Consider the following 57671-nt stretch of genomic DNA (forward strand, 5'->3'; position numbering starts at 1 on the left):
TAAGTAATCTTTTAGAAAAAGATAAACTAGCTATAACACAATAACTAATTTTATAGAAGCTCTAATAAATAAAATAGACCCTAGAAAACCAGGACCGTATATTTCTCAGCAACAAGCTAATTTCAAAGTAGCAAATGATAAAAGTATACAAGGTGCTAAGAAAGAAATTTATTTAAAAAACCTACCTATTAGTATTGGTAAAGTTGAAGGCTTTAAGGAAAATGCAAAAGGTATAAAAACAAAGGCTCAACTCAAAGTACTGATATCCCCCTCAGATTTTTTAGAATTATTAAGACTAAGTAATTCATTACCGGTCACTAATGAGCAAAACCTAAAAATAAACGGTAATATTAATCTATTGCAATTGATGAAGAAATTGTTCAGAAAGTAAGGAAAAAAAGCTTAAAGATACACAAGTACTTACCTCACAAAAAAACGAGCAAGCTATAACACACGGTCAACAAAAAGTAGAGCTTAACCTTAAAGAGAAATAATAAAGTTAAGAGAAGAAGTGCAAGAAACAATCAAAAATCCGACTAAGAACGAAGAATTTAATAAGACATCAAAAGAAATTTTAGATTTGATTAATAATATCAACTCTAATCAACCATCTAGATTGCAGGCAACTAGAAATAAAATCCTTAGTGCTGGAGGAAGTCCAAATACTAAAAATACCAAAATAAATGAATTTTTTCTTGAACAACACGAATGGGATAAATTTTAAGAATTAATAGAAAGATTACAAAAAAAAGAGCCTAGAGAAAAATTAGATGAAATGACAAATTTTGATGATGGGATTAATTCATTAGATAAAAATATCATTCTAGAATCAATGCAAACGACACAAAAAGTGTAACAAGCTTCCAATCAAACAGTACAAGAGATTATAAGAAGTAAATTTTTATACCTTGATAATACTTAGAATTTTTCAAACGGTTTACAAAATTTATTCGAGAAATTCAAAAATAAAGAAGAAAAAGGAGGAAAAGAATTTATAGAAGCTGCTAAGAATATACTTAGCAGAAGTATCTCAGTAAATCAAAATTACTTCCGTAATACAGATAAATTCAAGCGAATTAGATTTGCAATATAAGATGTTGCTAATAGATCATGCAGATAATATCTCGCAAAATATAAAGGAGACACTAGTCTTATATGCCGGGAGTAATAACAATAACAAGATTGATATATTATCTGAAGAATTAGCAAAGAAATTTAAAAATATATCAAATTTAATCAAACAAAATGAATCGGTACTACAAAGAGGAACAGGTAAATATTCTCCTGCTTTAAAAACTATACTGGAAGCTGCTATACCTAGTTGTCACCAGCAATAAGTACATTCCTCAACAGAACTTTTTACAAAACTATAAAATGCATTTAATGAACTAGAACAATTCACTAATAAAACATTAATAGATGCCGGCAAAGCTTATAAACAATAGACAAATATTAATTCTAAATCTCATACCGTTTCTAGCTCTTCTTCTATTGATTTGGAAATATCAAGTGCAATACAAGGAGAATTGTCTACCACATTTGGAAAAAGCAGCTCTACTAATTTAATTGAAGCTCTTGATTTAGCACAACCACAAATTTTATCAAATTCAAATACAGCAAAAGATAAGTTAACAGCAACAAAAGAACTACAAAAATTGATTCAACAGAAAGAAGTAAAAAATGAAAAGCTTACTCATTATCTATAAGAAGAAATAGATAATATTTATAAGACAATAGGTATACTTGAAGAAATTAAGGAACATGAAAAGAGTGAAAATTTATGTGATCCTCGCATGTTAAATAAAAATTATTATAAGCTAACTGATCTACATGAGGAACATAGAACACATACTTTACGAGACGACACAAGTTTAGATATAAGGGATATAACTATTTAAAATGGGATGATGAGTGCATGCCATTTCCTATCCAAAAATCTTATGGTGCTGGAAATGTTTTAGGTAGGTTAAAAGAGGCTGTAGATGATTATATATCTGAGCTACAAAATGAAAAGCTATCTAAAGAAAAGAAACGTCTCCGAAACAGGTTAATATAGACATGTATTACCTAAAATACGTAACTTATTTAATGATGAACTTTCTAAAACATCTCCAAAGCATATTTGGCAATCAACCCAAGATCAACCTAAAATATCTACAGGAGCAGTTACCGGTGTAAAAGATATAATAGCAAGATTTGAAAAAGGCTCTAATAGCAAAATAACAAGATACTGGACATCAACCCAGAGGCATGGGATAAATTAATTGGGAAGAAGAAAAACAGAAAGGTAGAAGGAAAGAGCATGAACTAATAAGACCTCGTACAAAATTTGTAATAGAACATTTCTAATCATACTCAATCTAAAGATAATGCACCTAAAAAACAAATTAAGACTTATATAGAAGTGAGTGAAGATATAAATATAAAAGAAAATAATACAAAAAACTTAAAAGATAAATTTGAAAAATCAGCAAAAGAAGCGAAACAAATTGGCACACAGGCACAGCAAAGATCTAAGTTTTTAAGTAATTCTAGCATAAAACCTACAGTTCAGAATAAAAACGGAAGAATTATCTAATCTTTATTGAATAGCGGATTATATGATAATGCGCTATTTGCGTTTACATAAAACTAATACTGTACTAATTAATATCATAAGCAAAAATATGATAAAACTTAAAGTTAGAGGTAGCGACTTAAAGTTTTTCCACAACAACATACTAAAGAAAGGAGTACTTGAGGATAGAATAATACCTCCAAGAGAATGTGATAGACTATAAAGTCTCATTTTAACATTAGTCTTAAACAGGGATTGAATAATAATTTGTAGCGGTACTGCATAAAATGCTGCAAGCCCTATTAATATAACAGGACAGAGCAGATTAAATATTTTTTTGTATAACATTATTTGCATCCATAAAGCAACAATAATGCTAGCAAATAAAGCCCATATAATCTGTTTTAAAGGGTTTATTTTATCGGCAAGTAGTCCTGCAAATAATGCAGATATCCCATAGGTAGTAGTAAGAGCTATATTCATAAACCTTATTTCAGGATGATTTATAAAAGTTATTTTGGCTAAAAAAACTCCCAAGAAAATTACTAAAAAGTGATACATGCCTCCAATAGCACCATTTATTAGTAATGCTATTATAAAAGAGAATAAATTATCTTTTATAATTTTTATTTGCTGCATACAGCTAAATTCAAAAAGCTTAAGACAAGATGAATTTAAGGACGAGTCTACACAATGTGCATTAGTACGTGAATACCGAGGAGTTCCACAAAATGCACTTGTATCAAACTTTTTGAATGACACTGAATTTTTATAATATAAAAATTCAATACTTTCTTTAAAAAAATTTTTCATCAAAATAGCAAATAAACCGAATATTGCACCGATAAAGAAATTAAAACGCCATAAATACTCGATACTAGAATTACTAGCGTAATAATAAGCTATAGACGCAAGTAATGCACCTATTTGACCACAACATGAAACTATCCCTATGTTTAAATTTTTTCGGTTATATCCTGTTTTTTCAGCTACATAAACCTTTATTCCATCAATTTCTCCAGCAAGACTTACTAAAAAAACCATTCGGCACAATGTTAGTATTACTGTAGCAAAAATCCCTATCATCTCAAAGGAAGGGGTAATAGCAATTAATCCGGTAGAAATGCTACTTATGAACATCGATATCTTAATAGATTTAGTACGCCCGTATTTATCTCCGATAAATCCAAAAATTAAAGACCCTAAAGGTCGTACTATAACGGCTGCACTAAGAACTGCAAAAAAACCGAGTAGTTGTTTATCATGCTCTATACTAGGCAAAAAATTTTGCGCAAGTATACTAGCTGATAAACTGAACAGAGCATAATCATAATAACGAATAATTGTTGTAAAAAATGCAACTAAAAAAGCTGAATTAGACATATAATATTTTATTTTGGTGACAACATCATATGACACCAACTATTTAGTTTCAATATAAAAATCTTTTATTGATTTTACTACTGTAGTTTTAATTATAATTCAGTATCATCTAGCTGCTTGACCACGGTATACACAAAAAACAACCGAAGGTACTAATAATTTTAGTATTTTTAAATCCCACTACAAGCTCAACTTTATTGCATGGATCGGTAAATGCTCTCTTTATATGGCATGTAGAAATGACATATTTAAAGAGCCCATGAATTCTTGAAAAAAATATAACCTTTTTAAAACCCTAGGATAATAATTATACTCCTCTGCTTATAGACTCTATTTTTTTCTTTGTACCTTTTAAAGCTTTTGCTAGTTCTTCTCTATGCTTATCCCATCTTGAATGCATTTGTTTACCAATATCTTCTGCCTCTTTTGTTATAGTCTTTGGAATTAGGTGGATGTGGGAGATAAGTTTTACCGCTGCTAATGCTCCTTGTTGCTATAAATCTACAGCTGTCGGTTCTCCTTTTGTAGGAGTTAAGGTTTATTTTTATTATCAATTTCTCTATCTGAAGCACTATTAATACTACTATATATTTGACCTCTTACAAAATTTTATACTTATAATAAAGAGTTAAACCTCTTTTATAGCCTCAACACAAGCAAAAGTAGCTATTTTTAGTATCTCATTAGCTGTTGCTGTAGCTTGAAGTATTTGAACGGGTTTTTCAAACCCGTTTGTTATAGGACCTATAAAGCTATTTGATGAAAATTCTTGTAATAATTCAGTAGAAATAGCAGCAGAATTTAAACTGGGCATAATTAATACATTCGCAGTTCCCGATAATCTACAAAATTTATATAATTTACGTAACTCACTATCTAAAGCCACTTTAACCGACATCTCACCGTCATATTCAAAATCTATTTTCATGCCGTTAAGCTCTTTTTTCTCTTCACTAAAATTATCAAGTATATTTATGGCTTCACGTATACGATCAGTTTTTTCTTTAGAAGAATTGCCAAATGTTGAAAAAGAAAGAAGTGCGACTCTTGGAGTAATACCCATATTTTTAGCAATTTCTGCCATTTGGGTTGTTATTTGTGCCAATTCCCAACTACTGGGATATTCTGTAATACAATTATCAGCAATAATAATATTATTGTCTTTAGCAATCATAATTGAATAGCCTAATATTCTACGATTAGGTTTTGGTGAAATAACTTGCATAATATCTTCTAAACTATCGATATAACTTTTCGTAACACCAGTTAAAAGAGCGTCACCATCACCACATGCCACCATACAACCAGCAAAAATATTCTTATTTGTTTTAACTAACTTCGCACAATCGTGATACAAATATCCCCTACGTTGTAACCTTTTATATAAATAATCAGTATATTTCTCCAGACTATCGCTCAGAGCCGCATTCATTATTTGAATTCCGTCTAAACTAATATCTTGACCTAGCTTTTTTAGTGTAGCTTCAATTCGCTCAGCACGGCCAATTATAACAGGATGACCATATTTCTCATCTCGCATCATAAGAGCGGCAGAAATTACTTCCTCTTCTTCCCCTTCAGCAAAAACAATCCTTTTAAGTGGTGCATTATGAATTTTTTCAGATAAAAAATTTATATAGTGAGCAGTAGGGTTAAATCTACTACCTAATTCTTTTTTATATTTACCAATATTAAAATCTTTAATTCTAGCCACACCACTTTCTATTGCAGCAACAGCAACCGCCGCTGCTACTACGGTCATTAAACGAGGATCAAACGGTACGGGAATAATATACTCTTTACCAAAAACCATCTTCCCTGAGTAAGCTTTATATACCTCTTCAGGTACAGGCTTACGAGCAAGTTCTGCTATAGCTTTAGCAGCAGCTATTTTCATTTCCGTATTAATAGTCTTAGCTCTTACATCTAACGCTCCTCTAAAAATATAAGGAAATCCCATAACATTGTTAATCTGATTATTATAATCAGATCGCCCTGTTGCTATAATCGCATCATCCCGCACAAACTTTATCTCTTCTGGAGTAATTTCCGGATCAGGGTTAGCCATAGCAAAAATAATCGGATTATTTGCCATTTTGCTAACCATCTCTTTAGTTACCGCCCCTTTTACCGATAACCCTATAAATACGTCTGAGTTATTTAAGCTTTCCTCTAAAGTTCTAAACTTAGTATCGCTTGCATATAGCTCTTTCCATTTATTCATACCTTGAGTACGTCCTTTATAAATAACACCTTTAGTATCACATAAAATAATCTTTGATTTATCGGCTCCAAGAGCAATTAATAAATCAATGCAAGCAATAGCCGCAGCACCTGCTCCGTTAACTATAATTTTTAGATCTTCAAGCTTACGATTAGTAAGATACGCAGCATTTATTAGGCCTGCTGCAGTAATAATTGCCGTTCCGTGCTGATCATCATGCAATACCGGTATATCCATTAAAGACTTTAACCTTTCTTCTATAATAAAACACTCTGGAGCTTTAATATCTTCAAGGTTGATACCACCGAAACTATAACCAAGATATTTCACAGCATTAATAAATTCTTCAGGTTCTTCAGTATTAATCTCTAAATCAATTGCATCAATATCGGCAAATTTTTTGAATAATACAGCTTTGCCTTCCATCACGGGTTTTGAAGCAGCCGCTCCTAAATTACCAAGTCCGAGTACGGCAGTACCGTTAGAGATCACAGCCACTAAATTACCACGAGCAGTATATTTATATACTTCCTCTAGATTTTTAGCAATTTCAAGGCAAGGAGCAGCAACACCAGGTGAATAAGCAAGTGATAAATCTTGCTGAGTAACTAAAGACTTTGTTGTAGAAATAGCGATCTTACCAGGTTTATCTTTTTTATGATACTCAAGTGCTTCAGCATAATTTATTTTATTCATTTCATCCATTTTAGAAATTCCTATTTTATTGTTATTCTTGTGTCATACTGCGTCTTGATCGCAGTATCTTAGGATTATGTCCTAAGAACACGTGCTCAAAGTCGCTGGACAACATTACTACATTCTTGACCCTATTATATACATAATAATTGATATAGTAATCACCGAGAAAAAAGTAGTAAATGTTATAATCGCCGCCATAGAATCAGGATCACCATCAAGCTGACGTGATAAAACATATGCGGTACTTGCACATGGAAGACAACTATATAATATTCCTACCGATCTATCTAGTCCATCAATTGACATTAACCATAGTACTATTACACTAACTAGAGGAAATGCAACTAATTTAATAAAACTTGTAAACAGTACATTATGTAAAAGCTCTTGTCTAATAGTAAAATTAAGCCCTGCCCCAACATTTAACATACCAATAGCTAAAGCGGCATTAGATAAGCTATCTAACGTTTTCTTCAGCCCCAAATGTAATTCAAGATTTGAGTAATTAAAAATAAATCCTACTAAACTTGCGATAATTAACGGATTACGCACAATTAATTTCATCATTAAAACAAAACTAGTTCTAATAGTATTAGTAACAGATTTATTAGGTATATAATAAGCAAAAATCATTACCGATAAAATATTGGTAAAAATAATCATATAAGAAGAAATAACGGCAACAACGGAAAGCCCACTAAAACCAAGTAATGGACTACTCACTCCAAAAAAAATGTAGCTATTATAACGAATCGAACCTTGAAAAATGGAAGTAAATTGGACTTTATCTATGTTATATTTTTTTTGGTAAATTATAAGACCGAGTGATACAAGAATAGTGGATATAATAAGAGCCACTACTAACTTAATTATGGAGGCAACACTTAAGTCGGCAGTAGATACGTAATTAAAAAGCATAGCAGGAAATAGTACAAAATATGATAATTTTTCAATACCACGCCAAAATTCTTCTGAAGTTAACCATTTATTTTTAATTATACTACCAAGCAGTATAATTAAAAAAATAGGTAACGTACTACAAAAAATTTCATTCATTTGTTTTCGTTGTCATACCAGTGTTCTATATGTCATTCCCGCTTTTGCGGGAATGACATAAAAACCCTATAACTTCCGTTCAATCAGCTTCTTCATTTCTTTTATACCATAAAGCTTTATAAAAGTCCCAAGTCTTGGACCTTCGTTTTGCCCAAGCAATATTTGATATAGATCCTTGAAGTAATCACGCAAATTTTCGTACCCTGCTTTCATTCCAATATCATATATTGATTTTTGTATTACTTCACCTTCTGTTTCTTCAGATATACTAGATAACATATCTAATATATCCCGTAAAATAACCTTATGCTTTTCAGAAGGGGTGTAATATGATTTATGTGCTTTAATAAAGTCATCATAATATCTTATAGCAAATTCTGCTAAGCGGTCAAGATAAGTAGTAGTATTTGGTGTTGCTTTAGGTGCATATTTGCTAATAAATCCCCAAAGTACTGATTTATCTGAAGGATTACACACGGAAGTAAGATTTAAAAGTAATGAATATGTAATGCCAAAAGTCTCAATTTTTGGAACATGTCCATGATGAATGTGATACACGGGATTTGCAAAACGCTTTGCCCGATCCTCTTCCAAATGATATTTCTGATTAAAAGTAATATATGCATCGACATTTTGAGGAATTACATCAAAAAACAAACGTTTAGCTCTAGTTGGATTTTGGTACATAAATAATGCCATACTTTCAACAGGAGCATATTTAAGCCAATCATCAACACTAATACTATTACCTTTTGATTTCGAGATTTTTTCACCATTCTCATCTAAGAATAACTCATAACATAGCTGCACCGGAGGTTTGCCTCCTAGGATACGACAAATTTCTGAATAAAGACGAGCATTTGCTAAATGATCTTTACCATACATTTCGTAATCGACTTTAAGAGCGGCCCAACGCATACCAAAATCTGGTTTCCATTGCAATTTACAATGCCCTCCTGTTACCGGTACTTCTATATAATTATTGTCCTCATCTTTATATGTTACGGTACCTCGCTTAGCATCCCATTTCTCTATAGGTACTTGTAGTACTTTACCTGTTTTCGGGCAAATAGGCATAAAAGGCGAATAAGTAGCTTTACGCTCTTCTCTAAAAGTCGGTAGCATCAACTCCATTATTTCATCATATTTTTCAAGCACCTTTAGTAGCATCTCATCAAACATACCCGCTTTATAACACTTAGTACTGCTATAAAATTCATACTCAAAGCCAAATTTATCAAGAAATGAGCGAAGCTTCGCATTCATATAAGCCCCGTAACTTTCATATTCACCAAACGGATCAAGAATAGAGGTCAGCGGCATATCCATATACTGTGCTAGCATTTCAGAATTTGGGATATTACTTGGTACTTTACGCAGTCCGTCCATATCATCGGAAAAACAGATTAATTTAGTCGGAATGCTTGACAATTGTTCAAACGCTTTCTGCACCATTACCATACGGGCATTCTCACCAAAAGTACCTATATGAGGTAAACCTGAAGGACCGTAACCCGTTTCAAATAATATATAACCTTTTTCAGGAGTTTTACCGTTTAAACTGTCTAATATCTTTTTAGCTTCAACAAAAGGCCAAGCGTTTGACTGAATAGCATCTTCCCAAATTTCCAACATTTTATTTTTCTTGCACTTTAATTAATAATCAGTGACAATATACTAAATTTATTTATTTGTAAAATATCACTTGAATTTTGTACGATTTTGAAGAATTTTGTATTATATTTTAAAAATTAAATGTGTTTATACTTTTTAATGACTCTGGCTTTCCACCTTCACGGAAATGACATTAAAAGCATAAAAATGACATAGAGGCTATCCAATTAAAACTTTTAAAACCCATGTTTATTAATACAACTATAAATTACATCAGAAAAGATAGTTATAAAGTGCTACATTTAGGGCTAATTGCCACTTCCGTAATAGTACTTGCTACTGCTTATATTGCTGAATATATATTCCATTACACCCCCTGCCCTTTATGCGTTTATGAAAGATTCCCATATCTAATACTAATCAAAATTTGTTTAACTGCTCTAATCATTAGAGAACTAAGCAAATACACTTTAATATTCATTTTCTTAACTATGCTTAGTTCCTGCATATTATCAACATATCATAGCTTCGTAGAACGAGGAATCATACAACCCAGCGCCCTTTGCTCATCAATGATCCGTATCCCAAAAGGTCTATCGATCCAGCATATCAAACAAATTTTCTACTCCCAGCCGATTACTTCCTGCACTAAACCCGCAATCAAAATCTTCAGTATTTCTATGACAGAGTATAATCTACTCTTAAATATCGGTCTTCTAATCTGTTTACTTCTTGTTTTGTTTTATCCAAAATCTCATAAATAGTTTAAATATTAATCATTAATCTGCAAAAATTAAAAATATTTAGGATGCTGCATAATTTGCAAGTTAACGGAATAAAGCATTAAAACTTGCAAGTATAGTATACCAGCTATAAGCCCATTAATGCCGGTATTCTGCTGCATACACTAACTATACTACCAATAATTCCGTCTGCTATTAAGGCAAATATTAATGCAGGAAATAATCCAAACGACATAGTGCGAGTAAACACCGCTACACCAAGTACATAATAAGTACCGTCTACGGTAAGATTGATCATTTTTATAATCCGATTATATTACATCCCTAAAATAAGCGACAACCTTATTAAGAGTTATTTAAGAACAGTAATAATAATACTCATATATTAACTCTGTAATTTCTTTATGAACAACAGAAAGTACTGAGAGATTTTCTTTAGTAAAAATTTCTTATTGTTACAAAGATTGCAAATTAATAAATAAAGTTAAATCTTTCCATAATTCCAAAAGGGATATTTTTCGGTTTTACTCACTGCAAGATCTTTTTCACCATTAAACCTACTTCTACGCCTATTTGCTTTTCTTACACTCCGACAGTAATAGTCGTCCCTACGGATCCTGCATTGGAAGCAATTATCGAAATACGACGTTTAAATACTTTTTGCTTTTAAATATTTAAATGATCTTTTAAAATTATAAAACTCTGCATATTTTCTAGAGCATTTTTTACAGCTACCGGCATATCATTTAAATTTTGTATCATTGTAAGATGCAATTCAACATTATTCTTTTCTGAGTATAATTTCAATTCTTCCACTGCAGGTATCACTTTTGCGCTACTACTATAAATTAACGATATTCTGTAAGAAAGACAACTTATTAATTGTATCAATGATTTTTATTTCATCGGTAATACCAGTAACTAAAGGTAGCTTTTATTATCAATCATAGCAGCAGTACAAACAATCGGTTTGTCCTTTTAATATGAGCAATTACAGTTTGGCTAGCTATCGTACCGATTGTGATTATTACATCAATATTTTGATCTTTTATTTGCTTTGTCACGGCAAGCAAAATATTAGAATCGGCATGAGCATTTTAAACTATAATTTCTGTATCTATGTCTTTTAGCACCTCTTTAATTCTTAATACTATTTGTGTCATTGCAGTATGTTCAAGCGAAACAATAACTGCCACTTTTTTGTGATCTGCATAAACTGCAGCTGTGATAAATAAAGCAAAAAGAAAAGAAGAAATTTTTTGGCAAATATTAGAGATAAACATTTAATATCCTATCATAAATTATAATTTAATAATCAAAATTCAAATTTGCATATAGCAAACCTATAAGCGTAAAGAACGAATTACATCAACGCCAATTTTGTATTAAACTATTAATCTTTAAAGATATCATAAATATTTTTAACTATAGAAATATAAAGTAAAGATAAAGAACCTATCTTCCTATGATTAGAAGCTAGTCAAGAAAGCTCTAACTTAATTTTGTATTTAAAGTACCATTTTAAGATTATGTCAATAACCAATAAATGGTATGCCTAAAAAAGTGGATTTGTTTTACACAACTCTTGAAAATACTTTACCATCATGAAGATGCTTTGTTGTATAAATTTGATGTCATTCACTCTTTCATAGAGTGTTGTTACACAGCTCGAAAATCGTCATTACGAGAAAAATTGTAAGTTTTGACGAAGCAATCCAGTACACAATGTTAACCTTTAGAATTTTTTAAATTATTTTTCTGGATTGCTACACTCCTTGCAGTCGCTTAGCCCATGACGATTTGGTAGCCATGCAACAAAGCCGATCAAATTATAGCTAGGATAACACTGAACAACTGATCCACACAAGTAAACCCATTACAGGAATAAAATTAATCACTTTTCAAGAACCATAAAATAAGACTTGCGTAATGAAAAAGAAATTTATTCCTAAAACTATGCATTTTCTGTTTGTTCTAATACCGTTTGCCCTAGTAATTGCGATAGAACATCTTGACTTGCTTCAGTCCAGCTTACTGGTGGTTCTTCACCTGTTAAACCAGTACCATAACGTGTATTAAACATTGAAGTAAAATGAGTAGTTTCTTGATTAAATTCTCCATTTAATTCTATCCCATAACCATAGTTTTTTAATGCTTCTTGTAAAGCCACTACTCTTGGACCTTCGTCCCCTTGCTTTACTACTACTTTACTTCTCTGTTCTTCAGTAGTCTCAATATATTGACCAAAACCTTTTTTTGCTAACTCTTGCCATGGAAAAAATTTACCGGGAGCAACATGTCTTTCTGTAACTTCACCAAGACCGACTAAATCATGTTTTAAATCTAAATCCGGATATCTTACTTTTATATCCTCAAGAAATTTGCATAATTGCTCTATTTGCTCTTCAGGAAAATCGCTTTTTGCATCATTAATAAGCATATTCCCAATACCAAACTTATTAACACCTACTTCTCCTTTCCAACTACTCTTACCCGCATAAAAAGCTTGATCTGTTAAATCATTATGATATTGATATTGCATCCCATTCTTATCAGTTATGTAATGAACACTTGCACCTCGTGTTTGTAGTATTTCAAGAGTAGAATTAACATTATCACTGACAGAATAAGTAATAACTACACAACTAGGTTTTACTCCTTCCGGTCTTGGAGACATATATTTCCCATTTGGACTATTTGTATTACTAATACCGTTATTTTCAATATCCTTACTTTTACTCATAAGCTTCCTTCAATATTATAGATTGTTAATGGTTTCAGAATTTACTAAACATTAATAATACTTTGGTAATGTTAAGTCAATAAAATATTAATTTACAAGGTATCGATACTGATCTAACAAATTCAATTATTATTTTTCTAATATTGGGATTTTGTACTCTAGTCAATGCTCTAGTTAATAATAAAAATTCTCTTTCTATAGTTCTTGATAATTCTTTATAAATATTGCACTTCTTCTTTAGCAATACTTATTTAAAAAATCACTTTCTATTTCTTTGCATAGATATTCAATTTTATTATTAGAAGTATTTTTATCGTCAGTTTTTAACTTTTCTTCTTCAGAACTATTAAAGAAATATTTTAAAGGTATACTTAAAACTTGTGCAGAAACATATAACCTACTTAATAGGTATATTACTTCAACCTTCTTCATATTTTTTAACTGGGAGAGCACTAATGTCTAAAGCTTACCCTAAATTCCTTTTGGCTAATACCTACAGCAAGGCGTTGTTCTGTTAAACGTACACTTGCTAGTTTGTCTAGCTAGAGGTTTTATTGAATGAATCATTTCATTTTAACCATAAGTTTTGATTATTAATGCTAAAACCATTTATTTATCGAGAATCAAAGCTAATAAATAATTAATTAAAAGTATAAAAACGATGAGTAATAGAATAGTAAAATTACCGAATTGTGAGAATATAGTAGGAGAGGTTAGTTTTTTAGGAATTAAACCTTGGATATAATTTATTTCATTTAGATTTAGTTTTTTTATTGTTCTACCAAAAGAATCTACTATAGCTGAAATACCGTTATTAGCTACTCTAATCATAGGTAAACCGTTTTCTACGGCTCTACTTCTACTAATATAAAAGTGCTGATATGGACCACTTGATTTACCATACCATGCATCATTTGTAACATTAATTATCACATCCGCAATTTCATTATTCGTCCGAACAAAATCAGAAAAAATTGATTCATAACAAATCAGGGGTTTAATTTTGAGATTGTATTTATTAAGATAAACAAGACCACCGTTGCCTTCTTTATAATCGATTAAACCATGAGTTAATTTTTTAAACGGTAATATTTTTTTTAATGGCATATATTCACCGAAAGGTACTAAATGTGATTTATGGTATTCAAATAATTTATGACCGTTTTTAGCAAGAGCATACATAGCTGAGTAAAGTTCAAACTCATCACCTTGTTTTTTATTATCTGCGATCCCTCCCGTTATCAAAATAGCATCTGTTGAATTTAACATTTTTAATAATTCTGATTTAACTTGCGGTACATCAAATGGCACTACTAACGCTGCTTCAGACCAAATAATTAAATCAGTAGGTTCTGAATTTTTTGATAAATTAATATGTAGCATTAAATTATGCCAACATTCTTCTTCATTCCATTTTGCTGTTTGAGCGATTGAAGGCTGTACTAATCGCACTTTTATATCAGTGAAATTTGTAGGATTATTACTTAGCCTTGCTGCTCCATAAATGACAATTACGGTTAATATTACGACTGAACTAGCTAATAATATTTTTAACTGAGTAAATTGCTTGCTAAATAAAGGATAAGCGGAAGTGGCAATATATATAACTATAAAACTAAACCCATATATCCCTATTATACTTAAAGGCTGTATTAAAATATCCGAAAATGAAAAAGCATAACCGATCAAATTCCAAGGAAGACCTGTAAAAATCCATGACCTTACCCACTCAAATAATACCCAACATAAACAGAATATAAATTGGTAATATTTATTATTTTTAGCGAAAAAACTAAGCGTACAACTTGCCGATATAAAGAAAGCTAAAACTATAGGTAGTCCAAATAAAGCAAAAGGAATTGCCCACCAAAAATCTGCAATATAAACGCTAACACCGATACTTATCCAATATATTCCACTTAAAAAATGCCCAAAACCGAATAAATAACCAAATTTTGCCGCTTCTTGCCAATTTTCAGATTTTTGCACTATGTAACATAGATAAGATAACGTTAATAATGCTGGTAAAAAGAAAGTCGGAGCAAAAACTAAACCGCTGAACATCCCAAATAAAAAGCAAATAATTTTAGATCTATACATTTATTTTATTATTTTAAATAAGTAAAATTTATTTACAAAATAATACATCATGCTATTATTTCAGCAAGTTTTTAATATAATGGTAAATAAATGACTACAGGGTTACTACACGGGAAAAAAGGCTTAATTACAGGTATTGCAAATAATATGTCAATATCATGGGCAATTGCACAGCTTGCTAAAAAACATGAGGCAGAGCTATGGTTTACTTATCAATCGGAAGTACTAGAAAAACGAGTGAAACCACTCGCTGAAGAAATAGGCTGTAATTTTGTTAGCAAACTTGATGTTACAAATCCAAAATCAATTAGTAATTTATTTGATGATATAAAAGAGAAATGGGGTAGTTTCGATTTCTTACTTCACGGAATGGCTTTTGCTGATAAAAATGCATTAAATGGACGTTATGTTGATACTAGCTTAGAAAATTTTCATAATTCTTTACATATATCATGTTACTCTCTTTTAGAACTCTCAAGGGCAGCAGAACCTTTAATGGATGACGGCGGGAGCATTGTGACCTTAACTTACTATGGTGCTGAAAAAGTTATACCTAATTATAATATAATGGGGATTTCTAAAGCTGCACTTGAGGCTAGTGTAAAATATCTAGCAAACGATATGGGAGAAAACAACATTAGAGTAAATGCTATTTCGGCAGGCCCTATCAAAACTTTAGCATCTAGTGCAATAGGTAATTTTAGTACTATGCTTAAATCTCACGCTGCAACCACACCGTTAAAACGTAATACTACTCAAGAAGATGTAGGAGGAGCAGCAATATATTTATTTAGTAATTTATCTAAAGGTGTTACCGGTGAAATTCATTATGTAGATTGCGGTTATAATATTATGGGAAGTAATAAATTATAAGCTAAGAGGTGAATTTTTGTTATACAGCGTCATTGGGAGCAATCTTTGATTGTGTGGCAATCCATAAAAAAATAATAAACTAGATTGTTTTGTCAATTATTTCATAATTACCTTGCAATGATGAAAATCAAATACAACAAAATCATCACAATCCGCGATTTCTTTTTTTGCGGTATTCAGTTTTTGGAGAAATAGGCGATTTTTTAGATTTTGCCTGAGCTTTTTTAACTTTTGATATTAATACTGAATTATTAAATCTATTAAGCTCTTTTGAAATTTGTTTCCACTGTTCTTGTACTTAGAGAAGTATGAGGATTTTTAATTTCACTATTTATTAGTTTTCCTATTTTTTTAAGATTTTCTTTAGAAATGTAATTATGTTTTATATAATTCATAAGCTTTGACCACCAAGCTTGTCTTTGATGTAATCCTTGATATATTATATCTACTAAATCATTTTTTGTGAATGTTAATATATAATGCGAAGCTCCTTCTAAAGATTTAAATAAATGCCTTTATATTTCTCCTCGTCTCTTATCTTCAATATTTACCTTTGTGTTTTGCTCTAATATTATTATTGCTTTTTCAATTATTGAAGATATTTTAGTATTTTTCCTTCATTTGCTTTATTATCTAAACCTTCTTAAGTATTAAAATGTATATTGGTTACTATTTTAGCATCTACTAATTGTTGAATATACTTACCGTTAGGATCTTGTATTTTTTGCTCTATCTTCAGCCGATTTTAAACCTAATTTAATCTCTGATTCTCGAAAAAGTGGAGCATATTAATAAAAAATTAATACTTTGTGCTATTCTACTATTTATTAAATCTTTAGAATTTCTTAGGATAAAAATTTTCTTGTAAAATACGATAATGATCTAATATTCCTGTGTTATAATCTTTTAATTCTCCTGTAGCATTAAATTTTGCTTTTATATCTATACCTGAGCATTTTGCTTACAATAATATTTCTTGAAAAACTTTATTATTAGGAGTATGACAAACGAAATTATGATCATTATCCGGTATTAATTCACATACATTTTTCATTATTATTTGATTGAGTTTATATAATTACTCTTTATTAAGCTTTTGATCTAAAAAACTTATATAAGCTTCCATTTGTTTTTGCTTACTTGCAGTACTAAAAGCCTTCTGCATCTTTTGCATAACACCAAAATCAAAATTTCACTATCTATTTCTTTGATAACTAACATTTATTAAATTTTTCAGTATTCACTGTTTCTTTTTTATTGTTTGTAGCTATATTTAGTATTACTCTAACCCATAATTAATATTAATTATAGATTAAGTGTAATTTCTATTGCTATATTTATAATAAAAACTTTAAAACAGTATCTTGAAAGTCATACTCAACCTTCGCTATTTCCTAAAATGTCTATTGATTCTATTATCTCATTATTTAATTGACTATACATTACTAAATCTAAAATATTTGACGCTGCTAAATTATTAATATAAACACCCTTTACATCATTTAATACATAATCAACCACTAACAATTTAGAATCAGCAGAAGTTCCGTATAATGCTTTTTTCCCATCAAATACTTTTTTAAATGTATCGAATTTAAGTAATTCTTCACTTACAACTCTTTCTCTAATATCTCTACTCACAAATAAACACATTATACTTTGTGCTAAACTATTTTTAATATAACAATATTCTAACGCCTCTTCACTTGTGTCACCTATTTTTTTTAAATCTTCTTTATATAATTCATATGCTTTTTCTCGAAATTCAGCATCTCTAATTTTTTTCAAATAAAAATTATGAATTAATAGCTTATAAAGTTCAAGTACCATACTAGAAAAAGTAATTGTTAAATTTCCTTTTTTATCAATTTCTACAGTAAACTTGTTTCCTTTTGCTTCTAAATAGATTAGATCTCGAAATATACTATCCTCTTTTGTTCTACGAAGTAAAAAAGCCGAGTCTTGAGGATCAACTAAATCTAAAGCATGTTCCATTATTTTTTTATTAAGCTCATGTAACCTATCATTAGATACCATATCTTTTGTATCTGCGAGAAAAGATTTTTTATCATCTACTTTTAATTTTCTTAAATTTTCTAGCACTTCTAAAGTTATTTCTCCTTGTTGAATTTTTTTAACTAACTCAGAATAATTGTTAAATTCTACTTCTTGATTTTTACACCCTGACCCAGCAGGTTCTAATTCTTTTCCTGGATCTAATACAGAATATTTTTCTTCAATTTTTTTAGGTTCACTACTAATACAAGAGATTATAATTTTTTTTAGCGTCATATAATTCCTTCAATAAAAAGGCATAGTATATTTAGTTAAATAATATTAACAAGTTCTTTTATTAAAAATTAAAATAAATTAACTTTATTAAGTGGATGATGTAACAATGCTTTTTGTAGATGATTAGTTTGAAGATGAGTATATATTTGGGTTGTAGATATATCGGCATGACCAAGTAGCTCTTGAATAACTCTCAAGTCTGCTCCGCCTTCAAGTAAATGACTTGCAAAGCTATGACGCAATATATGCGGAGAAATATGCTTAGGGTTAAGCCCTGCATAAAGAGCAGCAGATTTTAACAGCATCGCAAAATTTTGTCTAGTCATATAACCGGCAATAGCTGATGAGGGAAATAAATAAATTAAATTTTTTGGTTTTGCTTTATTCAAAAAAACATCTCTAATTGCAAGATATTTAACAATACTGATCACTGCCTGCTCATTTATTATTATGACTCTTTCCTTATTACCTTTGCCAAGCACAGAAAATACTTTCTTCACCTCTCCTGACATTTTATTAGTCAAAATATCAGCAAGCTTAAGACTAACCAGCTCTGAGACTCTAAGACCGCTAGCATAAAGCAAATGAATCATTGCATTAAGCCTGATCCCTTCCGGCGTAGCATCTTGGGAGCAATATTCAAGTAACGATTTAATTTGATCTATAGACAATATTTCAGGAAGCTTACTTTGATATTTTGGTAAATCGACGTTAAGAACTGGATTAAAAGCAGTATGATTTTCGCTAATTAAAAATTCATAATAACTTTTTATAGTTGATATTTTTCGATTGATAGAACGAGCTTGTAAATCATTATCCGCTAAATACTCAATCCAATTTCTGATATTTTCTGTAGTAATATTTAATTCGGATAATTTCTGTTTAGCAAGATAATTTTGAAAGTCAAATAAGTCCCGCTTATAGCTAAATATAGAATTTTTTGACAACGCTCTTTCAGCTAAAAGCATTTCTAGGAATTGTGAAATAAATTCCATAAGATTTTTTAATTTCTATAATGGAGGCCAGGGTCGGAATCGAACCGACGAATAGAGGATTTGCAGTCCACGGCATTACCACTTTGCTACCCAGCCTAAAATGTTTGTCATACGTAAAAGTATTATTGTAGGGTTCTCTTCCTTATTGTCATCCCACGATCATCAAGTCGCGGGATGATAATGAAAAATCAAATCTACAAGATATAAACAGAACGATAATGCTAACAACATCCATCCAAAAAAGCAACTATTTTTATACTAAACTACTAATCCTTGCAGGATATTTAAACGATTTATCTTTTATAAAATTCAAGAACTGGCTAATGGCATCTACTATATCGTCATTTTTAATATGAAGAAAATTTAGCAATTTCTTTAAAATTATGCTTGATTGTTTAGGTAACGTTACTTGATTGAAACAAAGGAACGAAAGCAAACCTTGTAACTTTATTAATCCTCGGCTTAATACTGATCATTCTAATATTATCGTCTAAAAACCCTTATATCTTGAATCAATTGTTGACCGCTTGCTTTATCTTCGATTAATATAAATCTTGGTTAATATTCTTTAGCTAATTTTTCGGTTATATTTTTCAGCTCAGAATAGTTAATCTTATTCTGCACTAATTATACTAAATATATCGCTGCTCTAAAATTCCCCATATAGTGGGCCAACACTATAATCGGAATCTTCAGAAATTGTAATTACCGTACCCTAACTTTACACAAAATAATCAAATCTTGAAGGTAGATTTACATAAACACTAAAATCTTCCATATTAATAAGCAACGATAAGCACATAGCTAAAAATTGGGCATTATAATTATAGCTACTCATTTCCTGCTCTAATTTTGCTAAGCAATCAGAAGGTTCTTTATAGCTATCTAATACTTCACTACTAAGATATTGGATATTCTTTATCTCTATTATTAGTTATTAATTTAAATGGATAATCTTGAATGCTAATCAACGGAATTTTTACATGGTGCTATAAATTGCTATTATTAAGTAGATAACTGGATAAATCATCTAAAATGCAGACGCTGCATAACTAAAAGTTTGTTCAAACCAATCTATAACTTTCTTACGTATTTTATAAGGGTGAATTTGCTTAGGATTATGAGAATCATCGATAATCAGTATATCACCGCCCTCACCTGTTTTGCCGATCCTCCAACTGATGTTACAAATCGAAAAACATTAGCAGTCGTTAAAAATTTACTTTTTTGATTATGGGGTTTACTAAGGATAGTATTTGGAAGTAGGATTAGCCCAAAAGTAAATAAGCAGACTAAGCAACTCTAACATAGATAGATTTTTTAAACTCATTGGCAGGATATTAATTATTAAACGATTAATATCACTGCTTTACAACATTTAAATAATCGGTAATTATTCTTATATGTTTACTTGGATAGTATGCAAGCCAAGGATTAATAGTTAAATACCTTATTTACGGATTATACCGTAAAATTATAATTTAAGAGTTCTTTAGAGTAAATCATGTTTGGTTTAATTGTCATTCCATCATCTTTTTATGTCATTCCCACGGAAGCTGGAATGACATAACTAAATAGCACATTACCACAAATCTTAGTTGCTATCAATGCTCTATAGTATATAATTTTGAAAAAATATGTTTTATTTATGAAATTACTAAGAATTATTTTTATCATTACTATATGCATTAATTTTCCTATATTTGCAGAAAATTTAGAATCGGTTACTACAACTGAAGATATTGAAAATGATGTATTTATCCCTCTTGATGAAAATCATCCTGTGTTAAATCCAAACTATAATATTAATAATAGTTCTGAATTTAAGAATTATGCAAACGGTAAAATTATTGTTCTAAATAAAATTACTGCCACTTCCAAAGAAATGAATTTTACAGTTGGAGAAGAACAATATTTCGGTAATATAAAAATCAAATTACATAAATGTATAAAAAACCTTGATCCATATAATGAAGATAATTATTTGTTGATGACCATAACGGAATATAAGATTGATGAAGATCCTAATTTACTTTTTCAAGGATGGATGACCTCTTCAAGCATTTCACTTTCAACATTTGAACACCCAATTTACGAAATTTTTGCTAAAGATTGTTTTTAGATGCAATATTTAATTTCAAGTTTAATATTTTTAATTCCTAGCTTTGGGATGCTTGCCGGCTTATCAGCCGCAGCTCTAGTTACAATTTTTTTGCTGAGTGTTGTTATAGGAAATACCCTACCACAAATATCTATATCATTCCGACGTAGGCAGGAATCCAGTAACAATGTTGTACCATGGCTGGATCACAATCACAGTATCCAGTTAAAAATTAAAAAAGACTGGATAGCAGTGTGGCGGGACCATAGTATGACACTATTATTCGCCATCTGGTGTTTAATATCTTGTTTATTTCCAATTCACCTCATTAATAGTTTCACTACTTTTACTCAAGTTTTTATAATATTATTCTTTGGCTTTGCAGTTAGTAATTCCGCGCCTTTTCAAAATCGCTTACAGCTCAAAAAAGCCTTAATATCCGGAATTTTCGCAGCAATATTATTATTCTTCATCGAATATTCTTCTCATGGTTTTTTAACTAAAATATTCAAAGCTAGTTTTGGCTTATATATGTTAGATCGGGGCTGTGCTTTACTTTCAATTACTGCTTGGACTACTATTATAATTTTACTCTCTAGCGGTAAAAGAAGACATGCATTAATGCTATATATATTAGTGCTTTATTTACTTAATTCGTCTGATAGTTTAGCAAGTTTTTTAGGATTCAGTATAGGCGGAATAATATTTATTTTAGCAAGATTTATAAAGCTGATATTTTTCAAATTAATTGCAATAAGTTTAATTACCTGCTCGTTACTATTCCCTGTTATAGCGAAACAAATAGATCCACAATATTTATCTGAAAAATATTTAACAACTCAAGCATCGGCTGCTCATCGTTTATTTATTTGGCATTTCGTCGCAAACAAAATCATTGCAAAGCCGATTGGCTATGGCTTTGCTTCTTCTAAATATATCGAAGTTACAGATAGTGAAATGATCGATTATAAAGGAGAAAAATGGCATCCTTTGCCGCTTCATCCTCATAATAATATATTACAAATTACTCTTGAACTTGGTATAATAGGGCTAATATTATTTTTAAGCTTAATCTATAAATACTTAAAACAGATTGATAATATAAAAAATAATGATTTTAGAGCAGCTTCCTATGCATGCTTTATAAATTATTATATAATAGGGATGATTTCATATAATATGTGGCAAATATGGTGGATATCAAGCGGTATTTGGGTACTAGTCTTAATGAAGTTACTAGTTAAACCTGATATTGTCGTTGATAATTAATAATATTTGGTATAGATATAGAAGTAAGATTTTGATGTTATTTCTGCGAAAGCGGTAATCCATACTAATTATAGTAGTACATATTTGAAAAATACCGCTTTTAGCTAGGAAATGACATAAACAATGTCTAGAATTACATAATACAAACATATGCTACAAAACTCAGAATTTTTACAGGAATATCTACCGATTGCTATATTTTGCATTATTGCGGTATTAGTTTCCAGTTTAATAATGATTCTACCTAACCTATTATCGACAAAGAAATATAATAAAGATAAGCTAGAGCCTTATGAGTGTGGTTTTGAGCCTTTTAGCGATGCAAGATCAAAATTTGACATACGTTTTTACTTAGTTGCCATTTTATTTATTATCTTTGACCTTGAAATCGTATTTTTAGTACCTTGGGCTATTAGCCTTAATACAATAGGTAAAATAGGCTTTTTCTCAATGATGTTTTTCCTATTTGTACTTATTATCGGGTTTATATATGAATGGAAGAAAGGTGCATTAGATTGGTAGTAATATGAAAAATAGTTTTTATCAGGAAGATGAGATACTTAACAATAAACTCTCAAATCGTGGATTCTTACTCACTAAAGTTGATGATGTTATAGGCTGGGCGAGAGCTAATTCCTTATGGCCAATGACTTTTGGGCTTGCTTGTTGTGCGGTGGAAATGATGCAGGCAGCAGCAAGTAGGTATGATATGGATCGCTTCGGTATGCTGTTTAGACCAAGCCCAAGACAGTCCGACCTTATGATAGTTGCAGGCACACTCACTAACAAAATGGCACCGGCTCTACGTAAAGTATATGATCAAATGGCCGAGCCTAAATGGGTACTTTCAATGGGTAGCTGTGCTAACGGCGGTGGGTATTACCATTTTTCCTATTCGGTAGTACGCGGCTGCGATAGAATTGTACCGGTTGACATATATATCCCCGGCTGCCCTCCTACTGCCGAAGCATTAATTTACGGGCTGATGCAGTTACAAAAAAAAATTAAACGCACTACAGGTTTTAAGTATGACTCTAGACAAACTTATTGAGGAACTTGCTGCTAAATATAGCATACTGATAACCCATATTACGGTTCAAGGCTATTTAGCTTACAACGTCGAGCCGCATTTTTTATTACTGTTTTTAAAAGCTTTAAAAAAATCGGAAGAATTACGTTTTACTGTACTTACTGATTTATTTGGAGCTGATTTTCCTGAAAGAGATAAAAGATTTGAAGTAGTATATAATTTACTAAGCCTAAAATTAAATAAGCGTCTTATAATAAAAGTACAGATCTCTGAAAAAGAAAGCATACCTTCAGCAATGAATATATTTAATGCTGCTTGCTGGTATGAGCGTGAAGTTTATGATATGTTCGGAGTAAATTTTGAGGGAAATGACGATAAAAGACGAATACTAACCGATTATGAATTTGAAGGACATCCATTACGTAAAGATTTTCCGTTAACCGGTTATACGCAAGTTAAATATGATAAAAAATTAAAAAAAGTAGCTTATGAGCCAGTTGATTTAGACATAGAATATCGTAAGTTTGATTTTAGCTCTCAATGGCACAGCCCTACTTATATTTTACCTGGGGATGAGAAGGCAAAGTAAAAGCAGTGTGGATAACCCAACGTCATTGCGAGTGACTGAAAGAAGCAGTGGCAATCCAGGAAAATTATGAAACAACCGACTGTATATTTGTGGCTAATAAATGAAACGGGACTATTTACGTAGGAGTAATTTTTAAGCTTATCAAACTTAATATATCAACTAATGGGTTTAGTAGAAAATATGCTTGTAAAATATTATGAAATTCATGAAACTATGGATTCTGCAATAACTAGAGAAAAACAAATTAAATCAGGCTCAAGAGCAAAAAAGCTTAATTTAATTGAGTAAACGAAATGTAAATTGAACAGATTTATATGATGAAATTATTTAACTTGATTGCCACGTCACCTTACGGCTTCTCGCAATGACTACTACTATGACTAACAACATCAAAACTATAACTCTCAATCTTGGTCCGCAACATCCGGCAACTCACGGAGTTTTAAGATTAATCCTTGAAATGGACGGGGAAGTAGTAAATAATACAGATCCTCATATAGGGTTACTACATAGAGGGACTGAAAAGCTTATTGAGCATAAAACATATTTGCAGGCTATACCTTATTTTGATCGCCTTGACTATGTTTCGCCAATGTGTCAGGAGCATGCATTTGCTTTAGCTGTTGAGTCATTATTAAAATGTGAAGTACCACGAAGAGCGCAATTTATCAGAGTATTATTTTCAGAATTAACAAGAATTTTGAACCATACTTTAAATATAGGTAGCCAAGCTTTAGATATCGGGGCTACTACTCCTTTATTATGGCTATTTGAAGAACGTGAAAAAATCATGGAGTTTTACGAGCGTGTTTCCGGCTCTCGTATGCATTCAAACTACTTTAGGCCAGGCGGGGTTGCTGAAGATTTACCTGATGGTTTACTTGAGGATATAGATAAATTTATAGAGCAGTTTCATCCTAAACTTCAGGATGTTGAAAGCCTACTAAATGAAAATAGATTATGGAAACAACGTTTAGTAGATATCGGTGTTGTTTTACAGCAAGAGGCGATGGAGTGGGGTTTTTCAGGACCTATGCTTAGAGGTTCAGGTATAGCTTGGGATTTACGTAAGTCAAACCCTTATGATGTATATGATGAAATAGACTTTGAAGTACCTATAGGTAAAAATGGTGATTGTTATGACAGATATCTCGTCCGTATACTTGAAATGTATGAATCAATCAAAATAATCAAGCAATGTATAGAAAAAATGCCGAAAGGTGCAGTTAAAACCAATGATCCTAAATTAACACCACCGACAAGGGCAAAAATGAAGGAATCTATGGAAGCGATGATTCATCACTTTAAGCTTTACACTGAAGGTTATGAGGTTCCTGCAGGTGAAACCTATAAAGCTGTAGAAGCTCCTAAAGGCGAGTTCGGAGTATATTTATATTCAATCGGCAACAACCAACCTTATAGATGTAGAATTAAAACACCCGGCTTTGCTCATTTGCAAGGACTGAATTTTATGTCTAAAGGTCATTTAATGGCAGATGTTATTACTATTATAGCCACACTTGATATTGTATTTGGAGAGATAGATAGGTAATTATTTTTAAGGTATTTGATGTCATTCCTGCGAAAGTGGGAATTCAGTAAATTAAACGAAAAAATGTATTGGGTATATGTTCTGATCACAATGGTACTTATATATATTATATTGGTATTACTTGTTGTGCTTATGAACATAAACAAAAAACAATCAAAATATAATATTATAAAGCTTGTTTATACAGAAGAATTTACTGATATTAAACAGCACTTGCAAGAGAAAAAAACTTGAAAAAAATGGAAGCATAGTTGGAAAAAATAGAATTAAAAAACTAATCCTAAATGGAAAGATTTAATTGAATAATTTTCTGGATTCCTGCTTTCACAGGAATGACATAAGTGATATATGAATACAAAAATTACAAGTTTTATATTTGATAAGAAAAATTTAAATCTAGCAGAAGATATTGTCAAAAAATATCCACCACACGGAAAAAGGAGTGCTATATTACCGCTGCTTGATCTAGCACAGCGTCAAAACGGTGGCTGGTTATCTATCCCTGCTATCGAATATGTTGCAAATATGCTAGGAATAGCTTATATGCGTGCTTATGAAGTTGCAACTTTTTATACTATGTTTAATCTAAAGCCTATCGGTAAACATCATATTAAAGTATGTACTACCACACCTTGCTGGCTACGTGGTAGTAGTGATATCATCAAAACTTGCGAGCAAAAACTTGGTATAAAAGAACAAGAAGTGACGAAAGATCAGAAATTTAGCTTAATTGAGATTGAATGTTTGGGAGCATGTGTTAATGCACCGGTCGTACAAATCAATGATGATTATTATGAAGATCTAACTCAAGAAAAAATGGAAAATATTCTAGATAAACTGCAAAATGAGTAAAATACTTTTACTACTAATTAGATTTTATCAATATTTCATTTCCCCATTACTTGGCAATAATTGTCGTTTTCACCCTACTTGTTCAGAATATGCTAAAGAGTCTATAACATTATATGGTAGCCTAAAAGGATTATGGCGTGCTTTCAAAAGAATCATTAAATGCCAACCGTTCTATAACGGGACTGTATTGTATGATACAGAAGTACGATGTCATGCCCGTAAAAGTGGGAATCCAGTAAAGAATAAGGAACCAAAATAACTTTGTACTTTTAAAGATGTAAGAGCCTAGACTCTCGCTTTATCTAGGAATGACATCTGTATACTTTGCTCTGGTCATAAAATACAACGCTATACGTTCAACATCAATTTTTACTATTTTACTATATTATATAATGAATCTAAGACCTTTATCCCGTGAATTCTTCTCAAGAGATACTAACTTAGTAAGCACTGAGTTAATTGGTAAGGTTCTATATTTCCAAGGTAAAACAACTATCATTACTGAAACGGAAAGCTATATAGGGCAGGACGATCCTGCTTGCCATGCTGCAAGAGGTCGTACAAAAAGAACAGATGTAATGTTTGGTCCTGCAGGTTTTAGCTATGTTTATCTAATTTACGGAATGTATTATTGTTTAAATTTCGTAACCGAAACTGATGGTTTTCCTGCTGCAGCATTAATAAGAGGAGTACATGTTATTTCACCTGAGAACATATACTTAAACGGTCCTGGTAAATTATGTAAATATTTAGGAATTAATATATCTCATAATAAATGCGATCTTATCAATAACAAAGAATTTTTTGTTGGCGATATCGGCTTAACGCTCCCCTACTCTAATACCACCCGTATAGGTATTACTAAAGGCACGGATAAACTATGGCGTTATGTCGTTACAGATAGGAGTAATTTAATCTCTCAATATAATTTCTAGCCTTAATAAGATCATATTAATAACGGGGCGTAGAGACTTTGAAAAGGTTTGTCTAATATATAAGTAATACACAAAGCATCATGATGAAGTAATACAAGCTAAACCAACCAAAATCTTATGTAGATAAAGTTTAGTACCAAGCATACAGACAAAAAAATTATAGTCATTATAAATATCCAATATTGTGGTATTTAAAGAAAAATAGGACATTTTAACTCTATTATACCTCAAGGTATAAAGCTCTGGTATCTCTTTAATTATTTCTTTTTTAATAAAAATCTGCACTTATGCTTTTAATTGATAAGCTTAAAGTCGCTTATTAATATTTTGAAGAAAACTAAGAGCTTCATGCCCGATTTTCTTGCGGTCTTTCATTAATTGCCATTCACACTGTACTACATCTTACATGATAATTTTTAATATCTAGATAAATTGCAGTCTCATTGCCATGAGAAAAAGCAAACCTACACTATCTGCAAGCCTCATCAACACTATAGACTCTACTGCCACCCCTTCTTATACTTTATTAAAATTACCGAGTAAATAAATTAATACAAAACATGTTAACACTGCATATATTAATACCTACTACTCCCGATCAAAATCCTCTAAGGCTGGCCAAAAGTTCTTCTTTTTGAAAATTATTCTTAGCAAAAGCTCTTTAAAATAATATTTACTATGAAAAATAAAACAATATTAGGAACATTATAAATAAAATCAATTATATGATCAAACATAAGCATTGTAATGTTATTCCCGCGGAGGCGGGAAGCCGATAAAATCTATAAAAACTTGTTTTTTAGACTTATTGTATCAATTAATAAAGTTGCAATTTTTGTACCAATATTAAGATTATTTTTTTTGGATCCGGCAGAGGTGGAAATGACATATACAACTTTCTAAATCTCTGTCTCTTCTAAAACCACCGTAGAATCAGCAAGTTTAGTAATTTTTTCAATTTTTAACCGAGCTTCTTTTAGTTTCTTCTCGCAATGATTCTTAAGTACAATACCTCTTTCGAAGCTATTAACTGCCGTCTCTAGACTCTCTTGCCCGTTATCTATTTTTTTAACAATTTCCTCAAGCTCTTTTAAAGCTTCTTCAAAGCTAATATTGTCTTCTAAAATTTTAGTATTAGTCATTTATTTTTTATTATTTAATGGTTAATTGAATTAGTAGCTTCTTCTGTTTGTGTTTGTGGTATAAGTAATTTTTTTAGCTCACTACTATCTAAAGTCTTCTTAGGAGCAAAAATACTCCCTTGCATTTTTATACTAAGATGTGCCAAAGTATCTTTATCGGAACTCGTATTTGATGTATTTAACTTAACAAGCCTTCCTGGCACATAAAATGATAAAATACTAGATGCATCCATATCAAAATTATATATATTAATTGCAAAAGAGGCCACACCGCTACTATATTGTGTTGCAAATTTTACTTTCTTTAAAAGGGCAATACCTTTTTGTAGTTCAATATCACCGCTTATACCTCTAATATTTTCTTGTCCTGTGGTTATAGCATTATTTATATCTTTATCTAAATTCTCTACCTTATAATCAGGTGTATTAATTTTTTCTATAAAAGCATCAATTGCAAAATTATTAATATCTATATTGTTTATAGCAAATTGTGATTTTGTAGTAAGGTTATATAACTGGCTTTGAAGGGTGTGACCGTTAGTCCCTAAACTACCGCTTATACTTACTGCTCCGCTCATTGCAGTAAATATTTGTTTAGGTATAAGAGCTAAAACTTTGTCTAAATCTATTGTATTTAAGGCATATACAAAACTTATAGAATAAGGCTCCAATAAAATATTACCGCTACCTTGAAACTTACCGCCTAATAATTCTGCTTCAATATTATTGAATTGTAATAGATTATTATTATTTGCTATATAAAATTTAACATTTGTCAATATCAAATCATCTTGTGATAATGTTGACAACATACCGGAAACTTGTAAGATAGCTTTATCTAAACTATAATCATTGACTAATTTATTTCTTAAATTAAGCATTCCTGCTGGCGATAATAAATCAGTAATAGTAAGATTCCCATCCTTAATTTCTATAGTTAAAGACGGTAATACACTCGATACATCCAAGTTCCAGCTAGTTGATAAATAGCTGTGAGCAGTTTTAAAATCTAAATTACTAATTTTGATATTAGCCGGTGTGATTTTAGCAAGCAAATTCATTTTGTCAAATATATGATCGTTATACTTAACACTATCGATCAAAATATCTAAATTAGCTAAATATCCTATTGTTCTAATAGGAATAAATTTACTTGGATAATCTATAGCTTTCATATCTTTAGTTAAATTTTTTGTAAATGCGATAAGTGGTGAAATTATTGGATATGTTTGACTGCTTAAATCAAGCGAAGATATATTAAGCGTAGCATCTAGACGAGGTGTTTGAGCAATAAATTTACTAGAAAAATTTCCTGATAAATTAAAATTATCCGTTTTAAGTAATAAATTTTTACAAAATAAATCTATTAAAGTGAGTTTCAAATCTGACGATAAACTAAAAGGAATAGCTTCTTTAATAGTAACGTCGTTAAATCCTAAAATATTCAATAACGAATTTATATCATTGTGCTGTAAATATAACTGTCCGTCGAACATACTTCTAACAGCATTCTGTGTTACACTACCTGTAAGCTTAAATTCCCCGCCTGACTTAATATTGCCTGAAAATTCATTTATCTTTAAAGTACCTTTTAATAAGTTAGAAGAAAAGACTATTTTTTCTAATGCTTCATTATTACTTAAAATGATTTCGTTAATTTTCACATCTGTTTTTAGTAATTTATCAGCAAAAATAAATCTAATATTTGAACGATCAGTATGAAATGTTCCCCCTGCATTTGGAGAAATTAATGAACTTAAATCTATTTTATGAAAATCTAGTTTCACATTAGTAGTAATATGATCATTTTTAGCAATGTGAACAAATCCATTACCGGTAATAAAAGACGATGCTATTACTATGTCTTTTAGCTCTATTTCATCTTCATTATTTGCGATATTAAATTTAACGTTTACTGCCTCATTTTGATTAAATTTATTAAAAAGTAGTTTTAAATCTGGTAATATACTATATATTACCGACGCTAAATTTTTAAGCTGATATTCACCGCTACCGCTAGTAAGCTTAAAATCTTTGTAAATTTGTGATAACTTAAAACCATAATCATTATTATCAATATTAAGACTAAAAGCTACTGTATCGTCATGTTTATTAATTGAACCTGAAATTTTCCCTATATAGTTACTTGTAGTTTTAAATGACGATAATGCATTTTCTTTTTTTAATATACAATTATTAAAATTTAAAATAGAATAGTCTTGTTTATTAATAATACTTAGATTAGTAACATTTAAATTTATATCTTGTAATTTATATTTAAAGAAATTCTTTATTAACTCTTCATGATTATAAATATTTAATAAATTAGAATTTGAATAAAATTTAGCATCTAATATGTCTATTTTATTAATTTTAGGATTAAATGTTATAAGCGACCACAACGAAAAATAAATTTTAATCTGCTCTAAATCTAGCTTTCCTTCTTCCCTTATCAACTCAATAATTAAATAGGGCAAAGGAAATTTATTCATCTTTATTTTTCTGATATTTTCCTTCGCAATTCCTAAATGACTAGTAAGGTTATTAGTAACCGAATTATAATTAACAAAAGATAATGCACTAAAAATGATAAATAACAACAATGAGAAACAAATTATGATGCTGGCAGTTATTTTTTTTATCATGTCTGTAAAAAACTTTTTAAGTATATTATATTATTATATATCACTATCAAAATTTAAAGGTAAATTAAATGAATTCTTTAGAAAATTTAATTTTAGTCGGTGTAATAAAATCATGTCACGGAATTAAAGGTCATATAATTTTAAAATCTTTTACCATCCCTACTACAAAAATACTTGAAAGAAATTTAGTAAATGAATCACAAGAAAATATAAATATTAAGCTAATTAGCCAAAATGCCAAAGGAGAATTAATTTGCACATTTAATGATATATCTACTCGAAATGAAGCTGAAAATTTAAAAGGTTATAAACTATTTTGCTTAAGAGCAAGTTTACCAGAACTAGAAGAAGATGAATTTTATATAGCAGATTTAAATCATCTAACGATATTAGATCAAGATCATAAAAAAGTAGGTAAAATTAAAAATATTCTTAACTTTGGTGCCGGTGATATAATTGAAATAGAATTTTTAGACCAAACAACTGAATTATTACCTTTTAATAAACAATTTTTTCCTGTTATAACTAAAAATTATGGGATTTTAAATTATAAAAGAGAAGTTTAAACAATTTACTTTAATTTTTCAATCTCTTATTTTTTGAGTTGTTTTTGCAGTGCTTCAATTTCTTTATTTTATAAAACCGGTAAATTCAACAATTTCATCTCAAGGCTTATTTTTTGTTAGCATCTTTTTAACTAGTATTATTTTTCTTTTCTTCTACCTTTCTAAACTCCTTGTTGCTCCCAATGATATACAATACCCCCATAATTTCTTCTCCTTCTTCAGAGTTTAAATGTAATGTAAGTATTTTGTCTATTTATATCATTTTGACTAATTTTGGTCAAAGTATGGTAATAAAATTAGCTCTATATAATCAATGCCGATATTAACCTTGGCAAACTTAGGTAAAAAAGGTCAGCTATCTCATGCCATCTTTTTTAATAAATCTTGTGCATGTATGCTTCATAAAAAATTGTAAAATTTCAGACCAATCATTTTCTTTCAATTTTTGATCAGAATATCATACACGTTTATAAGTTGATAATCATTAATCCAAATATTTTTAAGTTCACCATGATTAAACAACTCCCATAAATTTTGAGGTGCATTAGCGAAAAGCAATTAATGATCAGGTGTACTTTGATATTCTATAAAAAAATATATTAACCGTCTTCACTGTCAAATTTAACAGAAAATAAAATATCCGATATAGACTTCTTAAGGTTAGGTTCCATAAAACTATCCTTTTCCATTTTAAGTATTAAACGAAAGTAAATCTTTGATATAAGGCGGTAAATGCATCTAAAAAAACTCTCTAGCGAAGAAAGGATTTGCAAATGCACTACGTACAATGAATCTCGTCATACTTAAATTTATTAGACATAAATATTATTGATATTCAAAACTACATCAATAAAATAATTATTTTAACTAAAAATTGAGTAAGTGATATGAATTTGACAATTAAGCCTTAAATACTATAATCAATATATGTATAGAAATAGATAGGTTAATCTCTATGCCTAAAGCTTTAAAATACTCACTTATGATATTTATAAGTATAATATTGTTATTAATTGTTATTCCTTTCTTTATTCCTTTAAATAATTATAAAGGAGTAATAATAAAGTCAGCTCTGCAGAATCTACTAATACTAAAACTGAGTTAGCACTTCCTATTTTGATTAGTTATTTTAAAATAATAGACGGCAAAGTAATATATATAGAAAACAATAATGAGAAAATATTTAACGATATTCACTTAGATACTAAAGGTCCTTAATTCAAAGCATTAAAGAACCTATAGATTTCACTTTAGCTTTAAAGGCTTTGGAACAGCAGATTAATATAGGCGGGAATATTGCAGAAATCGGGACAATAATTACGTTAAGCGCCGATATTAATCTTGCCGGTGAAAAAATTAAAATCGAAGGAAAATTTGATAGCGAAAATCATTCTTTTATAGGTAACGCAAATATTAAAGGCAATACTAAAACTTTAGGTATGCCGGCTGACTTACAAAATGACTATGAGCTAACTACGGCAATTACTGCAAATAGTAAAAACATAGTTATTAAAGATACAAGACTTCATTATACAAATATAGAATTATTAGCAAATACAAGTTATGATATAGAGCGTAATAACCTAAAATCAAATATTATTATAAATCCAGGTAACATTATAACCGAGATTTGCTCCAATTTAGATAAGACAAATATTCTGTTACAAGCAGATAGTTTCAAACCTATACTTGATGCTCTAAAGCTAAAGACTGATACATTACCTCCTATTATTAACCAAAAACTTATACTTACTTCTAGTGTAGTTTATAATTCCCAAACAATAAAACTGCAAAATATTAATTTATCGACTCCAAATAGTCATCTAACCGGAGATATTGAGCTTAAAAACTTAGCACAAGATATAACTATTTTCCACAATCTACAAATTAATAATTTTGAGTCGTTTATGACTTTACTTGGAGTAAATAATCTAAATCGTATTGGAGTATTCCAGCTCAACGGGGAAGTACAAAAAGTTAAAGGTACTGTCCGTATCAATAATAAAATATCTGCTTTTAATACTAATATGTCTATTAAAGGCGATATTAATTTAGCAGCTAAGAAGCCAAATTTTAACCTTAATTTATATAGTCTATTAGTTAATTTGGAGAAAATCATTTCAAACAATAGTCCAACTGTTGCTCCAAATAACACTAATAGTGCTACTCACAATATAACGCCCCCTAAAATAATTCTCCTTGGTCAAATAATCCTATTAACTTAGGATTTTTAAATGAAATTGAAGGACAAATATCTGCGAGTATTGATAAATTAACTAACAACTCATTAATCATAAATAATTTAAAAACAAAATTAAATATCACTGGCGGTAAACTAAATATTACTTCAGTTAATGCGAGTATTTATGGCAGTGAATTTAATAGCACAGGTTTTGTAAGTTCAGGAACAGATCAAAATATTGCAATTAAAATTGATTTAAAAAATGCCGATCTAAAAAATTTAACTCCACAATTAGGTAAAATAAAAATAACTAATGGGCGACTAAGCTTTAAAGCTGATCTGAATTCTAGCGGTAATAGTGTTTATACATATGTTAATAATCTAAACAGATAATTTAACGTAAATAACGATAATGGGAAAATAAGCGGATTTGATTTAAACAGCATTGCAGATGCGGTAAATAATGCTAAAAATACCGAAGGAGTATTGCGACTTATTAACCACTCCTTTAGCGGAGGTGCTACATCTTTTAAAAATTTAATTGCAAGTGGAAATATAACACAAGGCAAGCTTAAGTTAAACAAATGCAGTGTAGATGCTGCACCTGCCAAAGTAAATACAAGCGGTCAAATTAACTTACCGCAATATATCATGGATATTAGTACAAGCATTACTATTGCTGATTTACCACCTATAACCGTTAAGTTATATGGATTTATAAACAACCCGCAGCATAAGCTAGATTATTAAGGCTCTTCAAACATATTTAGTCCAAAATGTTTTTAGTAGCGTTATTAAAGACTTAAAAAGCAGAGAGAAGAAACCTGAAAATATTATTAAAGATGCTTTAGGCCTCAGAAAGAAAAAGTATTCAAATGTAGAGGAACAAAGCAATATTAAGCTAGAAAACCCACAAGCAGATCCTGTAAATAAGCTTCTACAACAAGGATTGAAGAAACTGTTTTGATACAGTTATTCCTGCAGCAAACCTAATGGATACACATCCTTTATTTGATCAGTATCTAATACAAAACTAGCTATGTTTTTAGGAAACTCTTAAATTGCGTACATAATTTTTGCTACCTCTTCATTTTCAATAGCTTTCTTTAATTTTAATGATTTCATAATCGCATTATCTTGTTGTCTTTCCATTAAAATAGAACTTAAGCTATGAAAAACTTCAGCTTCTCTATTGTTATACTTTTCAGTTTTACTATAAGTTTCGATAAAATTTGAAAGTTCTTCAGGATCAATTTCAACAAATTTTCGTAGATTGTCTTTTTCCTCTTGATATTGCTGTTATGTAAATTGATACATTGTTTAAATAGCTCCGCAATTTCATTTTTTAATCTATCCTCTATTAATTTATAGTGAATTAACTTAAATTATGGATAATGTCTACATCATCTTGTAATTTCTTAAGAACATATCTCATACCGTAATAAATGAATTAGTTTGCTATGTCCCAAAAAAATAAAAATATTGCCTATAAATCATCCCTAATTTAAGTTAATTCACTATAATATGTACAAAACTAAAATGATCAAAAAACAGAATCCAAAGGGATATAGGAACAATATTGTTATTAGGCAAAGAGTAGGAAAGATGACGTTACCGCATAATATATCGTATAAATGGAAAAAATTGTGAAATGACAAGTTTAATTACGTATTGAGAATTAAGTTAAACGAATTATTAAATAAAAATTGGATCAAAGAATATAAAGCTAAGGAATTACGTCAAGATAAACTCGGTTATTTCATTGATTATTGTTTATATTCAAAAGATATAGCACTGCAAGAATTAATAAATATAAGTGATAAATACATAAGTATTATTATTACTGGACAGTTATGATGAAATAGCTTTTTTATCAGGAAATAACTGTGATTATCGTAATATTAAAGCGGTATTTTAGTATAAAAACGTAATAATGAGTTCTAGACCAAATTGTACTTATATAGAGAATGAGTAACAGGTTTGCAAGAAACAATATTAACTAAATTGTTTCTTCCATTCTATTTTCATCTTTTTATATTTTTTATTTTTGCTGCTTCTTGCCATTTTTTGAAAAAATATCAGCAGTATAATGTGTACTTCGAGTAAAACCCATCTGTAAATATTTGCGTACTATATCAGCTCCAACAAAATCATTATTCTCTAAGAATTTTAAAAAAATTTCATATATTTTTTTCACTACTTTCTTTAGCAACTTCAGGAGTGTTAAACTTCCAATAAGGCAAAATTGCATTGTATATGGTTGACAAATTAATACTCTCTGCTCACCTTGACCTACTCTATAAGCTTCAGGGCATTTACGATAATCAATATCATTGTTCCATTTATAATTTTTGTTATCAAAATTTAGATAGCTTGGTTTCGCCATAACTTATGATATATTTGTCATTAATAATTTATAATTACAAATACGAAAACTTTGCACGTACATCATAATAGGAAATTAGCCGATTACATAACACCTAACTTTATATATTACTATGTTATGCGTTACAACTATGAAACATTGTATATAAATGAAAATATAGATTAAATACTGGACATATTGGATAAACATATAGGCAGTTTACCAACTAAAATTTCCAATCAAACAGATTGGAGAGTGAAGCTTTAATTTTGCAACCCAACCCCCCAATACAGGCAAATAAAGTAAGTGAATGTGGAGGTAAGGCTGTACATTATAACGATGGTATTAAGAATAATTGTATCCAATGATAGAGCGTGTTTGCATGATAGGTTGATTTCATGGCATCAAATACGACATATCTTCTAATTCTTGCTCCTTATCAAGCTTACAGAACAAAAGCATAAACTCCCGTCTACTAAATTAGAATTTTATTACTGTAGTTAAAAAAGCAAAAAATTTGGAAATTACAGTTATAATTTATACAGTCAACTAATTTTTCAATAATGAATTTATATTTCTTTACCATCACAAGAAAATTCCTAATCTCAAGGATTATTATTATAAAATAAACTTATGATAGATTTCTTCACGTTGGGTTTCAATTTTATCTTTCCATAAAAGTAACACCACACTACTATCTCTCGCTGATAGAGAGTATAGTGTTAGTTAAGTACAAAAGTAAAAATATAAAAAACAAATAAAATATTGAGTAAACAAAAAGTCTTTTAGCTTGTTTGTTATCAGGGGTATCATAGAATAAAGAACCAGCATAATATAGAAATACTAACCCAAGAATACCAGAAATTATTAAATATATAAAATTACTCATTCCGATAAAAAAAGGCATTAGCGAAACAATAAATAATAAAAAGCTGTAAATTAGAATTTGTTTTTTAGCATATAAAGCTCCTTTTATTGTAGGCATCATCGGTACTTTACAGTTTTTATAATCTTCGTTACAGAATAAAGCGAGAGCCCATGAATGCGGCGGCGTCCAAATCAAGATAATTAAAAATAATATAACTGACTGAAGAGATATAGTATTACTTACTGCTGCATAACCTATCACAGGAGGTAATGCTCCTGATACTCCGCCAATAACGATATTTTGTATAGAACGACGCTTTAACCAAATAGTATAAATACAGATATAATAAAAAATAGTGAATAGCAGTAAAAAAGATGCAAGCAGATTAACACATAAAGCCATAAAAAATACTGCAAAAAATCCCGTTATCAAACCAAAAGATAAAGCCTCATCAGGTTCTATAGCACCTCTGACTATAGGTCTTTTTTGAGTACGTTTCATTAAGCTATCGATGTCTCTATCATACCACATATTAATTGCCCCTGCACTACCTGCACCAAAAGCTATGCAAACAACTGCAATACTGGCAATAAACGGATGCACAGAATAAGGAGCAAGCAACATACCTACAAAACACGTAAAAATTACAAGCGACATTACACGCGGTTTCATAAGTAAAATATAGTCTTTAACAGTACTCTGTGAATGATTAATTTTATCTAAATTTATCGACTTTATTAAGGAACTCATATGAAATATTTTTTAATTGAATATAAAAAGTTTTAGGTTAAAAATCAATGATTGACTTTGATGCAAGAAATGTATATTATTTTTTTGTAATTCAAATAAAAGTTAAGGATATTATCAGTGACAAAAATTGTTCGTTCTAAATATAAAGCTAGTAGAAGACTTGGAGTAAGTCTATGGGGTGATAGCAAGGATGCTTTCAATATACGAAATTATCGTCCCGGACAACATGGGCAAAATACCATGATTAAAACTTCAGATTACGGTTTACATTTAAAAGCTAAACAAAGATTAAAGTGCCACTACGGTCGCGTCACTGAAAAACAATTTAGAAATATTTTTGAACTTGCTCAAAAAATGAAAGGTAATACTGGGGAAAACTTCATTGGTCTACTTGAAAGTAGACTTGATACGGTAGTTTATAGGATGAATATAGCTCCAACTATTTTTGCTGCAAGACAATTAGTTTCACACGGTCATATTAAATTAAACGGTAAGAAAGCTGATATTGCGAGTATACGCCTAAAGGAAGGCGATGTTGTAGAAGTGAAAGAATCGATAAAACAGATAGCACTTATTCAAGAATCTATTTTAAAACAAGGTCAAACAACTCCCAATTATTTATCATTTGATGTACCTTCATTAACCGGTAAATATTTAAGAGTTCCTAATCTTTCTGACGTTCCGTATCCTTTTGAAGCAGAAGTTCATTTAGTAATCGAGTTGTATTCTCGTTAACTGTCTTTACATAAGTCCACTACTCTAAGAACGTTTAGAATGTCATTAACGTGAAAGCAGAAATACAGTTAAACATATCAAAACTTGTTTTTTTATATGTTAAATGTACATATATTAAGGTTATTTTCTGGATTTCCGCTTTCATAGAATCGTTGTACTGAAGACCACGTAACAATGCATTTCAACACTCACTAATAGCAAGTATAAATTAAATTTTCATTATAGTCAATCTACCATGCCCCATTTAGTGACAGGTGTGAGAGAGTATAGCCTATAATAAAATAATAGGCGAGACAACTAGTAACATGCTACTTGCGTAGCAATCAATTGATTATATGGGAATTTTTTAAGATTGCTTTATAGACTTCAAGATTTTTTCTAAGCATTAGATCAAGGGAAAAATTATTAATTACTGTATACCTTGCCGCTTCTTGGATTTTCTTAGCAGTATCGGTACCTAAAATCGAGAAACAATAATCAATTTTCTGTGATAATGCGTCAGCATTATTGTGTTCTACGTGGAAACCGGTTATATTATTATTTATTGTTTCTACTGCCCCGCCAATATTAGTTGCAATAACAAGCTTCTGCATCGCTTGCCCTTCTATAATAGTACGACCGAAAGCTTCAGGCTCGATTGAGGGAGAAACAATAATATCAGAAATTCCGTAAAGATTTATTATATCTGAATCGTTACCGAAAATTTGAATTTTATTTTGAAGTTTTAGATTAGCTATAAGCTCTTTTACTCTATTAGTAAAACTAGGATGTCTAGATATATCACCGACCATTAAACAATAAAAATCTCTATGTTTTAACTTACTTAATGCTTCTACTAAAACAAGATGCCCTTTCCAGCTTGTCATTCTAGAAGGCATTAATATTATCGGCAAGTTACTCGGTGCATCATATTTATCACGACATTTTTTAAGTTTTTCCGGCGTTAAATTTGCCGGATCGAAATAATCACAATTCACTCCACGGTCAATTACTACTATTGTATCTTCATCAACTTTATAGTTTTCGAGCAAATGTTGTTTTACAAAATTGGACACAGCAATCACTTTCTCACCTTTTAACATTATGCTATTATAATATTTTTTAAAACTATTCGGAATATTATAAACCCCATGAAAAGTAGTCAAAAATTTAGCATTTGTCCATTTTGTCGCTAGATATGAACTCCATGCTGGTGCCCTTGATCTTGTATGAACTATATCAACATTATATTTTTTAATTATTTCTGCTATTAATCTTGCATTATTTAGAATTACAAAAGGATTTTTACTGCTACTGTTCATTTGAATATGCAATATATCTTCCTTATCTAACTCTTTAACTAAAGTACCACCTGCTGAAATTATGATAGGAGTATGACCAAAAATTTTAAGATATTTTGCAACTTCTATAGTACCTCTTTCAACCCCTCCCGAAACTAGAGCAGGAACTACTTGCAAAATAGTATATTTATTGTATTTTTTACTTGACTTTAATGAAGGCATTAAATCTCAATCTATTAAATAATTATTTAAAATGCACAAGCTTTATAATAGAACACAAGACAAATTTATTGTCTATAATAATTATAGTATAATTAATACAAATATTCCATCTGTAATTTTTTTACACGGCTTGATGTCTAGTATGCAAGCAACTAAAGCTCTTTATTTAATAGATTATTGTAAAAAAAACAATTATAATTTTATTGTTTTTGATAATTTTGGTCATGGAAATGCATCAGGACGATTTGAGGATCAAACAATTAGTGATTGGTTAGAGGGAATCTCGCTAATTTTAGACAAGTTAGTAGATACAGAGGCAATATTAGTTGGTTCGAGCATGGGAGGATGGCTAGCACTCCTTGCAGCTTTAAGATTTCCTAATAAAATAAAAGGACTTGTGTGTTTAGCTCCCGCTCTCGATTTTACCGAAGATATTTGGCAAAATATATCGCGCGACGCTCAAAATAAGATGCAAAAAGAGGGAATGCTAGAAGTAAGCAGTAAAAATTGTGAACATAAATATCCTATTAGCTATAAACTAATAGAAGATGCAAAAAAATATTTACTGCTAACAAAAAATAAAATTGATATAAATATACCGATACATCTAATTCATGGTATGTTAGATGACGATGTACCTTATAATATTTCAACACAATTATTAGAAAAAATAGTCAGTAAACAAATAGTATTAAAATTAATTAAGGATGGTCACCATAATTTATCTAGAGAAGAAGATTTAAAGGTAATCACAAATTCCTTAGAAGAAATAATACGTGACGTTACAAAATAAAGATAGATATGCAGGCATTGTTGCGTGGATCAATTCACCCCTGTTATCTGACGGCTAATCGCGAGATCCAGTTAAAAATACTAAAATTATCAGTACTGTAAGTTGTTTTTATAAACCCACGTGGTCAAGCGAACTAGGTGAAATACAGTGAGTTTTATTGATCCACACAACAATGCCAGCCCGTAACGACGTGACGTAGAATTTTAAACCATCAATAAAAAATAAATATGCATAGCAAAATAAATAAAGTTCATGATTTTAAAGAAGTTATAGAAGCAATAGAGCAAGCCGATAATACTAGCGTCGTGCTTTTTGATATAGACGAAGTAATTGTAATGGATAGTGATGAATCTAGGTTAACACATAACTATAGAAAAAAATTAGTACGCAATATTGAACAAAGACTTACAAAAAAAGAATGTGAATTATTACTTAGCATTGTTCTTAAAGATAGGAAAGCTAGATTTGTTAGCCAAGATATCTTAACAATATTTGCTCTACTTAAAGAAAAAAATGTACCGGCAATGGGTCTTACTAAACTGCCTACCGGAAAATTCGGTGCAATTGAAGATATGATCGAATGGAGAATTCGTGAATTATCCGAATTAAAGGTAAAGTTTCAAGAGTTTTCACCTTTGAAAGATGAAATAATAATCGAAGATTTTAGTGCAGGCTACGGTAAACCTACACTAAAAGACGGAATAATTTACACTGCAGAATATGATAAAGGAAGTGTGTTTGAATATGTATTACATAAAATGCATTATTATCCTAAATCAATAATATTTATTGATGATATAGAAGAAAATTTATTATCATTACAAGAAACTTGTAAGAAACTAAAAATTAATTATCAAGGATTTGAATTTATGGGTTCTGCTATCGTTCCTGAACCTGTTCTTGATGAACAATTAGAAAAAATTAGATTTGAAGTTCTAGAAAAAGCATATAAATGGTTAACAGATATAGAGCTTAAAACACTACAAAAGTAATCTCATGTTTATAAAGTTAATTAATTTACTTATTTTACTAATTTCATTGTCTGCGATAGCAAATAAAGCATTAACTACAAACATTACCAGTGTAAAAGCGACTAAAGTACAAATTGCCGAGCTTTATGACATATTTAATATTGTAGGGCAATGCCAAAATGATAATAGTCATGATTATTATGCTAATGCAACCGGAGTAGTTGAAAAGGTCTCGGCACATCAAGGAAAAATAGTAAAAAAAGGGGATATATTGCTAGTTATAGATCAAAACATAGCAGAAACTACTAAATCTAGAGCCGCAGCTTTATTAAATACAAAACAAGAAGATTATAATAGAAAAGAAGCTTTATTTGCTAAAAAATTTGTAAGCAGCGAAGAATATAAAAGATCAAAAAGCGAACTTGAAGATGCAAAATTTAATTATTCCAAAGCTCTAAAAACATACAACGATATGATAATTACTGCACCCTACTCCGGTCAAATAGGTGTAATTAAGGCTAAAGTCGGTGATGAAATAAAAATTGGAGATTATCTCTTTAGCATTACCGGAATAGAAAACTCACAAAGTATTTTCATTGAATTACCAGAATCTTTAAGTGGGAAAGTTGGAGTCGATACTGAAGTTTTAATTGCAGGCAAAATCAAGAGCAAAATCGGAGCAGTATCGCATTACTTATCAGATAACGGTACTATTACTGCTAAAATTATGTTACCGTATGAAGATACAGACTTTTTAAATAACGAAACTACTAAAAAGGAATTTGAAGGAAACACTTCACCTCGCACTGCAGCGTACAAAGAAGTACGTGAGGATGCAAGGACCGGATTGACGTACAAATTACCTTTAGAAGCGAGTTATTCAAAAAGTCTACTGCATAATAGCTTTGTAGATGTTATGCTCATAATTAATCCGCATAAAAATCTAACCGTTCCCGAAAGTTGTATTCAACGAAATAATCAAGGTCATTTTATTTATAAAATAGACGGTGACACATCTAAGCAATTATACGTAAAAATCGGTACACGCACAGAAGGTTTAATTGAAATTATCTCAAACGATATTAAGGAAGGCGACTTAGTAGTTACCGAAGGGATGACTAAAATCAGTGATGGATCAAAAGTAAAAATACTTGAAGAATAAACTAATTAATTGCTGCTTTTAAAAACTCTTCTACTGAATTGACAGCTATTAAACTCTCATTATTATTTAGAAACCTTCTTACTGCTCTTGCTATTGACGTAGGGGAATTAGGATCAAATGTCTCTTTTGGGTTTGCTACATCTCTTACATAATCTAATTCAGATGCAATAATAGGTATTTTATATTCTGTAGCCTCAATTAAAGGCAAACCTAATGACTCTGACTTTGAAGGGTAAATTAATGCTGAAACTCGTGTATATAAATCTAATACTTCGTTAGAAGGTATTTCTCCTAGGTTAATAACATTTAGTTTATATTCTTGTATAGAGTTTTCTAATTTTTTAGCCGCTTCAGGATATAACTCAACATTTACAGTTAAAGCAAGAGATGGTTTTATGCCTATATCAGCAAGTATTCTCCATGCTTTCAATAAATTAATATGGTTTTTGTGCGATTCCCCACTAGCAGGATAAATAAAATCAAATTTTTTAAAATCTGAATTTTTCTTTTTTACCTGATTATTTTGAGGAATAAAAGCTAGTACAGCAATATCAATGTCCTGACTTAAACACTCCTTAGCAACTCTTAGCATAGAAGGAGTTTGTACTATGTATTTTATATTGTTATATCTAGAACCTAAATGTAACCAAATTTTTTTTAATGATGTTAAAATTGAATATTCATTGTTTTTTAAAGGTTCTAATAAAATACGATTTTGTAAAAATACAATTACTTTACCTTTTATAGGAAATAAAGGAGGTAACCCATGAAAACATAACACAATATCATTGATTTTACAATTTTTCTTTAATTCCCATTCGGCTAATAACCGTGATTTAATAAAAATAATATTTTTGATAGCATGAGATAAATCTAATTTCGTTTTTACTCTTTCATCTAAATATATATGTTTCCAATTATTTGTAAAATCTTTACTATTTAGCAATGCTTTTAATAATATTAAACCGCCCCCTGTATGAATACTAGGAGCATAAAATATAAGATTATTTTTTAGTGTTTGTTGAGACGCTTCCTTATCCATCTATATATTTTTGTAATTGTTGTATTGATCCCATGCTCTCTTACAGAATATATTATTTCTGTAATTATAAAAACCCAAAATCCTACTATAACTTTCTGCTCTGCCATAGAAAGAGCTAATTTATATGATTTCATGTATCCATTTTTCTTTAAAAAAGCAGCAATATGAGATAAAAATTCATTAGTAGACCCTGCTACTTCGATTATTTCTTCTTTTGTTAATTTTTTTAAAAAACCTGACCATAAAATTTCATATTCCTCTAATTGATTTAAAGTGGCATTAGTAGTTTGTTCAGAGTGTAGCCGAGACTTTATAAGAACTTCATGGTCAAAATAAACAGGGGCTACTCGAAAAAGTTTAAACCATAAATCATAATCTTGAGTATATTTTAAAGACTCATCAAATAAACCAATTTTTTGAAAAAATTTGCTAGGAATTAACAATGTACAACCATGAATTAAGCCATACAAAAGTGGAAATAGTGAAATGTCTAATTTTTTTTTTGAATATCTTTGATCTAGTTTTACAAAATATAAAGAACGTGATTTTTTGTCAATTAGTTCATAACCACAATAAACAACAGTATCTTTATTATCTAATTTACTTAATATATTAACTTGATGTTCAATTTTATTAGGTAAATATACATCGTCATGACTGAGCCATGAAAAATATTCTCCTTGCATATTTTTTATACCGTAATTTAAGGCTGAACCACACCCACCGTTCTCTTTATACAAATAACGTATTTTGTCCCCGTACGATAATGCAATAGCTTCTGTTTTTCCATTGTCTTTTGAACCATCATTAACAACAATAATTTCAATATTTTTGTAAGTTTGAGCTAAAGCACTATCTATAGCTTCACGCATATAGTTAGCACCATTATATACAGGAATTAGGATGGAAACTAGAGGAGTGTATACGTTTTGTTTCATCTAACTATTCAACCCTAAAAATTTGAAAAATACATCTTTCATACAATCTAATGTAAAATCTCGCAAAAAGCATTCTGAACCATTTTTAGCAAATTTTTTATAAGAATCTTCATCAGTTATTACCTTTTCAAGCTCATATATTATTTTATCAGCAGCAAGAGAATTACATAAATACCCTGCATTATTTTCTGCTATATATTTGCTTGGTGAAGAATAGTCAGGAGCATGGCAAAAGACCGGTCTACCGGAAGCAAAATATGTAACTAATTTTGAAGGAAAACTCGTACTTGATTCTTTATAAAATTCTTCAGAAAACCAGTAAGGCATATAAAGAAGATCTGACTCTGTAAGTAATCTAATGGTTTCTTCTTGAGAACGCCATCCTAAATACTCAAAATTAGCAGGTGATTGCGTAAATGCTTGAAAACCTCCACCAATTACCCGTACTTTAATCTTTCTGCCCGCAATAATCCAGTTAGCTTGATTAAGAGCATTAATAAAACTTAGCCATTCAGCTTGAGCATAAAATTGTCCTGCCATACTAATTATAAATTCACTTTCATCTCTATAAGAAATAGAAAGTAATCGTGCAAATTCTTGTGGTAATCCTGCAATTACCGGTATAGTAGATATATTATATTTAGCCTTATAACTCTCAGACATTGCCCATGAAGCAGTAGCACAGCAAGTGCTATGTTTAATTACTGCATCAAATTCTTTTAACAGCCTTTTTTGTGTAAACCCATCAATTTTATTAGCTCGAAGCCACCACTCAAAAGGATCCCATATTTGAGTAAATAAAGATACTTTGAGCTTTTTAGCTAAAGGTCGTGTTAATCTAATTATAGTTTGCCCTTGCAATACTGCCCATATAGCATCAACTTGCTGCTCTTTAGCAAATTTTATTATTGTAGGAAGTAAAAAATATTTTACTTTTGCAGCGTTAAATAACTCAAAACTATAAGCAATTAAGTCTCCTATTTTTCCTTCTTTATATCTTCTAGCGGCTTCAATAGGTTTAAATAATTTTAAGTGAGGAATTTTTTTTAGTTCTTTTGGTATTTTAAAGTCTAGAGTAGGATTTGCAACACTACAGATAACAATTTGATCTAAAGGTAGAAATTTTACTAAAGGATATAATACTAACCCTGCCGTATAATTCTCACACGGCGGTATATCAGTTAAAAGTAAAATTTTCATTTATTTAAGGTCTCTTTATAAATACTGACTAAATTTTTTATGTGCATATCTTGACTATAATGTAATTTAGCTATTTTCCTACCTTTATTACCTCGCTCTAAACGCTCTTTCGGATTATCAATTAATTGCTTTATAGCATATGATAAAGCGTTACTATCACGCATTGGAACAGCGATGCCGACTTCCGGCGCAAAAGTTACTTCAGGCAATGAATTATCGCCATCAAAAACTATTACCGGTTTACTGCATGCCATAGCTTCTATTGCCATAACACCAAATGCTTCTGCAACAGACGGCATCAGGAAAATATTACAAGCAGCTAAAGCATCTCGGAGTAATACATCATCATTAGTCCAACCAAGCTCAATTATCTCAAATTTATCTCTAAAACGTTCTAGTATATTATGTCTACCAACCGTTAAAAGACATATAGGTTTTGTAGTATCTAATTTTTCTAGTGCATCCATAATATATTGGTAGCCCTTAAAATGAGTATCTTCAGAACGAAAACATATTACTATTTTATCTTCACTAATATTAAAGCGTTTTCTTGCATTTGCGGTAAAATCGGAAGAAAAAAACTCTAAATCTATACCAAAAGGTAAATGATGAACTTTAATTTCTTTACTATTAAACAGTGGCGAGGCATTAACCATATCGTGCATCCATTTTGATGCTACAATTATGTTAAAATTAGCTTTCTCATAAGCCATACGTTTATAGTTAAATAAAAATCTACTATTATCTTTTTTCATTGCAAACGGAGTTTTAAGATCAGGGCAAACGCCGCAATCTTTTTTCCAACCTAAACAACCCATGGGATAAACACAACGTCCGGTCATTGCCCAAGGGTCATGTAATGTCCAAAGAGTAGGTTTTAAATCTGTGATCATTGATAAATTGCTAATGCTAAAGTAACCAGAATGTATAATATGTAGATGTATTAAATCTGCCTCTTGAAAAGCCGGCATTTTTATTATTTTAGGAACATTACGATACAGCATAGATTGTAGAGAAGCTTGTTCTTCTATTAATTGAAGAATTAAATTTACTTTTCTTGTTACTATACCCTCAAATGTTAGTACTTCAGGATCCTTAGTATCCTTAGCCCATACTAAATGCTTAGATTCAATACCATATTTTTTTAAAATTGGCGTTATAGACAAACCATGAAACCTACGACCCGGTGATTCATAACCATTTATTTGTAATATTTTCATCTAACTTAGACCTTTATTAAAAGCTATATTCCTCATATTGCTCTTAATTTATTTAACATTCTTCTTATTTTAGCGTAAATCTTTATAAAAATAGAGCGATTCTCATTACTGATTTTTAGTTCTTGCTCCTTGATTTTCAATTGTTCTTTAAGTATTTCCAATTCTTCAGTATTAACGATTAACTGATCTGTTAATTGGTCTGTAGTAGATTTTAATAATTCTTGCAAATTATTTATTTGTACATTAGCAGAATCTAGTAATTTTTGTAAATTATTGATATCTTTAAATTGTGTAGCAAATTTATTTATTGTAGATACATATTCTTGAGCTGTATTAATAGCAAAATTTATTTTTTCACTCTCGACTATTTCTAAAATATTTTTTAAAGACATTGTTGCTCCTTGCTCAATTAATAGCTCTGTTGTGCGTTGACACTTCCATAAACCACATTTTAAATTATTTTTTACAATTTCACTGTTTATAATTTTTTCTCTAAAGTCAGGAAATGTAGCTTTAAAATTTTCTAAATGATTTGTAGTATCAAATAAAATCTTTTCTCCATATACGTCATTAAAATAATTTTCGGTATATACTATATTTTTTATTGCATAAAACCCTCCATAAGGCGTAGTAAGAAGCTCACCCTTAACATTATGAGTATGTAATTCTTTACATCCTATAATACTCCATCCGGGAAAATCTTCTGGATACCATCCGGATTTATGTTCTTGCCATTCTCCTCCATGTAAATTCCAACCGTCGGTATCATGTACTTCTTGCGGCATAAAACCCAAAGGAGTAAATACTATAATTTGTTTGCGAGCTACCCGTCTGCATTCAATTAACACTTCTTTACCAATTTCTTTAGGCATATGCTCTATAACATCTATTAAAAATATTGAATCAATAGATTTATCAGAAAATGTAGTAAGAGCAGTTTTTGCATCTAAAGGAATTATTATTGAATTAGTTCCTGATAAATTCTTTTTTAATATTTCAGCATATCCTTGATATGGTTCTACACAAATAAGTAAATCAGGAACTATATATTGTTGTGGACGAATCCCACATCCAATATCCATAATACTGGAAACAGAACTTATAAATTCTTTTATTTTAGTATGAAATATATCTGCCGAATACCATTCTTCAACTATTTTATCTTCTTCTGTCATTTAAACCAAACCTTACGGTTAACATAATCAACATAACTTAAAACTATACGTAATATTTTCCATGATACAAGTCCTGCTTCTACATAATCCGGTACAATATTTTGTATACGTTTGTTATTGTCGTGTTCTTCCGTAATAGCTTTCACCGATTGCATTACCCGCTCAGCTTTAAAACCTGACATAATTAACGTACCGACATCCATACCTTCAGGACGCTCATGTGATTCTCTAATATTTAAAGCAGGTAAATTAAGTATCGATGCTTCCTCGGTAATAGTACCACTATCGGATAAAATACAAAATGCATTCATCTGAAGCTTAACGTAATCTGTAAACCCGAAAGCCGGTAAAAATCTTATTTTATCTCCTAACTCCTTAAACCCTTCCAAATCTTCGAGCCTTTTTTTAGTCCTTGGATGTGTTGAGAAGATTACAGGGAAATTATACTCTTTAATAAGCATTTGTAAACTACTTAATAATTCTTTCAGATTATTTTTTACATCAACATTTTCTTCACGATGTGCACTAATTAAGAAATATTGTTTTGATATAAGTGATAATTTTTCTAGAATATTAGATTTTAATATTTTAGGCATAAAACAGTTAAGGACCTCAGGCATATGCGAACCTGATTTAAAGGTAAGCTCAGGCGGCAAGCCTTCAGCAATTAAATAACGCTTAGCATGCTCGGTTAATGTAATATTAACGTCGCTAATATGATCAATTATTTTACGGTTTATTTCTTCAGGTACTCGTTGATCAAAACAACGATTTCCTGCTTCCATATGGAAAATCGGAATTTTACGGCGTTTAGCGGCAATTGCCGATAAGCAAGAATTGGTATCGCCGTAGAATAAAACTGCATCAGGTGTTTCTTTCTCAAGAACTGCGTCAACTTTTTCAATAATAAGTCCAATAGATTTTGCAGTATTATCTGCTGCTACTTCTAAGAAATAATCAGGTTTTCTAATTCCCATATCATCAAAAAAAACCTGATTTAATTCATATGCATAATTTTGACCGGTGTGAACTAAGATGTGATTAGTATATTTATCAAACTTGGAAATCACACAACATAGTTTAATAAGTTCAGGACGAGTACCAACAATCGTCATTACCTTAAGCATTTTTGAGCTCCTCTTGTACATAATTAAGAGTCAGTAATAACTCCTTTACTTCTTCTAAATTTAAACGTCTTGTATTATGCGAAGTATAATCATCTAAAAGTGCTACTTTCTTTTCACCTTCAACAAAATATTTTGCATAATTAAGATCACGTCCATCCATAGGAATACGATAATAATCGCCTAAATCTTCAGCCTTTGCCATATCTTCAGATGATACTAACGATTCATAATGCTTCTCTCCATGACGTGTACCGATAAAGCGTATTTTATTTTTGCTACCGAATATATCTTGTAACGCTTTTGCAAGTACTGCAATTGTACTTGCAGGAGATTTTTGTACAAAAATATCACCCTGACGACCATGCTCAAACGCATATAAAACCAAATTTACCGAATCTACTAACGACATTAAAAAACGTGTCATTGACGGTTCAGTAATGGTTAATTCCTTACCTTGTTTTATTTGATTGATAAAAAGAGGAATTACCGAACCTCTAGAGGCCATAACATTACCGTATCTAGTAACACATAGCACTGTTTCATTCATTGAACGCATACGTGCTTTTGCTATTGCTAATTTCTCCATTAACGCTTTAGATAATCCCATCACATTAACTGGATATACGGCTTTATCTGTACTAAGAACTACAACTTTTGCAACTTTGTTCTTAATGGCTGCACTTAAAACATTTTCAGCACCTAACACATTAGTATTGATTGCTTCCATAGGATAAAATTCACAAGTCGGAACTTGTTTTAAAGCTGCTGCATGAAATACGTAATCTACACCATGCATCGCCTCATCAACACTTTTATAATTACGCACATCTCCGATATAGAATTTAAGTTTTGGATTACTTAAAGCAATACGCATATCTTCTTGCTTTTTTTCATCCCTACTGAAAATTCTAATTTCTTTAATATCGTTAATAATATCGGATTCAATAAAACGAGAAAGTACCGCATTACCAAACGAACCGGTACCTCCCGTAATCATTAAAGTTTTATCTACAAACATTATATAAATACCTATTTTAAAAAATTGTAATGTCATTCCAGCGTAGGCATCGTTGCGTGGATCGGGTTTTCCGTTGTCATTCCCACGCGTCTTGATCGCGGAATCCAGTTTAAAATACTAAAATTATTAGTATTTTTATTGTTTTTTTGGATACCATCGTCCAAGCCACACAACAATGCCGACTTGATCGCGCGGTATGACAAAGCTCATCAACCAAACGCATACATATTTTTTACAAGCTCACGCCAATTAGGCGGAGTATATCCCGTCACCTCATTAAAACGAGTAGCATCAAGTGAGCGATCTATTACAAGCTCATCTGACGGAATAATATCGATTTCTTTATTATATATTTCCGCTACTAATTTTAATAATCCTAATTTATTAATTGGTTTTGATGCAACATGATAAAGTCCGCGTAACTCTTTATTAGGCAATACAAAATCCCTTATTATTCTTGCAAGCTCTACTGTTGGAAATCCTGAATAAATAGCTTTCTCAAAACCTTTTACTGAACCTTCTGCACTTAAAAACCAATTGGTTAAACTTCTATTTCCTGCTAGCTCATGACCTATAATGGAAGTACGTAGCGTAATAGCATTAGGGTAGTCTACCTCACCAAGAAGCTTAGAACGCCCGTAGAGATCATAACAATCAGGAAAATCACTTTCCTTATAATTACCTTTTTTTCCTGAAAATACACAATCCGTACTAATATGAATTAATCTGCTACCTACAAGGTCGCATAAACCAGCTAATCTATGCGGTAACAAACTATTTATCGGCAATGCTTTTAACGGATCACCCACATCTACTAGTTGTTTTACAAGTCCTATACAATTTATTACTATATCAGGTTTTATTTTATTAAATGCTTTAACGAAAGAATCATGATTCTCAACAACTACATTTGTAATTAATTTATCAGATAAATCCTGAGAAAAATAAGAACGAGCAGAATTATCTCGAACTGTACCATAAACGTCAAATTGTTTATCACAGCTTAAAAACCTAAATATGCTATTACCTAGCATACCGGTAACACCTAGAATTAATATTTTCATGATATATTTTATTTATTTTTATTGCATCGCTTCTATCATAAATAATATATCTTTACAATAAGCTTGTTGCAAAGCTAGAAAGACATTGCCTAAAAAAGGTGATTGTGTTGTCCCGGCTCGTAAAATACCTTATTATTATTCTTACGAAAGCAGAAATGATGTAGAAATATTAGGGCTTTCCAAGCAATTCTTTTTAGGCAATACCGCTAGAAATATATAATTACCAACGCATCAATTGATCTCTTCTTCTTTTCTCATGAGCTTTAATGCGTTATATAAATCAATATCTTTATACTTATCAAGTATATTTCTTGCTTTTCCTATATTTGAATAAAAAGTCGATTATTAATTCTGAATCAGATTGGTTTTGCATATTCATCTACCAGCAAGGATTAAAATATTGACCTAAATGAAGTAGGGTAGTCAGCAGTAATATTATATGATTCTCGTAAACAGGTATATCAATATCACGAACAAGTTTACTTTAACTAATACCAATAGGCTCCATAAATTCTTTCCTAATTAATTAATACAAATCTATAATTTTAACATATAATTAATACCTCTTAATCGAATCAAGCACGGTTTCCAGTATCATACTAGCTGCTACTGCATCATCGTTATTATTACGGTCTTTTCTTTTTACTCCAAATGACTTAAGGAAATTATTCGCTGCTTTTGTAGTTAGTCTTTCATCTTGTAAATATATAGGCAAATTTGTATACTTTGCTAACTCTTCGGCAAATTTCATCACTATATTTGTTTGCTGTGTTACTACACCGCTCATATCAATCGGCAGACCTATTACAACACCGCAAATTTTATATTTTGCAATTATACTAAGCACAGAATTAATAACAGCGGTTTTATTTACCACGGTTATAGTATTTAAAGGCATAGCAATACTCCGTTCCCCATTGGACATAGCAATACCAAGTTTTTTACTCCCGTAATCAATAGCGATAAGCTGAGTATTCGGTATTAAAAGCCTATAAAATTCTTGAAGATTTTTTATGATCATGGTAGTTATTAAATTTACTTATATTATGTTTTATATGCTAAAAATTATTCAAAAACATTTAGATACGAAATTAATTAAATTATCGGCAATTTTAGCCTTTATTTATTGTTTGTTATTTAATACCGCAATATTGATTTATAAATTTGCTTATTATAAAGCAACGATCTTTAGAGGGATATTAGAATTATCAAAAGATTTTTGTTATATTTATATATTTGTTTTTATAGCATTTTTTGGTCTTAACGTACATAGATTAGTGTTAAAAATCGGCACAGGATTTTTATTTATAACATCCGCTATTACTAGTTATTACATTTATTTTTTCAAAATAAATCCTACTAAACAAGTAATAGGTAGTTTTTTCTCAACTGATTTAAACGAAGTTTACGAATTAACCAGCATTAAGTTAATAATATGGATAATTTTTTGCCTTTTTACCTGTTTTTATACCATCAAATCTTTCACTGCCGAAAATTCTAAATCATTCGTAACAAAACTATTATCTGCCACTTGTGTACTGATTTTTGTATATAATATTATTACTCCTTCATTTAAGATACTAAAAAATTATTTTCCTGTTCAGTATTTACATAATACTTATCTTAATTTTGCCGGAAATTTTGGTAATAAAAATTATGCATGTATAGATATTAGCAATCAATATGATTTTAGAGATAACTCTGACGACGATATTATAGGCGTTTTAGTTATAGGAGAATCGGCAAGATTTGATCATTTCGGTATTAACGGTTATGCAAGAGATACGACTCCTTACTTAAAAACTGTTCAAAACCTAATTTCTTTTAAAGCTAAATCTTCTTCTAACCTTACCTATATTTCTGTACCATCGTTACTTTCACGTTATCCTGCAAGTCAAATTGAAAATAGTAGACAAGAGAACAGCTTTTTATCAATTTTAACAAACCTTGGCTTTAATACTACTTGGATCGGCACTCAAACTTTAATGAGGAGTTTTGCAAATTTTGATCTCAGTAATATCTACAATGACGTTAATTTTACTATAGTACCGGGTGGCTCTGCCCTATTCTCTCTAAATGATCATGATGAAAAAATATTGCCTTTTATAAAAGAAATAATAACAAATTCAGAAAAACAATTTTTAGTAGTTCACACCTCAGGAAGTCACTGGAACTATAATGCGAGATATCCTAAAGAATTTGAGTATTTTACCCCTACCTGTCCTATTAAGGTGAAGGGTGATGCGAGCGATTGCGATAAGCTTGCTTTAGTTAATAGCTATGATAACTCTATTTTATATACCGATTTTTTTTTATCTAATTTAATAGATCTACTTAAAAATAAAAATGCATTTTTATTATATGTATCGGATCACGGTGAATCACTAGGAGAAGACGGCTATTATGGACATGGAGGTCCGCTACTTACAGAACAAGTAACCGTACCACTTATAGTTTGGGTATCAGATGATTTTAAAGCAAAATATCCTAAATCAGTATCTTCAATTAAAAATTATGCTAATACCGAAATTAGCCATGATTATGTATTTCACTCAATCCTTGATTGTTTAAATATAGATTCCGACATAATAGATAAAGACTTAAGTATATGTAAATCTAGTTAAAAATTATTGAATTATTTAAAAATTAATATATAAATTAAGATCTCACTAATTATTATTTTTCATCTAAACTAGAAGACTATATATTATAGATTGTTACAAAATATTTTACTTAAAACATTAGAACAAAATAAAGCTACAGAAACTTATTTATTACAAGAAGATTTTAATAGTGCTTTAATAAGATTAAAGATATAAATGAAACTTGAAGAATATTCAAGTATTCTTTCTTTACTCAAAGTAATTAAAACCCATTTTATTGATAAAAAAATATAATTAAATATAATAATATTTTTAGATATTTTTTTGACTTAAATGCTTTTTTTATAATCAAAAATAATATAAAGTAAAAAATAAAAAAAGGTATCAAATATGGAATACGCATTATTAATTTTTAGTATTATAGCGATTTTAGTTATAATACAAATGGTTAAAGTTGTACCACAACAACAAGCATGGGTAGTCGAAAAACTTGGAAAATTTGATAAGGTACTACAGCCTGGTTTAAATTTACTAATACCCGTCATTCAAAGAGTAGCATACAAACATACTTTAAAAGAAGAAGCAATAGATGTTAATGCACAAACTGCTATTTCAAACGATAACGTGACACTATCCATTGATGGCGTTTTATATGTCAAAATTATTGATCCAACGGCAGCTTCTTACGGTGTGAATAATCCTTACTATGCCATAACACAACTTGCCCAAACTACCATGCGTTCAGAAATCGGTAAATTACCTTTGGATAGAACTTTTGAAGAGCGTGAAGCATTAAATATTGCTATAGTGTCAGCAATTAACCAAGCTGCTATAAATTGGGGTATACAATGCATGCGTTATGAAATTAAAGATATACAGCCACCGCAATCTATACTTAAAGCTATGGAATTACAAGTAGCAGCCGAGCGTCAAAAGCGAGCCCAAATTCTAGAATCAGAAGGTAATAGACAAGCAAAAATTAACCATGCAGAAGGTGAAAAAGCACAAATCGTACTGAATTCAGAAGCTTCTTATACAGATCAAGTTAACAGAGCAAAAGGTGAAGCTGAAGCAATAGGCTTAGTAGCTACTGCTACGGCAAATAGTATTGAGATTGTTGCAGCAGCAGTACAAAAAACAGGAGGAAGTGATGCGGTAGCTCTTAAAATAGCCGAACAATATATCAGTGCATTTGGTAATTTAGCTAAAGATGCTAACACTGTAATTTTACCTGCAAATCTTTCAGAACCTGGTAGTTTTGTAACCGGAGCGTTAACTATATTTAACCAATTAAAAGCTTCTTCAGAAAAGAAAATAAATAAGTAACAATTTATAAAGATTTATTATTGTAATAATAATTAGTTTTATATATCATATCAGATTATCAATTAATAAAAGGTTATGAATATGTCAGTATTTGTCGGCAAAACTGCTCCAGATTTTACGGCTAAAGCTATTATGCCTAATAATAATATAGACGATAAGTTTAAACTTAGCGATTATGCTGCAGGAGATAATATAGTGTTATTTTTTTACCCCCTAGATTTTACTTTTGTTTGTCCATCGGAAATTATAGCATTTCACAATAAGCTTGGTGAATTTACCGAAAGACTTACTAAAGTAGTAGCTGTTAGCGTTGATTCTCATTTTAGCCATTTAGCTTGGAAAAATACTCCGCATAATAAAGGAGGGCTTGGACAAATTCAATTTCCTATGGTTTCCGATATAAAAAAAGATATTTCTTCAAAATATAACGTACTTAATGAAGATGGGGTTGCTTTGCGTGGAACTTTTTTAATTGATAAGGATTTCATAGTACGTCATATGCTAGTTAACGACTTGCCTATCGGTCGTGATATCAATTATACGTTAAAAGTAATCGAGGCTTTAGCTCATCATCAAAAACACGGTGAAGTTTGTCCTGCTGGTTGGCATAAAGGTGAAGAAGCAATTACTCCATCACACGAGGGTATAGCACATTATTTAAGCTCACATGCAGAGAAATTATAGTTGCTCTTAATTTATGTCACCCCCATATGGCCTTGACCCGGGATCTTGTATCACATACTGTGTCCTGAGATCCCACGTTTAAGTCACAGGATGACACTAAATTATATCAAATAACCCTAAATAATGCTAAGGTCATCACATATAAATCTCCGGAATATTCAAAATTATTACTTGAAATTTATGATCTTCCGCTGGTATTAAGCTATAAAGACAATATAGAGTTATTAAATCATAATAAATGCTATAATAGTAGGAACAAGAAATGCTTCTGCAAACGCAAGAAATTTTGCTCATAAAATTGCTACTTGTTTAGTAGATCAAGATTATATCACTACTATCGGAGTGATTGCAGGTGGTATTGATCATATATATATCCACTGGAAAATAAAAAATTATTTGAAAGTTTAGCTGAAGAAGGTTTAATATTAGCTGAATTACCTATCGGCTCTACACTACTTGGCAAACATTTGCCACAACGTAATAGAATAATATCAGGACTAGCCTAGGAGTAATAGTAGTAGAAGCTTAAAATCAGGTTCGTTAATAACTGCAAAATTTGCACTTGAACAAAAGAGAAATATTTGCCGTTTCAGTGTTCCCTTTAGATCCAAGATATCAAGGGACAAATAAATTAATTAGAGAAGGAGCATATTTAGTGGAATCAGCAGACGATATTGTAGCTAATTTACCATAATATGACAATTTAAAAAGATGATGAGGTGGTCATATAACGATTTTATTAAAATGGGTGCTAATTTTAAAAAACTAGATACGACACATCTAAAAGAACCGTCACAAAAAGAGTGTGCTGTTATATTGGAACGATTATTAGCAGTACCTATTAATTTTGAGTATTTACAAAAAAAAATAGAATTACTGCTTCCTATTATATACACGGTAATATTAGAATTAGAACTCACCGGTAAAGTGGTACACCATACCGGTAATAAAATCTCATTAGTTTATAATAAGTAGATGAAATTAGT

55 protein-coding genes, 1 tRNA gene and 4 pseudogenes (1 of these 60 cut by a window edge) are annotated in these 57671 nt (G+C 30.3%); 32 read left to right on the forward strand and 28 right to left on the reverse strand.

Going from position 1 to position 57671, the window contains the following annotated elements; translation table 11 throughout:
* The first annotated feature begins 262 nt into the window (after positions 1-262).
* The 6 genes from A1E_RS07305 (at position 263) to A1E_RS06225 (ending at position 2578) form a co-directional block, all read left to right on the forward strand.
* Positions 263-391, forward strand: coding sequence for a hypothetical protein (locus A1E_RS07305; protein ID WP_330932950.1), 129 nt, complete (start codon positions 263-265; stop codon positions 389-391).
* Between the two features lie 120 nt (positions 392-511).
* Positions 512-724, forward strand: coding sequence for a hypothetical protein (locus tag A1E_RS03180; RefSeq protein WP_012148837.1), 213 nt, complete (start codon positions 512-514; stop codon positions 722-724).
* Between the two features lie 370 nt (positions 725-1094).
* Entirely contained in the window at positions 1095-1337 is a 243-nt protein-coding gene (locus A1E_RS06540) for a hypothetical protein (RefSeq protein WP_012148838.1), read from the forward strand.
* 189 nt (positions 1338-1526) lie between these two features.
* Entirely contained in the window at positions 1527-1706 is a 180-nt protein-coding gene (locus tag A1E_RS03190; RefSeq protein WP_196792436.1) for a hypothetical protein, read from the forward strand.
* 209 nt (positions 1707-1915) lie between these two features.
* On the forward strand, positions 1916-2056 hold the full coding sequence (locus tag A1E_RS06545) for a hypothetical protein (protein WP_012148841.1): 141 nt from the start codon (positions 1916-1918) through the stop codon (positions 2054-2056).
* 348 nt (positions 2057-2404) lie between these two features.
* Complete coding sequence (locus tag A1E_RS06225) at positions 2405-2578, forward strand: hypothetical protein (protein ID WP_012148842.1); 174 nt, start codon at positions 2405-2407, stop codon at positions 2576-2578.
* 33 nt (positions 2579-2611) lie between these two features.
* Here the strand turns inward: A1E_RS06225 and A1E_RS03200 are convergent, their stop codons facing one another.
* From A1E_RS03200 to A1E_RS03215, 4 genes are all read right to left on the reverse strand, one after another.
* Positions 2612-3940 carry an MFS transporter gene (locus tag A1E_RS03200; RefSeq protein WP_012148843.1) on the reverse strand — a complete coding sequence of 443 codons (1329 nt, stop codon included), beginning with the start codon at positions 3938-3940 and terminating at the stop codon, positions 2612-2614.
* A gap of 628 nt (positions 3941-4568) precedes the next feature.
* The gene (locus A1E_RS03205; protein ID WP_012148845.1) at positions 4569-6869 is read right to left on the reverse strand and encodes an NADP-dependent malic enzyme; all 2301 of its coding nucleotides are present in this window, start codon (positions 6867-6869) and stop codon (positions 4569-4571) included.
* Between the two features lie 108 nt (positions 6870-6977).
* A complete protein-coding gene (locus A1E_RS03210) occupies positions 6978-7919 on the reverse strand; it encodes an AEC family transporter (RefSeq protein WP_012148846.1) in 942 nt (313 codons plus the stop codon).
* Between the two features lie 66 nt (positions 7920-7985).
* Entirely contained in the window at positions 7986-9554 is a 1569-nt protein-coding gene (locus tag A1E_RS03215) for a lysine--tRNA ligase (RefSeq protein WP_012148847.1), read from the reverse strand.
* A 224-nt stretch (positions 9555-9778) separates the two neighbouring features.
* Here A1E_RS03215 and A1E_RS05675 point away from each other — a divergent pair, with 224 nt between their 5' ends.
* Complete coding sequence (locus A1E_RS05675; RefSeq protein WP_012148848.1) at positions 9779-10297, forward strand: disulfide bond formation protein B; 519 nt, start codon at positions 9779-9781, stop codon at positions 10295-10297.
* A 41-nt stretch (positions 10298-10338) separates the two neighbouring features.
* On the opposite strand, the pseudogene A1E_RS05680 reads toward A1E_RS05675, so the two are convergent.
* The 5 genes and pseudogenes from A1E_RS05680 to lnt all read right to left on the reverse strand — a co-directional run.
* Positions 10339-10598, reverse strand: a pseudogene (locus A1E_RS05680) (ABC transporter permease); the annotation flags it as partial.
* 34 nt (positions 10599-10632) lie between these two features.
* A pseudogene (locus tag A1E_RS03225) lies at positions 10633-11559 on the reverse strand (ABC transporter substrate binding protein).
* Positions 11560-12230: 671 nt separating this feature from the next.
* Positions 12231-13019 (reverse strand): N-acetylmuramoyl-L-alanine amidase, encoded by a 789-nt coding sequence (locus A1E_RS03230; protein WP_012148850.1) that lies wholly within the window; start codon positions 13017-13019, stop codon positions 12231-12233.
* A gap of 237 nt (positions 13020-13256) precedes the next feature.
* Entirely contained in the window at positions 13257-13451 is a 195-nt protein-coding gene (locus tag A1E_RS06885) for a hypothetical protein (protein WP_012148851.1), read from the reverse strand.
* A gap of 177 nt (positions 13452-13628) precedes the next feature.
* Positions 13629-15119, reverse strand: coding sequence for an apolipoprotein N-acyltransferase (gene lnt / locus A1E_RS03240; RefSeq protein WP_012148852.1), 1491 nt, complete (start codon positions 15117-15119; stop codon positions 13629-13631).
* Between the two features lie 90 nt (positions 15120-15209).
* Here lnt and fabI point away from each other — a divergent pair, with 90 nt between their 5' ends.
* Positions 15210-15992 carry an enoyl-ACP reductase FabI gene (gene fabI, locus A1E_RS03245; protein WP_012148853.1) on the forward strand — a complete coding sequence of 261 codons (783 nt, stop codon included), beginning with the start codon at positions 15210-15212 and terminating at the stop codon, positions 15990-15992.
* 145 nt (positions 15993-16137) lie between these two features.
* Here fabI and A1E_RS07310 read toward each other — a convergent pair.
* The 4 genes and pseudogenes from A1E_RS07310 to A1E_RS03260 all read right to left on the reverse strand — a co-directional run bounded on the left by A1E_RS07310 (position 16138) and on the right by A1E_RS03260 (position 19375).
* Positions 16138-17263 (reverse strand): annotated as a pseudogene (locus A1E_RS07310) (DUF5410 family protein).
* Between the two features lie 106 nt (positions 17264-17369).
* Positions 17370-18284 carry a DUF5410 family protein gene (locus A1E_RS03250; protein WP_012148856.1) on the reverse strand — a complete coding sequence of 305 codons (915 nt, stop codon included), beginning with the start codon at positions 18282-18284 and terminating at the stop codon, positions 17370-17372.
* Between the two features lie 68 nt (positions 18285-18352).
* The gene (gene xerD / locus A1E_RS03255) at positions 18353-19279 is read right to left on the reverse strand and encodes a site-specific tyrosine recombinase XerD (RefSeq protein WP_012148857.1); all 927 of its coding nucleotides are present in this window, start codon (positions 19277-19279) and stop codon (positions 18353-18355) included.
* 21 nt (positions 19280-19300) lie between these two features.
* Positions 19301-19375 (reverse strand) — tRNA-Cys (locus A1E_RS03260).
* Between the two features lie 1552 nt (positions 19376-20927).
* Here A1E_RS03260 and A1E_RS03265 point away from each other — a divergent pair.
* From A1E_RS03265 to A1E_RS03315, 10 genes are all read left to right on the forward strand, one after another.
* A complete protein-coding gene (locus A1E_RS03265; RefSeq protein ID WP_012148858.1) occupies positions 20928-21401 on the forward strand; it encodes a DUF2155 domain-containing protein in 474 nt (157 codons plus the stop codon).
* Entirely contained in the window at positions 21402-22649 is a 1248-nt protein-coding gene (locus tag A1E_RS03270) for an O-antigen ligase family protein (protein ID WP_012148859.1), read from the forward strand. It begins immediately after the preceding gene.
* 150 nt (positions 22650-22799) lie between these two features.
* Positions 22800-23171, forward strand: a complete 372-nt coding sequence (locus tag A1E_RS03275) for an NADH-quinone oxidoreductase subunit A (protein ID WP_012148860.1) — start codon at positions 22800-22802, stop codon at positions 23169-23171.
* Between the two features lie 4 nt (positions 23172-23175).
* Entirely contained in the window at positions 23176-23700 is a 525-nt protein-coding gene (locus A1E_RS03280) for a NuoB/complex I 20 kDa subunit family protein (RefSeq protein WP_012148861.1), read from the forward strand.
* The gene (locus A1E_RS03285; RefSeq protein ID WP_012148862.1) at positions 23678-24268 is read left to right on the forward strand and encodes an NADH-quinone oxidoreductase subunit C; all 591 of its coding nucleotides are present in this window, start codon (positions 23678-23680) and stop codon (positions 24266-24268) included. The genes A1E_RS03280 and A1E_RS03285 overlap by 23 nt, the downstream gene beginning before the upstream one ends.
* A 162-nt stretch (positions 24269-24430) precedes the next feature.
* Entirely contained in the window at positions 24431-24556 is a 126-nt protein-coding gene (locus A1E_RS03290) for a GIY-YIG nuclease family protein (RefSeq protein WP_012148863.1), read from the forward strand.
* 88 nt (positions 24557-24644) lie between these two features.
* Positions 24645-25820, forward strand: a complete 1176-nt coding sequence (nuoD, locus tag A1E_RS03295) for an NADH dehydrogenase (quinone) subunit D (RefSeq protein ID WP_014364031.1) — start codon at positions 24645-24647, stop codon at positions 25818-25820.
* 348 nt (positions 25821-26168) lie between these two features.
* Positions 26169-26672, forward strand: a complete 504-nt coding sequence (gene nuoE, locus A1E_RS03305; RefSeq protein ID WP_012148866.1) for an NADH-quinone oxidoreductase subunit NuoE — start codon at positions 26169-26171, stop codon at positions 26670-26672.
* Positions 26665-26931, forward strand: a complete 267-nt coding sequence (gene yidD / locus A1E_RS03310; RefSeq protein WP_012148867.1) for a membrane protein insertion efficiency factor YidD — start codon at positions 26665-26667, stop codon at positions 26929-26931. Before nuoE ends, yidD begins: the two co-directional genes overlap by 8 nt.
* A 133-nt stretch (positions 26932-27064) precedes the next feature.
* Positions 27065-27607, forward strand: coding sequence for a DNA-3-methyladenine glycosylase (locus tag A1E_RS03315; RefSeq protein WP_012148868.1), 543 nt, complete (start codon positions 27065-27067; stop codon positions 27605-27607).
* 899 nt (positions 27608-28506) lie between these two features.
* Here A1E_RS03315 and A1E_RS03320 read toward each other — a convergent pair.
* Both A1E_RS03320 and A1E_RS03325 read right to left on the reverse strand, forming a co-directional pair.
* The gene (locus tag A1E_RS03320; protein WP_012148869.1) at positions 28507-28749 is read right to left on the reverse strand and encodes an exodeoxyribonuclease VII small subunit; all 243 of its coding nucleotides are present in this window, start codon (positions 28747-28749) and stop codon (positions 28507-28509) included.
* Between the two features lie 14 nt (positions 28750-28763).
* Positions 28764-31394, reverse strand: coding sequence for an AsmA-like C-terminal region-containing protein (locus A1E_RS03325; protein WP_012148870.1), 2631 nt, complete (start codon positions 31392-31394; stop codon positions 28764-28766).
* Positions 31395-31462: 68 nt separating this feature from the next.
* Between A1E_RS03325 and rimM the strand changes: the two genes are divergently transcribed.
* Positions 31463-31960, forward strand: a complete 498-nt coding sequence (gene rimM / locus A1E_RS03330) for a ribosome maturation factor RimM (protein WP_012148871.1) — start codon at positions 31463-31465, stop codon at positions 31958-31960.
* A gap of 599 nt (positions 31961-32559) precedes the next feature.
* Here the strand turns inward: rimM and A1E_RS07480 are convergent.
* Positions 32560-32649 (reverse strand): Rpn family recombination-promoting nuclease/putative transposase, encoded by a 90-nt coding sequence (locus A1E_RS07480; protein ID WP_196792438.1) that lies wholly within the window; start codon positions 32647-32649, stop codon positions 32560-32562.
* A gap of 266 nt (positions 32650-32915) precedes the next feature.
* Here A1E_RS07480 and A1E_RS03335 point away from each other — a divergent pair.
* Together A1E_RS03335 and A1E_RS03340 are read left to right on the forward strand one after the other, a co-directional pair.
* Positions 32916-35109, forward strand: a pseudogene (locus tag A1E_RS03335) (AsmA family protein).
* A 704-nt stretch (positions 35110-35813) separates the two neighbouring features.
* On the forward strand, positions 35814-35999 hold the full coding sequence (locus tag A1E_RS03340; protein ID WP_012148873.1) for a hypothetical protein: 186 nt from the start codon (positions 35814-35816) through the stop codon (positions 35997-35999).
* 184 nt (positions 36000-36183) lie between these two features.
* Here the strand turns inward: A1E_RS03340 and A1E_RS03345 are convergent, their stop codons facing one another.
* Together A1E_RS03345 and cyoE are read right to left on the reverse strand one after the other, a co-directional pair.
* Positions 36184-36528 (reverse strand): DUF4385 family protein, encoded by a 345-nt coding sequence (locus tag A1E_RS03345; RefSeq protein WP_012148874.1) that lies wholly within the window; start codon positions 36526-36528, stop codon positions 36184-36186.
* Positions 36529-37201: 673 nt separating this feature from the next.
* The gene (gene cyoE / locus A1E_RS03350; protein ID WP_012148875.1) at positions 37202-38125 is read right to left on the reverse strand and encodes a heme o synthase; all 924 of its coding nucleotides are present in this window, start codon (positions 38123-38125) and stop codon (positions 37202-37204) included.
* A 117-nt stretch (positions 38126-38242) separates the two neighbouring features.
* On the opposite strand from cyoE, the gene rpsD reads away from it, so the two are divergent.
* Positions 38243-38860 (forward strand): 30S ribosomal protein S4, encoded by a 618-nt coding sequence (gene rpsD / locus A1E_RS03355; RefSeq protein WP_012148876.1) that lies wholly within the window; start codon positions 38243-38245, stop codon positions 38858-38860.
* Between the two features lie 323 nt (positions 38861-39183).
* Here the strand turns inward: rpsD and A1E_RS03360 are convergent, their stop codons facing one another.
* A complete protein-coding gene (locus A1E_RS03360) occupies positions 39184-40362 on the reverse strand; it encodes a glycosyltransferase family 4 protein (protein ID WP_012148877.1) in 1179 nt (392 codons plus the stop codon).
* 31 nt (positions 40363-40393) lie between these two features.
* Here A1E_RS03360 and A1E_RS03365 point away from each other — a divergent pair, with 31 nt between their 5' ends.
* The 3 genes from A1E_RS03365 (at position 40394) to A1E_RS03375 (ending at position 43288) form a co-directional block, all read left to right on the forward strand.
* Positions 40394-41155 (forward strand): alpha/beta hydrolase, encoded by a 762-nt coding sequence (locus tag A1E_RS03365; protein ID WP_041405245.1) that lies wholly within the window; start codon positions 40394-40396, stop codon positions 41153-41155.
* A gap of 227 nt (positions 41156-41382) precedes the next feature.
* The gene (locus A1E_RS03370; RefSeq protein ID WP_012148879.1) at positions 41383-42147 is read left to right on the forward strand and encodes a DUF2608 domain-containing protein; all 765 of its coding nucleotides are present in this window, start codon (positions 41383-41385) and stop codon (positions 42145-42147) included.
* A gap of 4 nt (positions 42148-42151) precedes the next feature.
* Complete coding sequence (locus tag A1E_RS03375) at positions 42152-43288, forward strand: efflux RND transporter periplasmic adaptor subunit (protein ID WP_012148880.1); 1137 nt, start codon at positions 42152-42154, stop codon at positions 43286-43288.
* A gap of 1 nt (position 43289) precedes the next feature.
* Here the strand turns inward: A1E_RS03375 and A1E_RS03380 are convergent, their stop codons facing one another.
* The 9 genes from A1E_RS03380 to ruvX all read right to left on the reverse strand — a co-directional run bounded on the left by A1E_RS03380 (position 43290) and on the right by ruvX (position 53093).
* Entirely contained in the window at positions 43290-44330 is a 1041-nt protein-coding gene (locus A1E_RS03380; RefSeq protein WP_012148881.1) for a glycosyltransferase, read from the reverse strand.
* Complete coding sequence (locus tag A1E_RS03385) at positions 44300-45268, reverse strand: glycosyltransferase (RefSeq protein ID WP_012148882.1); 969 nt, start codon at positions 45266-45268, stop codon at positions 44300-44302. Before A1E_RS03385 ends, A1E_RS03380 begins: the two co-directional genes overlap by 31 nt.
* Entirely contained in the window at positions 45269-46468 is a 1200-nt protein-coding gene (locus tag A1E_RS03390) for a glycosyltransferase (RefSeq protein WP_012148883.1), read from the reverse strand.
* On the reverse strand, positions 46465-47688 hold the full coding sequence (locus A1E_RS03395) for a glycosyltransferase family 4 protein (protein WP_012148884.1): 1224 nt from the start codon (positions 47686-47688) through the stop codon (positions 46465-46467). The genes A1E_RS03390 and A1E_RS03395 overlap by 4 nt, the downstream gene beginning before the upstream one ends.
* Before the next feature lie 32 nt (positions 47689-47720).
* Positions 47721-48863: a methyltransferase domain-containing protein gene (locus tag A1E_RS03400; protein ID WP_012148885.1), complete on the reverse strand. Its 1143-nt coding sequence runs from the start codon at positions 48861-48863 to the stop codon at positions 47721-47723.
* Positions 48860-49990 (reverse strand): non-hydrolyzing UDP-N-acetylglucosamine 2-epimerase, encoded by a 1131-nt coding sequence (gene wecB, locus A1E_RS03405; protein ID WP_012148886.1) that lies wholly within the window; start codon positions 49988-49990, stop codon positions 48860-48862. The genes A1E_RS03400 and wecB overlap by 4 nt, the downstream gene beginning before the upstream one ends.
* The gene (locus A1E_RS03410) at positions 49983-51008 is read right to left on the reverse strand and encodes a polysaccharide biosynthesis protein (RefSeq protein WP_012148887.1); all 1026 of its coding nucleotides are present in this window, start codon (positions 51006-51008) and stop codon (positions 49983-49985) included. The genes wecB and A1E_RS03410 overlap by 8 nt, the downstream gene beginning before the upstream one ends.
* 209 nt (positions 51009-51217) lie before the next feature.
* Positions 51218-52072, reverse strand: a complete 855-nt coding sequence (locus A1E_RS03415; protein ID WP_012148888.1) for a dTDP-4-dehydrorhamnose reductase family protein — start codon at positions 52070-52072, stop codon at positions 51218-51220.
* 556 nt (positions 52073-52628) lie between these two features.
* Positions 52629-53093: a Holliday junction resolvase RuvX gene (ruvX, locus tag A1E_RS03420; RefSeq protein ID WP_012148890.1), complete on the reverse strand. Its 465-nt coding sequence runs from the start codon at positions 53091-53093 to the stop codon at positions 52629-52631.
* Positions 53094-53127: 34 nt separating this feature from the next.
* On the opposite strand from ruvX, the gene A1E_RS03425 reads away from it, so the two are divergent.
* From A1E_RS03425 to topA, 7 genes are all read left to right on the forward strand, one after another.
* On the forward strand, positions 53128-54696 hold the full coding sequence (locus A1E_RS03425; RefSeq protein WP_041405285.1) for a phosphoethanolamine transferase: 1569 nt from the start codon (positions 53128-53130) through the stop codon (positions 54694-54696).
* A 369-nt stretch (positions 54697-55065) separates the two neighbouring features.
* Positions 55066-56001 carry an SPFH domain-containing protein gene (locus A1E_RS03430; RefSeq protein WP_012148893.1) on the forward strand — a complete coding sequence of 312 codons (936 nt, stop codon included), beginning with the start codon at positions 55066-55068 and terminating at the stop codon, positions 55999-56001.
* Positions 56002-56082: 81 nt separating this feature from the next.
* A complete protein-coding gene (locus tag A1E_RS03435) occupies positions 56083-56685 on the forward strand; it encodes a peroxiredoxin (RefSeq protein ID WP_012148894.1) in 603 nt (200 codons plus the stop codon).
* Between the two features lie 422 nt (positions 56686-57107).
* Positions 57108-57191 carry a DNA-protecting protein DprA gene (locus tag A1E_RS06900; RefSeq protein ID WP_231259276.1) on the forward strand — a complete coding sequence of 28 codons (84 nt, stop codon included), beginning with the start codon at positions 57108-57110 and terminating at the stop codon, positions 57189-57191.
* 56 nt (positions 57192-57247) lie between these two features.
* Positions 57248-57379 carry a hypothetical protein gene (locus A1E_RS07165; protein WP_269146068.1) on the forward strand — a complete coding sequence of 44 codons (132 nt, stop codon included), beginning with the start codon at positions 57248-57250 and terminating at the stop codon, positions 57377-57379.
* Positions 57380-57396: 17 nt separating this feature from the next.
* On the forward strand, positions 57397-57660 hold the full coding sequence (locus A1E_RS06905) for a DprA-like winged helix domain-containing protein (RefSeq protein ID WP_231259259.1): 264 nt from the start codon (positions 57397-57399) through the stop codon (positions 57658-57660).
* Positions 57661-57671, forward strand: partial view of a type I DNA topoisomerase gene (gene topA, locus A1E_RS03445; RefSeq protein WP_012148895.1) — the start only. It continues 2323 nt past the right edge of the window; only the first 11 of its 2334 coding nucleotides appear in the window; the start codon lies at positions 57661-57663; its stop codon lies off the right edge, out of view. It abuts the gene before it with no gap.

It is taken from the genome of Rickettsia canadensis str. McKiel (assembly GCF_000014345.1).
GTDB classification, from domain to species: domain Bacteria; phylum Pseudomonadota; class Alphaproteobacteria; order Rickettsiales; family Rickettsiaceae; genus Rickettsia; species Rickettsia canadensis.

Coding starts and splice junctions, on each gene's coding strand:
- A1E_RS03285 (WP_012148862.1), top strand. CDS start 23,678: ATGACTCTAGACAAACTTATTGAGGAACTTGCTGCTAAATATAGCATA.
- A1E_RS03250 (WP_012148856.1), bottom strand. CDS start 18,284: ATGACGCTAAAAAAAATTATAATCTCTTGTATTAGTAGTGAACCTAAA.
- A1E_RS03375 (WP_012148880.1), top strand. CDS start 42,152: ATGTTTATAAAGTTAATTAATTTACTTATTTTACTAATTTCATTGTCT.
- fabI (WP_012148853.1), top strand. CDS start 15,210: ATGACTACAGGGTTACTACACGGGAAAAAAGGCTTAATTACAGGTATT.
- A1E_RS06885 (WP_012148851.1), bottom strand. CDS start 13,451: ATGAAGAAGGTTGAAGTAATATACCTATTAAGTAGGTTATATGTTTCT.
- A1E_RS06905 (WP_231259259.1), top strand. CDS start 57,397: ATGATGAGGTGGTCATATAACGATTTTATTAAAATGGGTGCTAATTTT.
- A1E_RS03400 (WP_012148885.1), bottom strand. CDS start 48,863: ATGACAGAAGAAGATAAAATAGTTGAAGAATGGTATTCGGCAGATATA.
- A1E_RS03200 (WP_012148843.1), bottom strand. CDS start 3,940: ATGTCTAATTCAGCTTTTTTAGTTGCATTTTTTACAACAATTATTCGT.
- cyoE (WP_012148875.1), bottom strand. CDS start 38,125: ATGAGTTCCTTAATAAAGTCGATAAATTTAGATAAAATTAATCATTCA.
- A1E_RS03380 (WP_012148881.1), bottom strand. CDS start 44,330: ATGGATAAGGAAGCGTCTCAACAAACACTAAAAAATAATCTTATATTT.
- A1E_RS03280 (WP_012148861.1), top strand. CDS start 23,176: ATGAAAAATAGTTTTTATCAGGAAGATGAGATACTTAACAATAAACTC.
- nuoE (WP_012148866.1), top strand. CDS start 26,169: ATGAATACAAAAATTACAAGTTTTATATTTGATAAGAAAAATTTAAAT.
- rimM (WP_012148871.1), top strand. CDS start 31,463: ATGAATTCTTTAGAAAATTTAATTTTAGTCGGTGTAATAAAATCATGT.
- A1E_RS03395 (WP_012148884.1), bottom strand. CDS start 47,688: ATGAAAATATTACAAATAAATGGTTATGAATCACCGGGTCGTAGGTTT.
- A1E_RS03360 (WP_012148877.1), bottom strand. CDS start 40,362: ATGCCTTCATTAAAGTCAAGTAAAAAATACAATAAATATACTATTTTG.
- A1E_RS03215 (WP_012148847.1), bottom strand. CDS start 9,554: ATGTTGGAAATTTGGGAAGATGCTATTCAGTCAAACGCTTGGCCTTTT.
- yidD (WP_012148867.1), top strand. CDS start 26,665: ATGAGTAAAATACTTTTACTACTAATTAGATTTTATCAATATTTCATT.
- A1E_RS03315 (WP_012148868.1), top strand. CDS start 27,065: ATGAATCTAAGACCTTTATCCCGTGAATTCTTCTCAAGAGATACTAAC.
- A1E_RS03430 (WP_012148893.1), top strand. CDS start 55,066: ATGGAATACGCATTATTAATTTTTAGTATTATAGCGATTTTAGTTATA.
- A1E_RS03390 (WP_012148883.1), bottom strand. CDS start 46,468: ATGAAAATTTTACTTTTAACTGATATACCGCCGTGTGAGAATTATACG.
- nuoD (WP_014364031.1), top strand. CDS start 24,645: ATGACTAACAACATCAAAACTATAACTCTCAATCTTGGTCCGCAACAT.
- A1E_RS03320 (WP_012148869.1), bottom strand. CDS start 28,749: ATGACTAATACTAAAATTTTAGAAGACAATATTAGCTTTGAAGAAGCT.
- A1E_RS03415 (WP_012148888.1), bottom strand. CDS start 52,072: ATGAAAATATTAATTCTAGGTGTTACCGGTATGCTAGGTAATAGCATA.
- A1E_RS07480 (WP_196792438.1), bottom strand. CDS start 32,649: ATGGAAAAGGATAGTTTTATGGAACCTAACCTTAAGAAGTCTATATCG.
- A1E_RS03325 (WP_012148870.1), bottom strand. CDS start 31,394: ATGATAAAAAAAATAACTGCCAGCATCATAATTTGTTTCTCATTGTTG.
- A1E_RS03345 (WP_012148874.1), bottom strand. CDS start 36,528: ATGGCGAAACCAAGCTATCTAAATTTTGATAACAAAAATTATAAATGG.
- lnt (WP_012148852.1), bottom strand. CDS start 15,119: ATGTATAGATCTAAAATTATTTGCTTTTTATTTGGGATGTTCAGCGGT.
- xerD (WP_012148857.1), bottom strand. CDS start 19,279: ATGGAATTTATTTCACAATTCCTAGAAATGCTTTTAGCTGAAAGAGCG.
- A1E_RS03410 (WP_012148887.1), bottom strand. CDS start 51,008: ATGTTTGTAGATAAAACTTTAATGATTACGGGAGGTACCGGTTCGTTT.
- A1E_RS03265 (WP_012148858.1), top strand. CDS start 20,928: ATGAAATTACTAAGAATTATTTTTATCATTACTATATGCATTAATTTT.
- A1E_RS03365 (WP_041405245.1), top strand. CDS start 40,394: ATGCACAAGCTTTATAATAGAACACAAGACAAATTTATTGTCTATAAT.
- A1E_RS03435 (WP_012148894.1), top strand. CDS start 56,083: ATGTCAGTATTTGTCGGCAAAACTGCTCCAGATTTTACGGCTAAAGCT.
- A1E_RS03270 (WP_012148859.1), top strand. CDS start 21,402: ATGCAATATTTAATTTCAAGTTTAATATTTTTAATTCCTAGCTTTGGG.
- A1E_RS03290 (WP_012148863.1), top strand. CDS start 24,431: ATGGGTTTAGTAGAAAATATGCTTGTAAAATATTATGAAATTCATGAA.
- A1E_RS03425 (WP_041405285.1), top strand. CDS start 53,128: ATGCTAAAAATTATTCAAAAACATTTAGATACGAAATTAATTAAATTA.
- A1E_RS03210 (WP_012148846.1), bottom strand. CDS start 7,919: ATGAATGAAATTTTTTGTAGTACGTTACCTATTTTTTTAATTATACTG.
- ruvX (WP_012148890.1), bottom strand. CDS start 53,093: ATGATCATAAAAAATCTTCAAGAATTTTATAGGCTTTTAATACCGAAT.
- A1E_RS06545 (WP_012148841.1), top strand. CDS start 1,916: ATGCCATTTCCTATCCAAAAATCTTATGGTGCTGGAAATGTTTTAGGT.
- A1E_RS03205 (WP_012148845.1), bottom strand. CDS start 6,869: ATGGATGAAATGAATAAAATAAATTATGCTGAAGCACTTGAGTATCAT.
- A1E_RS03370 (WP_012148879.1), top strand. CDS start 41,383: ATGCATAGCAAAATAAATAAAGTTCATGATTTTAAAGAAGTTATAGAA.
- A1E_RS03230 (WP_012148850.1), bottom strand. CDS start 13,019: ATGAGTAAAAGTAAGGATATTGAAAATAACGGTATTAGTAATACAAAT.
- A1E_RS06540 (WP_012148838.1), top strand. CDS start 1,095: ATGTTGCTAATAGATCATGCAGATAATATCTCGCAAAATATAAAGGAG.
- wecB (WP_012148886.1), bottom strand. CDS start 49,990: ATGCTTAAGGTAATGACGATTGTTGGTACTCGTCCTGAACTTATTAAA.
- A1E_RS03275 (WP_012148860.1), top strand. CDS start 22,800: ATGCTACAAAACTCAGAATTTTTACAGGAATATCTACCGATTGCTATA.
- A1E_RS05675 (WP_012148848.1), top strand. CDS start 9,779: ATGTTTATTAATACAACTATAAATTACATCAGAAAAGATAGTTATAAA.
- A1E_RS03385 (WP_012148882.1), bottom strand. CDS start 45,268: ATGAAACAAAACGTATACACTCCTCTAGTTTCCATCCTAATTCCTGTA.